59 protein-coding genes and 1 riboswitch (1 of these 60 only partly in view) are annotated in these 55,110 nt (G+C 75.0%); of the genes, 26 read left to right on the plus strand and 33 right to left on the minus strand.

The annotated features are described in order from the left end of the window. Positions 1-44 precede the first annotated feature (44 nt). A complete protein-coding gene (locus ACI79K_RS10065) occupies positions 45-1,016 on the minus strand; it encodes an EamA family transporter (protein WP_456591207.1) in 972 nt (323 codons plus the stop codon). A gap of 43 nt (positions 1,017-1,059) precedes the next feature. After that, entirely contained in the window at positions 1,060-1,506 is a 447-nt protein-coding gene (locus ACI79K_RS10070; RefSeq protein ID WP_456591206.1) for an STAS domain-containing protein, read from the minus strand. Between the two features lie 213 nt (positions 1,507-1,719). Here ACI79K_RS10070 and ACI79K_RS10075 point away from each other — a divergent pair, with 213 nt between their 5' ends. The 9 genes from ACI79K_RS10075 to ACI79K_RS10115 all read left to right on the plus strand — a co-directional run bounded on the left by ACI79K_RS10075 (position 1,720) and on the right by ACI79K_RS10115 (position 10,068). Further along, positions 1,720-2,517, plus strand: a complete 798-nt coding sequence (locus ACI79K_RS10075; protein WP_456599619.1) for a thioesterase family protein — start codon at positions 1,720-1,722, stop codon at positions 2,515-2,517. Between the two features lie 109 nt (positions 2,518-2,626). After that, entirely contained in the window at positions 2,627-3,523 is an 897-nt protein-coding gene (locus ACI79K_RS10080) for a mechanosensitive ion channel family protein (RefSeq protein ID WP_456591204.1), read from the plus strand. Further along, positions 3,520-4,035 (plus strand): hypothetical protein, encoded by a 516-nt coding sequence (locus tag ACI79K_RS10085; protein ID WP_456591203.1) that lies wholly within the window; start codon positions 3,520-3,522, stop codon positions 4,033-4,035. The genes ACI79K_RS10080 and ACI79K_RS10085 overlap by 4 nt, the downstream gene beginning before the upstream one ends. An 87-nt stretch (positions 4,036-4,122) precedes the next feature. Continuing rightward, positions 4,123-4,238, plus strand: a riboswitch (SAM riboswitch). Positions 4,239-4,280: 42 nt separating this feature from the next. Further along, positions 4,281-5,573 carry a bifunctional o-acetylhomoserine/o-acetylserine sulfhydrylase gene (locus ACI79K_RS10090; RefSeq protein ID WP_456599620.1) on the plus strand — a complete coding sequence of 431 codons (1,293 nt, stop codon included), beginning with the start codon at positions 4,281-4,283 and terminating at the stop codon, positions 5,571-5,573. 2 nt (positions 5,574-5,575) lie between these two features. Beyond that, positions 5,576-6,652, plus strand: a complete 1,077-nt coding sequence (metX, locus tag ACI79K_RS10095) for a homoserine O-acetyltransferase MetX (RefSeq protein WP_456599621.1) — start codon at positions 5,576-5,578, stop codon at positions 6,650-6,652. A 41-nt stretch (positions 6,653-6,693) separates the two neighbouring features. After that, positions 6,694-7,272, plus strand: a complete 579-nt coding sequence (locus ACI79K_RS10100) for a YdeI/OmpD-associated family protein (RefSeq protein WP_456591200.1) — start codon at positions 6,694-6,696, stop codon at positions 7,270-7,272. A gap of 25 nt (positions 7,273-7,297) precedes the next feature. Further along, positions 7,298-8,365, plus strand: a complete 1,068-nt coding sequence (locus ACI79K_RS10105; RefSeq protein ID WP_456591199.1) for a threonine aldolase family protein — start codon at positions 7,298-7,300, stop codon at positions 8,363-8,365. Between the two features lie 9 nt (positions 8,366-8,374). Continuing rightward, positions 8,375-9,577 (plus strand): cysteine desulfurase-like protein, encoded by a 1,203-nt coding sequence (locus ACI79K_RS10110; protein ID WP_456599622.1) that lies wholly within the window; start codon positions 8,375-8,377, stop codon positions 9,575-9,577. A gap of 104 nt (positions 9,578-9,681) precedes the next feature. Further along, entirely contained in the window at positions 9,682-10,068 is a 387-nt protein-coding gene (locus ACI79K_RS10115) for a hypothetical protein (protein ID WP_456599623.1), read from the plus strand. Between the two features lie 9 nt (positions 10,069-10,077). Here the strand turns inward: ACI79K_RS10115 and ACI79K_RS10120 are convergent, their stop codons facing one another. Then, positions 10,078-10,611, minus strand: coding sequence for a gamma carbonic anhydrase family protein (locus ACI79K_RS10120; protein ID WP_456599624.1), 534 nt, complete (start codon positions 10,609-10,611; stop codon positions 10,078-10,080). A gap of 63 nt (positions 10,612-10,674) precedes the next feature. On the opposite strand from ACI79K_RS10120, the gene ACI79K_RS10125 reads away from it, so the two are divergent. After that, positions 10,675-11,709, plus strand: coding sequence for a uroporphyrinogen decarboxylase family protein (locus tag ACI79K_RS10125; RefSeq protein ID WP_456597532.1), 1,035 nt, complete (start codon positions 10,675-10,677; stop codon positions 11,707-11,709). Here the strand turns inward: ACI79K_RS10125 and gdhA are convergent. The 6 genes from gdhA to ACI79K_RS10155 form a co-directional block, all read right to left on the minus strand. Beyond that, positions 11,706-13,055 carry an NADP-specific glutamate dehydrogenase gene (gene gdhA, locus ACI79K_RS10130; protein WP_456599625.1) on the minus strand — a complete coding sequence of 450 codons (1,350 nt, stop codon included), beginning with the start codon at positions 13,053-13,055 and terminating at the stop codon, positions 11,706-11,708. The genes ACI79K_RS10125 and gdhA overlap by 4 nt on opposite strands. 76 nt (positions 13,056-13,131) lie before the next feature. Beyond that, the gene (locus ACI79K_RS10135) at positions 13,132-14,160 is read right to left on the minus strand and encodes a C40 family peptidase (protein WP_456599626.1); all 1,029 of its coding nucleotides are present in this window, start codon (positions 14,158-14,160) and stop codon (positions 13,132-13,134) included. A gap of 176 nt (positions 14,161-14,336) precedes the next feature. Continuing rightward, the gene (locus ACI79K_RS10140) at positions 14,337-14,825 is read right to left on the minus strand and encodes a hypothetical protein (RefSeq protein ID WP_456599627.1); all 489 of its coding nucleotides are present in this window, start codon (positions 14,823-14,825) and stop codon (positions 14,337-14,339) included. A 50-nt stretch (positions 14,826-14,875) separates the two neighbouring features. Continuing rightward, positions 14,876-15,178 carry a hypothetical protein gene (locus tag ACI79K_RS10145; protein WP_456591192.1) on the minus strand — a complete coding sequence of 101 codons (303 nt, stop codon included), beginning with the start codon at positions 15,176-15,178 and terminating at the stop codon, positions 14,876-14,878. 232 nt (positions 15,179-15,410) lie between these two features. After that, positions 15,411-16,799 (minus strand): metallopeptidase TldD-related protein, encoded by a 1,389-nt coding sequence (locus ACI79K_RS10150; protein ID WP_456599628.1) that lies wholly within the window; start codon positions 16,797-16,799, stop codon positions 15,411-15,413. Then, on the minus strand, positions 16,796-18,310 hold the full coding sequence (locus ACI79K_RS10155; protein ID WP_456599629.1) for a TldD/PmbA family protein: 1,515 nt from the start codon (positions 18,308-18,310) through the stop codon (positions 16,796-16,798). Before ACI79K_RS10155 ends, ACI79K_RS10150 begins: the two co-directional genes overlap by 4 nt. A 62-nt stretch (positions 18,311-18,372) precedes the next feature. On the opposite strand from ACI79K_RS10155, the gene ACI79K_RS10160 reads away from it, so the two are divergent. Continuing rightward, complete coding sequence (locus ACI79K_RS10160) at positions 18,373-19,176, plus strand: MBL fold metallo-hydrolase (protein WP_456591189.1); 804 nt, start codon at positions 18,373-18,375, stop codon at positions 19,174-19,176. Positions 19,177-19,195: 19 nt separating this feature from the next. Here ACI79K_RS10160 and ACI79K_RS10165 read toward each other — a convergent pair whose 3' ends face one another. Both ACI79K_RS10165 and ACI79K_RS10170 read right to left on the minus strand, forming a co-directional pair. Further along, the gene (locus ACI79K_RS10165; protein WP_456599630.1) at positions 19,196-19,681 is read right to left on the minus strand and encodes an SRPBCC family protein; all 486 of its coding nucleotides are present in this window, start codon (positions 19,679-19,681) and stop codon (positions 19,196-19,198) included. Beyond that, positions 19,678-20,034: an ArsR/SmtB family transcription factor gene (locus ACI79K_RS10170; protein ID WP_456599631.1), complete on the minus strand. Its 357-nt coding sequence runs from the start codon at positions 20,032-20,034 to the stop codon at positions 19,678-19,680. The genes ACI79K_RS10165 and ACI79K_RS10170 overlap by 4 nt, the downstream gene beginning before the upstream one ends. Before the next feature lie 163 nt (positions 20,035-20,197). On the opposite strand from ACI79K_RS10170, the gene ACI79K_RS10175 reads away from it, so the two are divergent. Continuing rightward, a complete protein-coding gene (locus ACI79K_RS10175; RefSeq protein WP_456599632.1) occupies positions 20,198-20,671 on the plus strand; it encodes a hypothetical protein in 474 nt (157 codons plus the stop codon). Between the two features lie 2 nt (positions 20,672-20,673). On the opposite strand, the gene ACI79K_RS10180 is transcribed toward ACI79K_RS10175, so the two are convergent. Continuing rightward, positions 20,674-21,972, minus strand: coding sequence for an amidohydrolase family protein (locus ACI79K_RS10180; protein WP_456599633.1), 1,299 nt, complete (start codon positions 21,970-21,972; stop codon positions 20,674-20,676). A gap of 71 nt (positions 21,973-22,043) precedes the next feature. Between ACI79K_RS10180 and ACI79K_RS10185 the strand changes: the two genes are divergently transcribed. Genes ACI79K_RS10185 through ACI79K_RS10195 form a run of 3 tightly spaced genes read left to right on the plus strand, consistent with a single transcriptional unit; the run spans position 22,044 to position 24,009 of the window. Then, positions 22,044-22,721, plus strand: a complete 678-nt coding sequence (locus tag ACI79K_RS10185) for a DedA family protein (RefSeq protein ID WP_456599634.1) — start codon at positions 22,044-22,046, stop codon at positions 22,719-22,721. Next, a complete protein-coding gene (locus ACI79K_RS10190) occupies positions 22,718-23,389 on the plus strand; it encodes an HAD-IA family hydrolase (protein ID WP_456591183.1) in 672 nt (223 codons plus the stop codon). Before ACI79K_RS10185 ends, ACI79K_RS10190 begins: the two co-directional genes overlap by 4 nt. After that, positions 23,386-24,009 carry an alpha/beta hydrolase family protein gene (locus ACI79K_RS10195; protein ID WP_456591182.1) on the plus strand — a complete coding sequence of 208 codons (624 nt, stop codon included), beginning with the start codon at positions 23,386-23,388 and terminating at the stop codon, positions 24,007-24,009. The genes ACI79K_RS10190 and ACI79K_RS10195 overlap by 4 nt, the downstream gene beginning before the upstream one ends. A 10-nt stretch (positions 24,010-24,019) precedes the next feature. On the opposite strand, the gene ACI79K_RS10200 is transcribed toward ACI79K_RS10195, so the two are convergent. The 5 genes from ACI79K_RS10200 to ACI79K_RS10220 all read right to left on the minus strand — a co-directional run bounded on the left by ACI79K_RS10200 (position 24,020) and on the right by ACI79K_RS10220 (position 30,868). Further along, positions 24,020-25,603, minus strand: a complete 1,584-nt coding sequence (locus ACI79K_RS10200; RefSeq protein ID WP_456599635.1) for a DUF222 domain-containing protein — start codon at positions 25,601-25,603, stop codon at positions 24,020-24,022. Between the two features lie 214 nt (positions 25,604-25,817). Further along, on the minus strand, positions 25,818-26,918 hold the full coding sequence (locus ACI79K_RS10205; RefSeq protein ID WP_456591180.1) for an SRPBCC domain-containing protein: 1,101 nt from the start codon (positions 26,916-26,918) through the stop codon (positions 25,818-25,820). A gap of 94 nt (positions 26,919-27,012) precedes the next feature. Then, positions 27,013-27,870, minus strand: a complete 858-nt coding sequence (locus tag ACI79K_RS10210) for an FAD binding domain-containing protein (protein ID WP_456599636.1) — start codon at positions 27,868-27,870, stop codon at positions 27,013-27,015. Beyond that, a complete protein-coding gene (locus ACI79K_RS10215) occupies positions 27,867-30,335 on the minus strand; it encodes a xanthine dehydrogenase family protein molybdopterin-binding subunit (RefSeq protein WP_456599637.1) in 2,469 nt (822 codons plus the stop codon). Before ACI79K_RS10215 ends, ACI79K_RS10210 begins: the two co-directional genes overlap by 4 nt. Next, a complete protein-coding gene (locus ACI79K_RS10220; protein WP_456599638.1) occupies positions 30,332-30,868 on the minus strand; it encodes a (2Fe-2S)-binding protein in 537 nt (178 codons plus the stop codon). Before ACI79K_RS10220 ends, ACI79K_RS10215 begins: the two co-directional genes overlap by 4 nt. 371 nt (positions 30,869-31,239) lie before the next feature. Between ACI79K_RS10220 and ACI79K_RS10225 the strand changes: the two genes are divergently transcribed. Beyond that, positions 31,240-31,683, plus strand: a complete 444-nt coding sequence (locus ACI79K_RS10225) for a hypothetical protein (RefSeq protein WP_456599639.1) — start codon at positions 31,240-31,242, stop codon at positions 31,681-31,683. Here the strand turns inward: ACI79K_RS10225 and ACI79K_RS10230 are convergent. The 5 genes from ACI79K_RS10230 to ACI79K_RS10250 all read right to left on the minus strand — a co-directional run bounded on the left by ACI79K_RS10230 (position 31,605) and on the right by ACI79K_RS10250 (position 37,700). Next, the gene (locus ACI79K_RS10230) at positions 31,605-32,921 is read right to left on the minus strand and encodes an MFS transporter (protein ID WP_456599640.1); all 1,317 of its coding nucleotides are present in this window, start codon (positions 32,919-32,921) and stop codon (positions 31,605-31,607) included. The two genes, ACI79K_RS10225 and ACI79K_RS10230, sit on opposite strands and share 79 nt — an antisense overlap. Before the next feature lie 49 nt (positions 32,922-32,970). Further along, positions 32,971-34,287 carry a GAF domain-containing protein gene (locus ACI79K_RS10235; RefSeq protein WP_456591174.1) on the minus strand — a complete coding sequence of 439 codons (1,317 nt, stop codon included), beginning with the start codon at positions 34,285-34,287 and terminating at the stop codon, positions 32,971-32,973. 80 nt (positions 34,288-34,367) lie between these two features. Next, positions 34,368-35,633 (minus strand): multidrug effflux MFS transporter, encoded by a 1,266-nt coding sequence (locus ACI79K_RS10240; protein WP_456599641.1) that lies wholly within the window; start codon positions 35,631-35,633, stop codon positions 34,368-34,370. 106 nt (positions 35,634-35,739) lie between these two features. Further along, positions 35,740-37,149 (minus strand): mycofactocin biosynthesis glycosyltransferase MftF, encoded by a 1,410-nt coding sequence (gene mftF / locus ACI79K_RS10245; RefSeq protein WP_456599642.1) that lies wholly within the window; start codon positions 37,147-37,149, stop codon positions 35,740-35,742. Further along, a complete protein-coding gene (locus ACI79K_RS10250) occupies positions 37,146-37,700 on the minus strand; it encodes a cysteine hydrolase family protein (RefSeq protein WP_456591171.1) in 555 nt (184 codons plus the stop codon). Before ACI79K_RS10250 ends, mftF begins: the two co-directional genes overlap by 4 nt. A gap of 138 nt (positions 37,701-37,838) precedes the next feature. Here ACI79K_RS10250 and ACI79K_RS10255 point away from each other — a divergent pair, with 138 nt between their 5' ends. Next, the gene (locus tag ACI79K_RS10255; protein WP_456591170.1) at positions 37,839-38,849 is read left to right on the plus strand and encodes an iron-siderophore ABC transporter substrate-binding protein; all 1,011 of its coding nucleotides are present in this window, start codon (positions 37,839-37,841) and stop codon (positions 38,847-38,849) included. Positions 38,850-38,885: 36 nt separating this feature from the next. On the opposite strand, the gene mftE is transcribed toward ACI79K_RS10255, so the two are convergent. Continuing rightward, a complete protein-coding gene (gene mftE, locus ACI79K_RS10260; RefSeq protein WP_456591169.1) occupies positions 38,886-39,581 on the minus strand; it encodes a mycofactocin biosynthesis peptidyl-dipeptidase MftE in 696 nt (231 codons plus the stop codon). 33 nt (positions 39,582-39,614) lie between these two features. On the opposite strand from mftE, the gene ACI79K_RS10265 reads away from it, so the two are divergent. Together ACI79K_RS10265 and ACI79K_RS10270 are read left to right on the plus strand one after the other, a co-directional pair. Beyond that, on the plus strand, positions 39,615-39,992 hold the full coding sequence (locus tag ACI79K_RS10265; protein WP_456599643.1) for a YchJ family protein: 378 nt from the start codon (positions 39,615-39,617) through the stop codon (positions 39,990-39,992). A gap of 38 nt (positions 39,993-40,030) precedes the next feature. After that, positions 40,031-40,510: a pyridoxamine 5'-phosphate oxidase family protein gene (locus tag ACI79K_RS10270; RefSeq protein WP_456591167.1), complete on the plus strand. Its 480-nt coding sequence runs from the start codon at positions 40,031-40,033 to the stop codon at positions 40,508-40,510. A gap of 42 nt (positions 40,511-40,552) precedes the next feature. On the opposite strand, the gene mftC is transcribed toward ACI79K_RS10270, so the two are convergent. Genes mftC through mftA form a run of 3 tightly spaced genes read right to left on the minus strand, consistent with a single transcriptional unit; the run spans position 40,553 to position 42,236 of the window. Then, the gene (gene mftC, locus ACI79K_RS10275) at positions 40,553-41,779 is read right to left on the minus strand and encodes a mycofactocin radical SAM maturase (protein WP_456591166.1); all 1,227 of its coding nucleotides are present in this window, start codon (positions 41,777-41,779) and stop codon (positions 40,553-40,555) included. Beyond that, on the minus strand, positions 41,776-42,093 hold the full coding sequence (mftB, locus tag ACI79K_RS10280; RefSeq protein ID WP_456597558.1) for a mycofactocin biosynthesis chaperone MftB: 318 nt from the start codon (positions 42,091-42,093) through the stop codon (positions 41,776-41,778). Before mftB ends, mftC begins: the two co-directional genes overlap by 4 nt. An 8-nt stretch (positions 42,094-42,101) precedes the next feature. Continuing rightward, a complete protein-coding gene (gene mftA / locus ACI79K_RS10285; protein WP_456591164.1) occupies positions 42,102-42,236 on the minus strand; it encodes a mycofactocin precursor MftA in 135 nt (44 codons plus the stop codon). A 117-nt stretch (positions 42,237-42,353) separates the two neighbouring features. Between mftA and mftR the strand changes: the two genes are divergently transcribed. The 3 genes from mftR to ACI79K_RS10300 all read left to right on the plus strand — a co-directional run bounded on the left by mftR (position 42,354) and on the right by ACI79K_RS10300 (position 44,737). Continuing rightward, complete coding sequence (mftR, locus tag ACI79K_RS10290) at positions 42,354-42,938, plus strand: mycofactocin system transcriptional regulator (RefSeq protein ID WP_456599644.1); 585 nt, start codon at positions 42,354-42,356, stop codon at positions 42,936-42,938. A gap of 117 nt (positions 42,939-43,055) precedes the next feature. Further along, the gene (gene mftD, locus ACI79K_RS10295; RefSeq protein WP_456591162.1) at positions 43,056-44,288 is read left to right on the plus strand and encodes a pre-mycofactocin synthase MftD; all 1,233 of its coding nucleotides are present in this window, start codon (positions 43,056-43,058) and stop codon (positions 44,286-44,288) included. 32 nt (positions 44,289-44,320) lie between these two features. Next, positions 44,321-44,737, plus strand: coding sequence for a DUF1707 SHOCT-like domain-containing protein (locus tag ACI79K_RS10300; protein WP_456591161.1), 417 nt, complete (start codon positions 44,321-44,323; stop codon positions 44,735-44,737). Here ACI79K_RS10300 and ACI79K_RS10305 read toward each other — a convergent pair. Together ACI79K_RS10305 and ACI79K_RS10310 are read right to left on the minus strand one after the other, a co-directional pair. Then, entirely contained in the window at positions 44,734-45,258 is a 525-nt protein-coding gene (locus tag ACI79K_RS10305; protein ID WP_456591160.1) for a hypothetical protein, read from the minus strand. The two genes, ACI79K_RS10300 and ACI79K_RS10305, sit on opposite strands and share 4 nt — an antisense overlap. A gap of 105 nt (positions 45,259-45,363) precedes the next feature. Beyond that, the gene (locus ACI79K_RS10310; protein ID WP_456591159.1) at positions 45,364-46,806 is read right to left on the minus strand and encodes a bifunctional 3-(3-hydroxy-phenyl)propionate/3-hydroxycinnamic acid hydroxylase; all 1,443 of its coding nucleotides are present in this window, start codon (positions 46,804-46,806) and stop codon (positions 45,364-45,366) included. Between the two features lie 167 nt (positions 46,807-46,973). Between ACI79K_RS10310 and ACI79K_RS10315 the strand changes: the two genes are divergently transcribed. The 3 genes from ACI79K_RS10315 (at position 46,974) to ACI79K_RS10325 (ending at position 50,152) form a co-directional block, all read left to right on the plus strand. Then, complete coding sequence (locus ACI79K_RS10315; RefSeq protein ID WP_456591158.1) at positions 46,974-48,101, plus strand: NDMA-dependent alcohol dehydrogenase; 1,128 nt, start codon at positions 46,974-46,976, stop codon at positions 48,099-48,101. 141 nt (positions 48,102-48,242) lie between these two features. Next, positions 48,243-49,136 (plus strand): AAA family ATPase, encoded by an 894-nt coding sequence (locus ACI79K_RS10320; RefSeq protein WP_456599645.1) that lies wholly within the window; start codon positions 48,243-48,245, stop codon positions 49,134-49,136. Between the two features lie 215 nt (positions 49,137-49,351). Continuing rightward, complete coding sequence (locus ACI79K_RS10325) at positions 49,352-50,152, plus strand: vWA domain-containing protein (protein WP_456591156.1); 801 nt, start codon at positions 49,352-49,354, stop codon at positions 50,150-50,152. Positions 50,153-50,178: 26 nt separating this feature from the next. Here the strand turns inward: ACI79K_RS10325 and ACI79K_RS10330 are convergent, their stop codons facing one another. Next, positions 50,179-50,850 (minus strand): hypothetical protein, encoded by a 672-nt coding sequence (locus tag ACI79K_RS10330; protein WP_456599646.1) that lies wholly within the window; start codon positions 50,848-50,850, stop codon positions 50,179-50,181. 116 nt (positions 50,851-50,966) lie between these two features. Continuing rightward, positions 50,967-51,572: an MOSC domain-containing protein gene (locus ACI79K_RS10335; RefSeq protein WP_456599647.1), complete on the minus strand. Its 606-nt coding sequence runs from the start codon at positions 51,570-51,572 to the stop codon at positions 50,967-50,969. Positions 51,573-51,598: 26 nt separating this feature from the next. Here ACI79K_RS10335 and ACI79K_RS10340 point away from each other — a divergent pair, with 26 nt between their 5' ends. Continuing rightward, a complete protein-coding gene (locus tag ACI79K_RS10340) occupies positions 51,599-52,051 on the plus strand; it encodes a hypothetical protein (protein ID WP_456599648.1) in 453 nt (150 codons plus the stop codon). Between the two features lie 54 nt (positions 52,052-52,105). On the opposite strand, the gene ACI79K_RS10345 is transcribed toward ACI79K_RS10340, so the two are convergent. The 3 genes in view from ACI79K_RS10345 to ACI79K_RS10355 are tightly spaced (each overlapping or abutting the next) and all read right to left on the minus strand, a layout consistent with a single transcriptional unit that may run on beyond the window. Next, positions 52,106-53,227 carry an XdhC family protein gene (locus ACI79K_RS10345; protein WP_456599649.1) on the minus strand — a complete coding sequence of 374 codons (1,122 nt, stop codon included), beginning with the start codon at positions 53,225-53,227 and terminating at the stop codon, positions 52,106-52,108. Beyond that, a complete protein-coding gene (locus tag ACI79K_RS10350) occupies positions 53,208-54,389 on the minus strand; it encodes a vWA domain-containing protein (protein WP_456599650.1) in 1,182 nt (393 codons plus the stop codon). Before ACI79K_RS10350 ends, ACI79K_RS10345 begins: the two co-directional genes overlap by 20 nt. After that, positions 54,382-55,110 carry the 3' portion of an AAA family ATPase gene (locus ACI79K_RS10355; protein WP_456591151.1) on the minus strand. Its footprint extends 159 nt past the window's final position, so the window shows 729 of its 888 coding nt (coding positions 160-888); its start codon lies off the right edge, out of view; its stop codon occupies positions 54,382-54,384. The genes ACI79K_RS10350 and ACI79K_RS10355 overlap by 8 nt, the downstream gene beginning before the upstream one ends.

Below are 55,110 nucleotides of genomic sequence, written 5' to 3' on the forward strand. Positions count from 1 at the left end.
AACCGCCGAGATCACGTGATCTCGGCGGTTCCGGCGGTTCCGGGTCACCTCGACAGCGGGGCCGGGCTCTCCGGCAGGGGCGGCGCGGTCGGCGGGACCGCGGTGCGCGCCGTCTGCGCCAGCGCGATCCCCGTGAGGACGACGGCGCCACCCACGACCTGCCAGGCGGTGAGGACCTGCTCGACCCACAGCCAGGCGACGACGGAGGCGAACACCGGCTCCGCCGTGGCCACCAGCCCCGCCGCGGTCGGCGGCAGGTGGCGCAGGGCGGCGATCGACAGCCCGAACGGCACGACCGCGCCCATCACCGCGATCCAGGCCACCAGGACCCACAGCGGGAGCTCGAGGGAGCCGATCGAGACGGGCACGTCGCGGCCGAGCACCGCGGCATCGAACTGCCACCACGGCGCGGCCACCGCCCAGAAGACGGCGGCGGCGACGAAGGCCCAGCAGGTGAGGGTGACGGGGTCCCGCGACACGGTGCCCCGTTCGCCGATGAGGTAGTAGGTCGCCAGAGCCACGGCGGCGCCGAGGCCCGCTGCGACGCCGAGCACGTCGAGCGAACCGCCTCCGGTCCAGATCTCGGTCACCAGGGCCAGCCCGGACAACGACAGCACCAGGGCCGCCCACACCCGGCGGCGCACCTTCTCGCGGCGGACGAGCCACACGTAGACGGCGATGAGCACGGTCCCGGTGAACTCGAAGACGAGCGCGATGCCCACGGGCAGGCGACCGATGGCCACGTAGAAGAGGTACTGCGTCATGGCGATCCCGACGACGCCGAGGACCGCCAGCAGCGGAAGCTCCCGGCGGGCGACCCGCAGCCGGCCCGGGGCCACCACCAGCAGGACCGCGAGCAGGGCCACGGCTGCGCCGGTGCACCGCAACGCGGTCAACCGCGGCGCGGAGAGACCGGCCTGGAGGGCGAGCGTGGAGACGGTGCCGTTGACCGCGAAGAACGCCGCCGCCGCGAGGGTCAGCGCGTACCCGAGGCCGGGGCGGACGGTACGGGGCACGCGCGCACGGTAGCGGGCTACCGCGGCCGAGACACCTACCGGCTCAGAAGAGGGCGAGCTGGTGCGCCGGCGGGTGCGACTCGCGACCGGAGGCGGTGAAGACGGCGTCCAGCCCCGTCGCCTCGAACACCCGCCACACCGAGGGCTGGGCGTTGCGCAGCAGCAGGTCGATGCCGCGCTGGAGGCACCACCGGCGGACGCCGATGAGCACCGAGAGCCCCCCCGAGCCCATCGAGGGGACGCCGCCGAGGTCGAGCTCGAGGACCGTGCAGCCGGCGAGCGGGCGCTCGGCGACGAACGCCTCCAGTTGGGGCGCGGTCACCAGGTCGATGTCCCCGTCCACCACGACGAGGGCGTGGCCGCCGGCCGCCTCCCACTGCAGGCGGAGCCTGGCCGGCTCCGGAGCGGGGTGCGACACCCACCACGGTCGGCGCCCCCCGGGTGGCCTGGACAGCCGCCGGCTGATGTCCCACTCGTGCGCCCGCACCATCCGTGTTCCCCCTCGTGCCGACGGTCGCTGCCCCCGTCGTGCGGACCGTACGGACGGCGGTCCGGCGGTACAACGGATTGCGATACCGGATCGGCCGAAGAGCCACGCCCGGCAGGCGTGCTGTGACGGCGCGGCACCGCGGCAGCACGCACCGGAGGCGCCGCGGGAGGCCCGGCGCCCAGAGCGGCGACCGACGGCGACAGACTTCCGTCCATGGACGTGCCCGAGGCCCTCTACCTGCCCGACGGCGACGGATTCACCGCCACGGCCCTGACCATCGGCCCCTGGGACGCCGCCCACCAGCACGCGGGGCCGCCCGCCGCCCTGCTCCTGCGCGCCGTCGAGCGGGCCGGCGGGATCGTCGGCGGGCAGACCGTGCGGCTGGCCTACGACATCCTGGCGCCGGTCCCGGTCGGCCCGGTGCGGGTGCGCACCTCGGTGATCCGCCCCGGCCGGCGGATCGAGCTGGTGGAGGCGGTCCTCGACACCGGCGACGACCGCCCGCTCATGCGGTTGTCGGCCTGGCGGATGCGTTCCCGCGACGACGCCGCCCCGGCGACCGGGCAGCCGCACCCGGCGCCGTCCGGACCCGAGGAGAGCCGCCCCGAGCGGGCGGGGTTCTTCACCACCGAGATCGCCTACCACCGGGCGCTGGAGTGGCGGTTCGCCGCGGGGACCTTCAACGGCCCGGGGCCGGCCACGGCCTGGACCCGCCCCGAGTGCGAGTTGGTCGCCAGAGAGCCGATGACGCCGCTGCAGCACCTGCTGGTCATGACCGACGCCGCGAGCGGCATCTCCGCCAGCCTCGACTGGACGCGGGCCACGTTCGCCAACGTCGACCTCTCCGTGGCGCTGCACCGACCCCCGCGCGGGGAGTGGCTGGGGATGGCCGCCGAGACCCTGCACGGCGGCACCGGGGCGGCGCAGTGCTTCGCGGTCCTCTTCGACGTCGACGGCCCGATCGGGCGGTCCACGCAGTCGCTGTTCGTCGAGCCGCGGGAGACGCCGTGAGCGATCTCTCCGTCACCACCGGCACTGGGCGGCGGGTCGGGCTGGCATCGCCGGGCGGCGGTGCGCAAGGTGGAGAGGCCGCTTCCCCCGATGATCGGAGTGCCGCCCCGTGGACGCGCTGAGAGACGTGCTGGACTGGCTGTCCGGGCGGGGTCTCGAAGTGGTGCTGATCGTCCTCGGCTCGGTCCTGCTCGCCCGCTTCGTCGGCTGGGTGGGCGACAAGATCACCGACCGGATCGACCGGAACTCCACCGGCGGGGACGCGCTGGTCCGGTCGGAGGCGGCCAAGCACCGCCACTCGCTGACCCAGGTGCTCACCTGGGCGGCGGTCGTGCTCATCTACTCGATCTCGGTCTTCTTCATCCTCGACCGGCTCGGCATCCCGGTGACCGGCCTGGTCGCGCCTGCCACGGTGCTCGGCGTGGGCCTGGGCTTCGGCGCCCAGCGCATCGTCGGTGACGTGCTGGCCGGCTTCTTCATCATCACCGAGCGCCAGTACGGGTTCGGCGACGTCGTCTCCATCCAGGTCGTGGGCGGTGGCGACCCGGCGAACGGCACCGTCGAGGACGTCACCCTGCGCGTCACGCGGGTGCGCTCGCCCAACGGCGAGGTCGTGACCGTGCCCAACGGCCAGATCGTCAAGGTCGTGAACCTGTCCCGCGACTGGGCGCGCGCCGTCGTCGACGTGCCGGTGCCGACCACGGTGGACGTGAACCGGGCCAACGAGATCCTGCGGGAGGTGGGCCGGGAGGCGTTCCGGGACCCGGCGATGCGGCCGCTGCTGCTCGACCCGCCCACGGTCATGGGGGTGGAGACCCTCGGCCTGGACGAGGTGAACGTACGGGTGGTCGCCCGCACGCTCCCCGGCAAGCAGTTCGAGGTCGGCCGCGACCTGCGGGCGCGCATCGTCCAGGCCTTCCGCAGCCAGGGCATGCAGGTGCCGCAGCCCACCACCTCGGTCGCGGCGCGGGACGGCGCGACCGCCGTCCAGGAGGAGGTTTCGTGACCGCCCCCGACGAGCGCCGCGACCCGACCGACGCCACCGCCCGGGCCTCCGACGAACCCGTCGTCAGCACGGCGCCCGCCGCCGCGGCCGCCGATGCCGGGGCGCCCACCGGCACGACCGCGGCGCCGCGCCACCGCTGGTGGTCGGCCGTGCCCAAGCACCTGGGCCGGGCGCGCACCTCCACGGTCGTGCTCGCCGTGCTGTTCGTCTCCGTCTTCGCGCTGTACCTCAACGTCAAGCCGCCGGCCCCCGGCGAGCCGGACACCCGGGGCCAGGTCACCGAGCAGGCCGAGGAGACCGAGCCGGTCACCACCGAGGAGACGGAGCCGACGACCACCGAGGAGACGGAGCCGGCCCCGACGACGACGTCCCGGCCCAGCACCCCGACGACCGACTCGCCGTCCCCGACCACCGAGCCGACCACGACGGCTCCGGAGACCACCGGACCGGAGCCGACCGGCGACACGGGGGGCACCGGCGACGAGACGGACCCCGCCTCCCCGACCGGGTGACCGACGGGGCCGGTGTTTCACGTGGGACATCCGTCCCGCCACGGGGGCGGCGCGCACTCCCCTGCGGCGCGTCCTAGGATCACCTCGGCTCCTGAGAGGCAGCGCGAAGCACCTGGCTGGCTGCCCGGCAACCTCTACTCCGTCTGAGGTGCTCCAGGGGAAGAGCCGGCCGGGAGGCGCCCGCCCCCCGGCAAGGACGGAGCTCCCGTGCGCCGCGGGTCTCCGCGAGCGAGAGGAGACGGCGCATGACCGACCCGCAGAGCTGGAGCTTCGAGACCCGGCAGATCCACGCCGGCACGAGCCCGGACCCGGCCACCGGTGCCCGGGCACTGCCCATCTACGCGACGACGGCCTACCAGTTCCGCGACACCCAGCACGCCGCGGACCTGTTCGCGCTGGCCGAGATGGGCAACATCTACACGCGGATCATGAACCCGACGCAGGACGCGCTGGAGCAGCGCGTCGCGTCGCTGGAGGGCGGCGTCGCCGCGCTCGCCGTCGCCTCCGGGCAGGCCGCGGAGACCCTGGCGATCCTCAACCTCGCCGAGGCCGGCGACCACATCGTGGCGTCCGCCTCGCTCTACGGCGGCACCTACAACCTGCTGCACCACTCGCTGCCGAAGATGGGCATCACCGTCTCCTTCGTCGAGGACCCCGACGACCCGAAGAACTGGCAGTCCCTCGTCCAGGAGAACACCCGGGCGTTCTTCGCCGAGTCGATCGGCAACCCGAAGGGCGACATCCTCGACATCGAGACCGTCGCCGGTGTCGCCCACCGCAACGGCGTCCCGCTGATCGTCGACAACACCATCGCGACGCCGTACCTGATCCGCCCGCTGGAGTTCGGCGCCGACGTCGTCGTCCACTCGGCCACCAAGTACCTCGGCGGCCACGGGACCGTCATCGCCGGGCTCATCGTCGACGGCGGCACGTTCGACTGGACCGGCGGCCGGCACCCGATGTTCACCACCGCCGACCCGACGTACCACGGGGTCGTCTACGCCGACCTCGGCGCGCCGGCGTTCGCGCTCAAGGCCCGGGTGCAGCTGCTGCGCGACCTGGGGCCCGCGGTCTCCCCGTTCAACGCCTTCCTCGTGGTGCAGGGCATCGAGACGCTGTCGCTGCGCATGGAGCGGCACGTCGCCAACGCGCAGCGGGTGGCCGAGTTCCTCGAGGCCCACGACGCCGTCGAGCGGGTGAACTACCCGGGGCTGCCCTCCTCGCCGTGGCACGCCGCGCAGCAGAAGTACGCGCCGAAGGGCGCCGGCGCCGTCCTCACCTTCGAGCTGCACGGCGGCGTCGAGGCCGGCAAGCGGTTCGTGGAGGCGCTGGAGCTGCACAGCCACGTCGCCAACATCGGCGACGTGCGCAGCCTGGTCATCCACCCCGCCTCCACGACGCACTCCCAGCTCACCCCCGAGGAGCAGCTGACCACCGGGGTCACGCCGGGTCTGGTGCGCCTCGCCGTCGGCCTGGAGGGCATCGAGGACATCCTCGCCGACCTGGAGGCCGGGTTCCGCGCCGCCAAGTCGGCCTGACGGTGGGCGGGTGGGTCGAGGGCGACCCGGCGGGCGACCGCCGGTTCCTCGACCTGCCCGGCCCGTTCGAGCTGGAGCGCGGCGGGAGCCTGCCCGGCGTGCGCATCGCCTACGAGTGCTGGGGCACGCTCGCGCCCGACGGCGGGAACGCGGTGCTGATCGAGCACGCGCTCACCGGTGACAGCCACGTCGTCGGGCCGGCCGGGTCCGGCCACCCGACGCCCGGCTGGTGGGGCGGCGTCGTCGGCCCGGGTGCCGCCCTGGACACCGACCGGTTCTTCGTCGTCTGCGCCAACGTGCTCGGAGGCTGCCAGGGGACGACGGGGCCGTCGTCGGCCGCCCCCGACGGCGCCCCGTGGGGGGCACGCTTCCCCGGGGTGACCGTCGGCGACCAGGTGCGCGCCGAGGCGGCGCTGGCCGACGCGCTCGGCGTGCGGCGCTGGGCGTGCGTCGCCGGCGGCTCGATGGGCGGCATGCGGGCGCTGGAGTGGGCGGTCGCGTTCCCCGGCCGGGTGGCCGCGCTCTTCTTCCTCGCCTCGACCGCCGTCGCCTCGGCCGACCAGATCGGCACCCAGACCACACAGCAGGCGGCCGTGCGGGCCGACCCCCGCTGGCGGGGCGGGGACTACCCGCTCGCCGACCCGCCGGCGGACGGCCTGGGCGTCGCCCGGCGGATCGCCCACCTCACCTACCGCAGCGCGGCGGAGCTGGAGGCGCGCTTCGGCACCCGGGTGCAGGAGGACGGCCGCTACGCGGTCGCCTCCTACCTGCAGCACCACGGGGCGAAGCTGACCGGCCGGTTCGACGCCGGCAGCTACGTGCTCCTCACCGAGGCGATGAACAGCTGGGACGTCGGCCGGGGCCGCGGCGGCGTCGAGGCGGCGCTGGCCCGGGTGACCGCCCGCGCGCTCGTCGCCGGCGTGGACAGCGACCGGCTGTACCCCCCGGAGCAGCAGCAGCGGGTGGCCGACGCGCTCGGCGTCCCGCTGCGGCTGATCTCCTCCCCGTACGGCCACGACGGCTTCCTCGTCGAGGCCCCCGCGGTGGACGCGCTCCTGCGCGAGCTGCTGACGGGCTGACATCTCCGGAACCCGTCGTACCGCGGGTCCAGGATGGGGCCGTGCCCGCGCCGACGGATCTGCCGATGCTGCCGTTCGCCGACCAGCCCGCCCTGGAGGCCTGGCTGGAGGCCCACCACGCCACCGCCCCGGGGCTCTACGTGCAGATCGCCCGCAAGGGCTCGGGCATCCCCTCCGTCACCGCGGCGCAGGTCGTCGAGTCGGCCCTGTGCTTCGGCTGGATCGACGGGCGCGGCCAGCGGCTGGACGACTCCTACCACCTGCTGCGGCTGACCCCGCGCCGCGCGCGCAGCGTGTGGTCGCAGAAGAACGTCGCCACCGTGGAGCGGCTGACCGCCGAGGGCCGGATGCGCCCGGCGGGCCTGGCCGCCGTGGCGGCCGCGCAGGCCGACGGCCGGTGGGCACGCGCCTATCCGGGCGCGGCCACCATCACCGTGCCCGACGACCTCGCCGCGGCCCTGGACGCGCAGCCCGGCGCGCGGGCCGCCTTCGACGCCCTCGACGGCCAGAACCGCTACGCCGTCCTGTGGCGGGTGCACACCGCCGTCACGCCGGCGGGCCGGGCCAAGCGGATCGCCGCCGCCGTGCAGATGCTCGCCGAGGGGCGCCGCTTCCACTGACCACCCGGCGGGCGAGACTTCCCGGGTGGACGACGACCTCCTCGCGCTGCGCGAGGCCTGCACCCGCGCGCTGACCGGGCACGGCGAGTGGCGGCCGGCCGACCTGCTGGCCACGGTCCCGCCCGGCACCGCCCCGGACCGGTACGGCGAGGGCGGGGTGGTGGCCGAGCTGGAGGCCGAGGTCGCCGGGCTGCTCGGCCTGCCGGCGGCGGCGTACCTGCCCAGCGGGGTCATGGCGCAGCAGGCGGCGCTGCGCGTGCACGCGGACCGTCGCGGCCGGCGCACCGTCGTCTGCCACCCCGAGAGCCACCTGATCCGGCACGAGGAGCAGGCGTTCGAGCGGCTGCACGGCATGGTGCTGCGCCCGGCGGGGAACCGGTACGGGCCGCTGTTGCGCACCGATCTGGACGCGGTCGCCGAGTTGCCTGCCGCGCTGCTGGTGGAGCTGCCCCAGCGCGATCTGGGCGGGCGGCTGCCGCCGTGGGACGACCTGGCCGCGCAGGTGGCCTGGGCCTGGGAGCGCGGCGCCGCGGCGCACCTGGACGGCGCCCGGCTGTGGGAGGCCTCGGCCGGCTACGACCGCACGCCGGCCGAGATCGCCGGGTTGTTCGACACCGTCTACGTCAGCTTCTACAAGGGCATCGGCGCGCTGGCCGGCTGCTGCCTGGCCGGCCCGGCCGACGTCGTCGCGGAGGTCCGGGAGTGGCGCCGGCGGCTGGGCGGCACCCTGTTCGGGATGTGGCCGGGCGCGGCGTCGGCGCTGGCCTGCCTGCGCCGGCGGCTGCCGCTGATGCCCGCCTACCTGGCGCGCGCCCGCGAGGTGGCCGACGCCGTCCGCGACCTGCCGGGTGTCACCGTCGTCCCCGATCCGCCGGAGACGCCGATGCTGCACCTGCTGCTGCGCACGACGCCGGAGGCCTTCACCGCCGCGGCCCGAGCGCTGGCCGTCGACGGGCTGTGGACCTGGCCGCAGGCGATGCCCACCGGCGACCCCGCCGTCGTGCGGGTGGAGCTGCCGGTGGGCGACGCGACGCTGGCCCTGGACGTCCCGGAGATCCGGGCCGCCATCGCCGCACTGGCCGGCCGCGGCTAGCGTCGGGCCGTGAGCCTCGACGTCGCCGCGCTCCGCGCCTCCTTCCCGTCGCTGGCGAGCGGCACCGCGCACTTCGACGGCCCCGGCGGCACCCAGGTGCCCGAGCAGGTGGGCCGCGCGGTCGCGGCGACGCTGACTGCGCCGATCAGCAACCGCGGCGCCGTCACCGCCGCAGTGCGGTTCGCCGACGAGACGGTGCTGGCCGCACGGTTGGCGATGGCGGACCTGCTGGGCGCCGACCCCACCGGCGTCGTGTTCGGGCGCAGCGCCACCGCACTCACCTTCGACCTGGCCCGCACCCTCGCCGCGGGCTGGGGCCCCGGCGACGAGGTGGTGGTGACCCGGCTCGACCACGACGCGAACATCCGGCCCTGGGTGCGGGCCGCCGAGGGCGCGGGCGCGACGGTGCGGTGGGCCGCCTTCGACCCGGCCACCGGGGAGCTGACCGCCGACGACGTCGCGGCGGTGCTGACCGACCGCACCCGCGTGGTGGCGGTGACCGGGGCGTCGAACCTGATCGGCACCCGACCGCCCCTGGCCGCGATCGCCGGGCGGGTGCACGCGGCCGGCGCGCTGCTCGTCGTCGACGGCGTGCACCTGACCGCGCACGCGCCGGTCGACGTCCGGGCGCTGGGCGCCGACGTCTTCCTCTGCTCGCCGTACAAGTTCCTCGGCCCGCACTGCGGCGTGCTCGCCGCCGATCCCGCGTTCCTGGCCACCCTGCGCCCGGCCAAGCTGCTGCCGTCGACGGACGCGGTGCCCGAGCGCTTCGAGCTCGGCACGCTGCCCTACGAGCTGCTGGCCGGGACGACGGCGGCGGTGGACTTCCTGGCCGGCCTCGGGGGCTCCGGGCGGCGCCGGGAGCGGCTGGCCGCGGCGATGCTCGCGATCGAGGAGCACGAGGACCGGCTGCGGGAGCGCCTGGAGGCCGGGCTGGCGGAGCTGCCGGGCGTCCGGCTGTGGTCGCGGGCGGCGCACCGCACTCCGACGCTGCTGCTGACCTTCGCCGACCGCGATCCCGCCGACGCCTACCGGTTCCTCGCCGGTCGGGGCGTCAACGCGCCGGCCGGGCACTTCTACGCGATCGAGGCCAGCCGCTGGCTCGGGCTCGGCGACACCGGCGGCCTGCGGGCCGGGCTGGCCCCCTACAGCGACGCCGACGACGTCGACCGTCTGCTCGCCGGCCTGCGCGCGTGGCTGGCCGAGGGCTGACGGCCGTGCCCCGACACCACGCCTCGTCCCGCGGCCGCCGCACGGCCGTTCTCTTGACGCTGTGCGCCGCCGCGCTCGCCGGGTGCGGCGAGAATGACGAAGCGGTGGCCCACGCGCTCATCCGCGCGCTGGCGGAGGGGGCGGAGTCGGGCACGACGGTCGATCTCCGCGAGGTGGTGAGCGGCGACTGGGAACGCCTCACCTTCGTCTGCCCGTACGAGGACGAGAGCGATGTGACCGAGCGGCTCGGCTTCTCCTGGTCCGGCTTCCCGGGCACTGATCTGTCGGAGACCCAGGTGCTGTTCGTGTTCAGCCGGGACGACGGCGTGGCGACGTGGGCGAGGCTGCCCCGGGCTGCCGGCGACCCCTGCGGTGCCCGGAGTCCGGTGCCGCTGACCATGCCGCGCGAGGAGGCCGTCTTCACGGTGGCGGAGCAGGACCGGACCGCCGACGGCGGAGCGTTCTACTCGCTGGTCCCCGCACCGGCGTAGCCGGCCGGCTCAGCGCTCCAGTCGGCGCACCCTGCGCGCCGCGTCCAGCCGGTCGGTGTAGCTGATCGCGTTGCCCTGGATGTGCAGCTGGTCGTCGTCGGTGGCCTCGCGCAGCACCTTCGCGGGGACGCCGGCGATGAGCGAACGCGGCGGGAAGACCTTGCCCTGGGTGACGACGGCGCCGGCGGCGACGATCGACCCGGAGCCGATGTGCGCGCCGTTCATGATCACGCTGCCCATGCCCACGAGCACCTCGTCGTCGATGCGGCAGCCGTGCAGCACCACCCGGTGCCCCACCGAGACGCGCTCCCCCACGACCAGCGGGAAGCCCGGGTCGGAGTGCAGTGCGCAGCCGTCCTGGATGTTCGAGTCGGCGCCGATCTCGATGACCTCGGCGTCGGCCCGGGCGACGGCGCCGTACCAGATGCTCGACCGCGGCCCCATCGTCACCGCGCCCACCACCACCGCCGTCGGCGCCACGAACGCGGCCTCGTCGATCCGCGGCTCGCCGAACTCCAGGGCTCCGATGAATGCGTCGTCCACCCGCCCACCTCAGCACAGCCCCGGGCGGCGCGCACCGGTCGCACTCCCGGCAGACTTCCCGGCATGCCCGCGCACCTACCCCCGTTGCCCACGTCGATCGTGGGGAGCCTGCCCCAGCCCGGCTGGCTCATCGACCGCGACCGGCTGGCCCACCAGTTCCCGCCCCGGGTGCGCGCACGGGAGCTGTGGCGGGTGGCGCCGGACCTGCTGGCCGAGGCGCAGGACGACGCGACCCGGCTGGCGATCCGCTCGCAGGAGGAGGCCGGGCTGGACATCGTCACCGACGGCGAGATCCGGCGGGAGTCGTACTCCAACCACTTCGCGACCGCGCTGACCGGCGTCGACGTCGACGACCCCGGCACCGTGCTCAACCGGTCCGGGAAGCCGATCCCGGTGCCGCGGGTGCGGGCCGCGATCACCCGGCCCGCCCCGATCCAGGCCGACGACGTGCGCTTCCTGCGGGCGCACACCGAGCGGACCGTCAAGATCACCGTCCCCGGCCCCTTCACCATGGCGCAGCAGGCGCAGGACGACCACTACGGCGACGGCCGCGCACTGGCCCTGGCCTACGCCGACGTCGTCCGCGCGGAGATCGCCGATCTCTTCGCCGCCGGGGCCGACATCGTGCAGATCGACGAGCCGTGGCTGCAGGCCCGCCCCGAGGTCGCGCGCGAGTACGGGGCCGAGGCGGTGACCCGCGCGGTGGAGGGCGCGCCGGGTCCGGTGCACCTGCACCTGTGCTTCGGCTACGCGGCGATGGTCTCCGAGCGCCCCACCGGCTACTCGTTCCTCCCCGAGCTCGCCGACACCCCCGTCGACACCGTCGCCGTCGAGACGGCGCAGTCGCACCTCGACCCGGCCACGCTGCGGCCGCTGCGCGGCAAGGGCATCGCCCTGGGGGTCCTCGACCTGTCCACGCCGGAGGTCGAGACCCCCGAGGTCGTGGCCGACCGGGTGCGCCGCGCGCTGGACGACGTGGACGTCGCCCGCCTGGTGCTCACCAGCGACTGCGGGCTGAAGTACCTGCCCCGGGAGTCCGCGGCCGGCAAGATGCGCTCGCTCGCCCTCGCCGCGGAGCTGCTGCGCGCCGAGCTCTAGATCAGGCCGTGCGCGTGCACCGCCTCGGCCACCTGGAGGAACCCGGCCACGTTGGCACCGAGCACCAGGTCACCCGGTGAGCCGTACTCCTCGGCGGTCTCGTGGCAGCGGGCGTGGATGTCCCGCATGATCTCCTCGAGCCGCGCCTCGCTGTGCTCGAAGGTCCAGCGGTCGCGCGAGGCGTTCTGCTGCATCTCCAGCGCGGAGGTCGCGACTCCGCCGGCGTTGGCCGCCTTCCCGGGGGCGAAGCCGACGCCCGCCTCCCGGAACACCTTCACCGCCGACGGGGTGGCGGGCATGTTGGCGCCCTCCACCACGTACCGGCAGCCGTTGCGCGCGAGGACGGCGGCGGCGTCGCCGTCCAGCTCGTTCTGGGTGGCGCTGGGGACGGCGACGTCGCACGGCACGTCCCAGATGCTGCCGCCGGGCACGAACGCCGCCGAGGACCGGCGCTCCGCGTAGTCGGCCACCCGCCCGCGCTCGACCACCTTCACCTGCTTGAGCAGGTCCAGGTCGATGCCGGCGTCGTCCACGACGTAGCCGCCGGAGTCGGAGCAGGCCACGACGGTGCCGCCCAGCTGGTGCACCTTCTCGATGCCGTAGACCGCCACGTTGCCCGAACCGCTGACGACGACCCGCCGGCCGTCGAAGGACTCCCCGCGCGCCCGCATCATCGCGTCGGCGAAGAAGGCGGCGCCGTACCCGGTGGCCTCGGTGCGGACCAGCGCGCCACCCCAGCCGAGCCCCTTGCCGGTGAGCACACCGGACTCGTAGCGGTTGGTGATCCGCTTGTACTGGCCGAAGAGGTAGCCGATCTCCCGCGCGCCCACGCCGATGTCACCGGCGGGGACGTCGGTGTACTCGCCGAGGTGCCGGTACAGCTCGGTCATGAACGACTGGCAGAACCGCATGATCTCGGCGTCCGACCGGCCCTTGGGGTCGAAGTCGGAGCCGCCCTTGCCGCCGCCGATGGGCATGCCGGTCAAGGCGTTCTTGAAGATCTGCTCGAAGCCCAGGAACTTGACGATGCCCAGGTTCACCGAGGGGTGGAACCGCAGCCCACCCTTGTAGGGGCCGAGCGCGGAGTTGAACTCCACGCGGAAGCCGCGGTTGATCCACACCTCGCCGCGGTCGTCCTGCCACGGGACGCGGAAGATGATCTGCCGCTCCGGCTCGCAGATCCGCTCCACGGTCTTCATCTCGGTGTACTCGCTGTGCCGGTCGAGCACCACGGCGAGCGACTCCAGGACCTCGCGGACGGCCTGGTGGAACTCCGTCTCGCCAGGGTTGCGCCGCAGCACCTCGTCGTAGATGCCCAGCACCGTGGCCGGTACCTCGCCGCTCATCTCCGGCCTCCTCGCCGTCCGTCGCCGTGCAGGGGCAACGTACGTCGCGGCGGCGCCGCGCGCCGGGCCGGGGCCGTCAGCCGACGAGGCGGCGGGCGCCCCGGTACCCGTTCTGGTCGACGCTGGTGACGGCGACCGGCCGGCCGAAGGTGCGGGCGTGCACCATCATCCCGTTGCCGATGTAGAGGCCCACGTGGCTGACCGGCGAGTAGAAGTAGACGAGGTCGCCGGGCTGGAGCTCCGACCGCGGCACCTCGCGGCCGAGCTGGGACTGCGCCCGGCTGCTGTGCGGGAGGGAGATGCCGGCGGCGGCGTAGGCGTAGGACGTCAGGCCGGAGCAGTCGAAGCCGTCGGGGCCCGAGGCGCCCCAGACGTAGGGGTCGCCCACCTGGCCGAGTGCGGCCTGCACGGCCGCCGCCGCGGCACCGCTGGGAGCGTCGGGAAGGCTGCCGGCCGACGGCGTGGCGAGGGCCGGCCCGGCCAGCGCGGTCGCGACCCGGGCCTGCTCGGCGGCCGAGAGCCGGGCGTAGTCGGCGCGGTGGTCGGCGATCTGCTTCTCGAGCTCGGCCTGCTGGGCGGTGACCTGCTCGAGCCCGGCCTTCGCCGCCGCCGCGGCCTGGTCGGCGGTGGCCTGGGCCTGCTCCGCTGCGGCCTGGGCGGCGGCCACCTGGGCGATGACGCCGTTGGTGTGGTCGGCGATCAGGTCCAGCGTCGTCATCTGCTGGACGAGCTCGTCAGCCGAGCCGCTGGTGAGGAACGCGGCCACCCGCGACCGCGTCTTGCCGGTGTAGCCGGTGTGCGCGATGGCCCGCATCTGCGGCTCGAACGCGGCGACGGCGGCCTGGGCCGTGGCCGCGTGGGCGGCGGCCTCCTCGGCGATCCGCTGCTGCTCGGCGACGGTCATCCGGGCCTCGTGCACCTGCTCGTCGATGACGGTGAGCTCCTGGGCGGTCTTGCGCACCAGCTCGGCGGCCTCGGCCGCGGAGCCCGGCGCGGCCGAGGCCGCCGTGGGGGTGAGAACGCCCGTCGCTGCCGCCACCAGCACGGCGCCGACCGCGAGGACGACACGCGAGCGGCGACGGGTGGTCGTGTGCTGCGTGTGCACCCTGGCCTCCGATCACCTGCGCCGGGCCCGGGGAAGGGCCGCAACCATGCGCGTCAGAACGGACCGTAGGGAGCTGTTGTCGACGAGTAGCGGGGGGCGCGCGGGTGACCGGCCCCGGGTTCACCTCCTGAGTCACACGCGCCCCAGGAGGGGCCCACCGCCACGAGGGTGAGGTCTCAGCGACGGCGCGGGCCCGCCGCGGTGCCGTCCGGCAGCCGGTCGGGCGCGAGCGGGACGAGACGGTCGGCGACGGCGCCGGTCACGAAGGAGTAGACGGCCTTGTGGGCGACGTCGACGACCTGGTCGCGACGGGACCAGGTCCAGGGCGGGGAACCGACGCCGCTGGCGTTCTCCAGCGTCTGGTCGGTGGCCAGCCGGACGGAGGTGTGCCAGGCCGACGCGCGCGGACCGCGCAGCCCGCTGGCGGCCCAGATGCCGCGCAGCGCCCCGACGGCCGCGCCGGTGCCCCAGTGCATGAGGTGGTTGCGGACCGGCGGCCGGGCCGAGCCGGGCAGGCGCCGGCCGGTGCTCACCGCCGTGAGCGTGCGCGCCGGCACGTAGCTGTCCGGGCGGCCGGTGAGGGCCTGCTCGGCCTTCTCGCCCAGGGTCATCACGGCGACGCCGGCCAGGCCGGCGAGTGCGCCCCGCAGGGCAGCGCGTCCCATCACGGGACCGCATCTACCCGCGGGGCCGCCTCCGAACCCGGGGTCTTCGCTCAGCCGGCGAGGGGCTCCTGCACCTGGAGGCCGGCCAGGGCCTGGAAGTCGCGCAGGATCGCCGAGAGCTCCTCGGAGGTCCACGGCTCGCAGCAGTCGCAGCCGCCCTCGCGGAAGCTGACCAGACCGATGGAGCCACCGGCCTGGTCCTCGGCGATGGCGAGGTGGCCGGCCGACGGGTGACGGTGGCAGGCGCAGGCGGCGGCGCAGAGGCCCAGCCCCCAGCCGGAGATGACGACGGTGTACCCGTCGTCGCGGACCTTGCCCACCTGGAAGACGGACGGCTTGCGACTCCTGGTCACGGAGTCCTCCCCTCGACAGCCCCGTGGGAGCGGGGCTCGCGTGCGGTACTCGGTCATCGAGCTACGAGAGGTTTCGGCAGAACCCGGGTCTGGGTAAAGCGATCCGCTCGCTCAGGTATCGCAACTGAGCGTAGTTCGATGAACACACGACGTCCCCGTCAGTTTCCGCCAGCGTGCGCGAGATCGACTTGGCGGAACTGTGACGGAACGGCCCCGACCCGCCGGGGAGGGCTCAGCTGGCGGGGCTGACGCTGCTCATGTTGAAGTCCGGCACCCGCAGGGGCGGCATCGCGGTGCGGGTGAACCAGTCGTTCCACTCCCGCGGCAGGGTGCGCTCGGTGCGGCCGGCCTGCACCGCTCGTGCGAGCAGGTCGACCGGGGACTCGTTGAACCGGTAGTTGTTCACCGCACCGGTCACCTCGCCGTTCTCGACCAGGAAGACGCCGTCGCGGGTGAGTCCGGTGAGCAGCAGGGTCTGCGGGTCGACCTCGCGGATGTACCAGAGAGTGGTGAGCAGCAGCCCGCTGTCGGTCGCGGCCACCATCTCCTCGAGGGAGGCCGTGGCGGTCGGGTCCTCGAGGATCAGGTTGTCCACGGCGACGGTGACCGGGGCGGTGGTCTTCAGCGCCCAGGCCCGCGGGCGGATCAGGTTGGTGAGCACCCCGCCGGAGATCCAGTCCACCGCCGGCGCCGCCATGCCGTTGTCGAACACCGACGCCGAACCCGACGACGCGCCCACCACCTGGAAGGGTGCCGCCTCCAGACCGGGGGCGGACGGGTCGCTGCGCAGCGTCAGCGGCAGGGCGGCCAGCCGCTCGCCGGTGCGGTTGCCCCCGCCGGTCCGGGCGAAGACGTTGCGGCCCTCGTCGGCGTCCCGCGCCTCCATCGTCCAGTAGAGGTAGATCATCAGGTCGGCCACCGCCGACGGCGGGAGCAGCGTCTCGTAGCGGCCGGCCGGGAGGTCGACCCGTCGCCGGGACCACGCCAGCTTCCGCTGCACGTCGGCGGCAAGGGCGGCCACCGAGACGTCGGTGAAGTCCCGGGTGCCGGTGCCGGCCCACACCGAGCGGCCGAAGTCGGGCGTCTTGCCGTTGAGCTCCACCCGCCCCGTCGGCTGGTCGTGGCGCAGCCGCAGCCCGGTGGAACTGCCCAGGTAGGTGGTGCGCATCGAGTGCTCGGCGAAGCCGAAGAGCAGCTCGCCGCGGTCACCCGCCTCGCCGAAGGCCTGGCCGAGCGCCGGGGCGAACTCGGTGAACACCTCGATCGAGGTCTGCGCGGGCTCGGCGTCCCAGTCGCCGGCTCCGGGCGGGGTGTCGGCGATCAGCGGCATCGCGTCCTCGGCCGGCCCGGCATCCCGGGCGGCCTGCTCGCTCATCCGCACCAGCTCGGCGACATCCGGGGCGCCCGAACGGCTCACGGTGCCGGCCGCCATCCCGGCGCCGCCGTCGACGAAGGAGATCACCACGACCGAGCGCGACCGCATCGCCCCGTTGGTGGTCAGGCTGTTGCCGGCCCAGCGCAGGTTCGCCTCGGACCCCTCGACGACGACGGTGACCTGCCCGTCGGCGGTCGAGGCGGCCAGCGCCTGCTCGACGACGTCCTGGGGCCGCTGGTAGCTCATCGCCCGGCCTCCTCGACCGTGTTGAGGATCGCCACGCCCTCGAACAGGGCGGTCGGGCAGCCGTGGCTGACCGCCGCCGTCTGGCCGGGCTGCGCCTTGCCGCAGTTGAACGCGCCGCCCAGGACGTAGGTCTGCGGGCCGCCGACCGCCGTCATCGAGCCCCAGAAGTCCGTCGTCGTCGCCTGGTAGGCGACATCGCGCACCTGGCCGGCGAGCCGGCCGTTCTCGATCCGGTAGAAGCGCTGGCCGGTGAACTGGAAGTTGTAGCGCTGCATGTCGATCGACCAGCTCTTGTCGCCGACGACGTAGATGCCGTGCTCGACCCCGGCGATGATCTCCCCGGTGGAGGGGCCGTCGGGCACCGGCTGCAGCGACACGTTCGCCATCCGCTGCACGGGGACGTGCCCCGGCGAGTCGGCGTAGGCGCAGCCGTTGGAGCGCGCCATGCCCTGCAGCCGGGCCATGTTCCGGTCCACCTGGTAGCCGACGAGCACGCCGTCGCGGACGATGTCCCACTGCTGGCCGGCCACGCCCTCGTCGTCCCAGCCGACGGTGGCCAGCCCGTGCAGTGCGGTGCGGTCCCCGGTGACGTCCATGAGCGGGGAGCCGTACCGAAGCGTGCCCAGCCGGTCGGGCGTGGCGAAGGACGTGCCGGCGTAGGCCGCCTCGTAGCCGAGCGCCCGGTCCAGCTCGGTGGCGTGGCCGACGGACTCGTGGATGGTCAGCCACAGGTTCGAGGGGTCGACGACGAGGTCGTAGCGGCCCGCCGTGACCGTGGGCGCCTTGGTCTTCTCGCGCAGCAGCTCGGGGATCTCCGCCAGCTCCCCGCGCCAGTCCCAGCCGGTGCCGGTGAGGTACTCCCACCCGCGGCCGGCCGGCGGGGCGAGGGTGCGCATGCTCTCGAAGGACCCGGTGGACCGGTCCACGGTGAGCGCGGTCAGGTCGGGGTTGATGCGCACCCGCTGCTGGCGGGTGCGGGTGCCGGCGGTGTCGGCGTAGTACTTCTGCTCCTTGACCAGCATGCAGGTGGCCTGCACGTGCTCGACGCCGTCGCCGGCCAGCAGCTGCTCCGACAGGTCGGTGAGCAGCGCCGTCTTCTCGGCGTCCGGCACGGTGAACGGGTCGACGTCGTAGGCGGAGACGTACTCGGCGTCCGGGTACACCGGCTCCGGGGCCAGTTCCACGCGGTCGGAGTTCAGCGCGGCGGCCACCCGCGCCACCGCGATGGCCTCCTCGGCGAGGCGGACGGCCTCGGCGGCGGTGAGGACGACGCCGGCGGCGAACCCCCAGGTGCCCTCGTGCACCACGCGGACGGCCAGGCCGAGGTCCTCCCCGTCGGTGAAGGCCTCGGGGCGGGCGTCGCGCAGGCTGATCGTCTGGGTGCGGATGCGCTCGACCCGCAGGTCGGCGTGCGAGCACCCGAGGTCGATGGCGCGGGTCAGCGCGGCGTCGGTGAGCGCGGACAGCGGGAGGGCGAGGAACGACTCGTCGATCGTGCGGCGAACGGGCACCGCCCCTGTCTACCAGCGCCCGGGCACGGGTGAGGTGGGGCGCCCGGGGTAAGCGCCTGCGCATGGACCGGGCTGCGGACGACGTGACCATGACCTTCGGCGGCACCGCGACGATGCTGCTGCGGATCGGGGGGTTCACGCTGCTCACCGACCCGAACTTCCTGCACCGCGGGCAGCGGGCGCACCTGGGGTACGGGCTGCGCAGCAAGCGGCTCACCGACCCGGCCCTGCTGCCGGCCCAGCTGCCGGAGCTGGACGGCATCCTGCTCTCGCACATGCACGGCGACCACTGGGACCGGATCGCCACCAAGGCGCTGCCCAAGGAGACGCCGGTCGTCACCACGCCGGAGGCGTCGAAGTGCCTGGCCGACCGGGGCTTCACCGGCACCGCCGACCTGCGGCCCTGGCAGACGCACACGTTCGCCCGCGACGACGAGGAGCTTCGGGTGACCTCCGTGCCGGGCGTGCACGGCCCCGGCCCCCTGGCCCGGGTGCTGCCGCAGGTGATGGGCAGCGTGCTGGAGCTGGTGCGCGACGGGGAGGTCAGCTGGCGGGGCTACATCAGCGGCGACACCCTGTACCGGCCGTTCCTCGGCGAGGTGCTCGAGCGCTGCGGCCCGCTGGACGTCGTCATCCCGCACCTGGGCGGCACCAAGGTGCTCGGGCTGACCGTCACGATGGACGGCCGCCAGGGCGCGGACCTGGTGGAGCTGCTGAAGCCGCCGGTCACCGTGCCGGTGCACTACGACGACTACTCGCTGTTCAAGAGCCCGCTCGGGGACTTCGTCGCCGAGGTGGCCCGCCGCGAGCTGCCCGGCACGGTCCGCCCCGCCCACCGCGGCGAGACGATCAGCCTGCGCGCCTGACCGTCCCGCCGCGTGCGGGTCACCTGCGGGCGAGCAGCTCGTCGAGCTTCTCGTAGCCCTCGTTCACGCCGACCTCCATGCCGCTCGCGAGCATCGCGTCGCGGCCGGCGAAGGAGTCGCACAGCGAGGTCGTGGTCAGCCGGGTGCGGCCGTCGCCGAGGTCCTCCAGGCGCAGCCTCTCCAGGACGACCTCGTCGGGCATGCCCTCGTACGTGAACGTCTGCACGATCAGCTCGTCGGGGCGCACCTCGTGGAAGCTGCCGTAGAAGGCGTACTCCTCGCCGTCCTGGCTGTGGACGTAGCGGTAGGAACCACCCGTCCGGCAGTCGTAGCGGTCGATCGTCATCTCGAGGCCCCGCGGGCCGAGCCACTGGACGACCAGGTCGGGCTCGGTGTGGGCGCGGAAGACCTTCTCCCGCGGCGCGTCGAACTCCCGCGTGATGCGGATGAGCGGGACGTCCGGATCGGCGGCGATCTGGGTCTCGCGGTGGGTGCTCGTGGTCATGAGGGGCTTCCTTCCTGGGACGGGGCTGGGGCGTCCGGCATGGTTCGCAGGACGTCGTCCAGCCGGCGGTAGCGCTCCTCGGCCTGGCGCCGGTAGCGCTCGATCCACTTCGTCATGAGGTCGAAGACCTCGGCCTCGAGGTGCACCGGGCGGCGCTGGGCCTCCCGGCTCCGGCTGACCAGGCCGGCGTCCTCCAGCACCTTCAGGTGCTTGGAGACGGCCTGGACGGTCACGTCGTAGGGCGCGGCGAGCTCGCCCACCGTGGCGTCGCCGACCGCGAGCCGCGCCACGATGTCCCGCCGGGTGGGGTCGGCCAGGGCCGAGAACACCCGGGAGAGCGGATCCGCCACCACGTCACATCCTTTCTCAACCTCTCGGTTGACGAAGACGCTAGGACGCACCTCCGAGCTTTGTCAACCGGTCGGTTGAGGAATGTGTCGTCCGCCCGAGGGCGGAGGGTGCGGATCAGCCCGGCGACCGACGCGCGCTGACGGCGGGAGGACCGACGCTCCCCCCATGGACACGAAGAAGGCAGTGCTCGGGACGGTGGCCGGAGTGGTGGCGGTCGGCGCGGTGGCCGTGGCAGGGATCGTGGTGACCATGCCGGCGGGCGTGGACGGGCCCGGGGCGATGCTGGCGGAGCTGCAGGGTCACACCGAGACGTCGGACCACGCCGACGCCGACGACGCCCCGCGCGGGGACGTGCCGGGCTGGACCCGCCCGGTGGGGCACGACGTCACCGTCGTCCGACCCGGCGAGGCCGCCGGCGACGACTCCGGCAGCGTGCGGGCGGAGATGACGCTGGACGAGGGAGCTCGACCGCCGGCGGACTGCACCGCGCTCCCCCAGGTGGGCATGCCTTTCGACGGCGGCGGGAACTGGCCCGATCTGGGCGACGAGGCGCAGCTCTGCGAGGGCTGGGTGACCGTCGTCCTCGGCGACCGGCTCTACACCTGGACCGGCGACGACCTGCAGGCCGCGGCGGGCTGAGCTCAGCCCGCCGCGAGCCGGGCGGCGCGGGCAGCGACGTCGGCACGCAGCGCCGCGACGTCGACCGTGGTCGAGGCACCGTCGCGCACGACGGGGCGGCCGCCCACCCACACGTCACGGACGTGCCGCCCCGCGCCGGACCACACCAGGTGCGCCAGCACGTCGGCCGGGTCGCCGACCGGCTCGAACACCAGGTCCCGGGTGTCGACGTGCACCAGGTCGGCCCGCCGGCCGGGGGCCAGCTGACCCAGGTCCGGGCGGCCGAGGGCGTCGGCCGCTCCCCCGGTGGCCAGCCAGAACGCCTCGGCCGCCGTCAGCGCCGTCGCCGACCGCTCACGCAGCCGCGCCATCCCCGCGGCCAGCCGCAGGTCGGCGAAGAGGTCCAGGGAGTCGTTGGATGCGGGGCCGTCGGTGCCCAGCCCCACCCGGATGCCGCGGTCGAGCATCGGGCGCACCGGCGCGATGCCGCTGGCGAGCTTGGCGTTGCTGGCCGGGCAGTGGGCGACGGCGACGTCGTACTCCTGCCACAGCTCGAGGTCGCCGTCGTCCATGTGCACGCAGTGCGCGGCGAGCACCCGGCCACCGAGGACGTCGTAGGAGGCGAGCAGCGCGGGCACCGACAGCCCGTGCGCGGCCAGCAGGTCGGCGCCCTCGGTGGCGGTCTCGGCGACGTGCAGGTGCAGCAGCAGCTCGTGCTCGCGGGCGGCCCGTGCGGCGTCGGCGAGCACGGGGAGCGGAACGGTGTAGGCCGCGTGCGGGCCGATGCCGTACTCGATCGTCCCGTCGCCGGGCGCGCCGGCGGCGAGGGCCACGGCGGCGCCGAGCTGCTCGGCCATCGGCGGCATGCCCGGGAGCGCCAGCAGCGGCGTGGCGACGACCGCCCGGGCACCGGTGGTGGTGACGGCGGCGGCGATCCGCTCGGGGTGGAAGTACATCTCCACGCTGGTGGTGACGCCGTTGCCGAGCAGCTCCGCCGACGCCGCGGTCATCGCGACCTCGACGTCCTCCGGGGCGAGCCGGCTCTCGCGCGGCCACATGACCTCGCGCAGCCAGCGGTCCAGCGGCAGCCCCTCGCCCTGCCCGCGGAACAGCACCATCGGCGCGTGCGAGTGGGCGTTGACCAGGCCGGGGGTGAGCACCCCGGACAGCGCGACGACGTCGGCGTCCTCGACCGGGGGCGCCTCGGTGGCCGGCCCGACCCACGCGATCGCACCGTCCGCGACGTCCAGGACGCCGTCGGGGACGACCGACCCGGCGCGGTCGCCGACGACGAGTGCCCGGGCGGTGAAGCGCTGCCGCATGGTCCCGAACCTAGCTCCGCGCCGGCCCAGGGGCGCGGCGGCGGGCGGAGGGCGCCGATACCGTGGAGCCCATGTCGTTCCTCGCCGCTGCGGCCTCCGACGAGGGTGGCATCACCGGCTTCTTGCTGGACCTGGTCGAGACCCTCGGGCCGGTCGGGGTCGGGCTGTCGATCCTCCTCGAGACGGTCGTCCCGCCCATCCCGAGCGAGGCGGTCCTCGGCCTGGCGGGCGTGCTCATCAACGACGGCCGGATGTCGATCGTCCCGGTGATCATCTTCGCCACCCTGGGCTCGCTGCTGGGCGCGATCTTCTTCTACTACGTCGGGCGGGCGCTCGGGCCACGCCGGTCGCACGCCTTCCTCGACCGGCTGCCCCTGGTGGAGACCGAGGACGTCGACCGGACCTTCGCCTGGTTCGAGCGGCACGGCCGCGCCGCGGTCTTCCTCGGCCGCATGGTGCCGATCGTGCGCAGCTTCATCTCGGTGCCCGCCGGGGTGGTGCGGATGCCGCTGGGGCAGTTCCTGCTGTTCACCGCGGCGGGGAGCCTGATCTGGAACACCGTCCTGGTCACCCTGGGCGTGGCGGCCGGCGACTTCATCTACGAGAACCTGCGGTACCTGGACTACGTGCTCGTGGCCGCCGTGGTGCTGGGCGTCTCCTGGTTCGTCTACAAGAAGGCCACCGGGAGGATGCGCCGGCCCCCGCAGGCCGGGAAGCACCTGGACGAGGACTGGGACCCGACATCGTGATCCGGCATCGCCCCGAGGTCGTCGCCTTCGACGTCAACGAGACCCTGCTGGACCTCGCGCCCGTCCGTGCCACCCTGGTCGAGTCAGGGGAGCCCGAGGCGCTGCTGGGCACCGTGTTCGCCCGCACGCTGCTCACCGGCTTCGCGGCGGCCGCCGTCGGTTCGTGGTGCCGGTTCCGGGACGCCTTCGACGCCGCGCTGGCCCAGGAGAGCGGTCTGTCGGCCGACCAGCGCGCGACCGTGGCCGACGCCTTCGGGGAGCTCGCGCCGCACCCCGACGTCGAGCCCGCGCTGCGCCGGCTGGCCGAGGCCGGGGTCCGGGTCGTCACGCTGTCCCACGGCTCGCCCGGCGTGGCCGAGGCGGGGCTGGAGCGGGGCGGGATCACGCCGCTGGTGGAGCGCAGCATGACGAGCGAGACCATCCGCGCCTGGAAGCCGTCACGGGAGGTGTACCTGTGGGCGGCCGGCGTCTGCGACGTGGCGCCGGAGCGGATGGCGCTCGTCGCCGCGCACGGCTGGGACGTGCTGGGCGCGCAGCGGGCGGGGCTCACCGGCGCGTGGTTCCCCCGGAGCGAGCGGGTGTTCCCCGCGGTGTACGGCGAGCCCGACGTCGCCGCCCCTGACCTCCCCGGCGCGGTGGACGCGCTGCTGGCCCTCCCGCCGCGGTGACCGCCTTCGACATCGGGACGCCGCACGGCCCGGCCCGCGCCCACCTGACCGACGGCGGAGCCCGCGGGACGCTGCTGCTCGGGCACGGGGCCGGGGGTGGGGCCGACTCGGCCGACCTGCAGGCGGTCGCCCGCGACGCCGCCGAGGGCGGGTGGCGGGTGCTGCGCATCGAGCAACCGTGGCGCGTGGCGGGGAAGAAGATCGCCCCGGCGCCGGCCCGCCTGGACGAGGGCTGGCGGGCGGTGCTGGCGCACCTCTCGGGGTCGGGGCACCTGACCGGTGCGCTCGTGGTCGGGGGGCGCAGCGCCGGGGCGCGGGTGGCCTGCCGCACCGCGGGACAGGTCGGCGCCGACGGCGTGCTCGCGCTGGCGTTCCCGCTCCATCCGCCGGGCCGGCCGGAGAAGAGCCGGGCGGACGAGCTCGCGGGCGTGACCGTCCCGGTCGTCGTGGTGCAGGGCGAGCGGGACGCGTTCGGTTCGCCGGCCGAGGTGGCCGCGGTGCTGACCGGCCGGGGCAGCGCATCGGTGTACGCCGTCCCCGGTGACCACTCGCTGAAGAAGAACCCGGACCTCGTCGGCGCGGCCGCCGCCTCCTGGCTCGCCGAGGTGCTCCCGGGCTGACCGCTCGGGGTCAGAACGGTGGTGGGTCCTCCGCCGGTGGTGGCGGTGGTGGTTGCGGTGGTGCGGTGAGGACGCGATAGCCGGGTGGTCGGCTGGTGCGGGTGACGCCGGACGGGGTGATGACGGTGAGGACGCCGTCGTCGCTGAGGGTGTGCTGCCAGCCGGGGGCGAAGGTCTTGAGCCGGTGGTGGTGGCGGCACAGGCAGCACAGGTTCTCGCAGGCGGTGGCGCCGCGGTCGGCGTGCGGGATGACGTGGTCCAGATCGGCCCAGCCGGCGGGCACGGTGCAGCCGGGGTGCCGGCAGGTGCGATCCCGCGTTGCGAGGAAGCGTTGCTGGGCGGCCGAGGGCCGGTAGCGGTCCACCGGACCCGGTGGGCCGAGCAGCGGGCAGCCGCACGCCTGGTCGGGGTGGTCGGGGTGGTCGGGGCAGCCGCGGGTGGCCAGCTTCTCCAGCTCGGCGCGGCCGGTGACCGCCCGCAGTCTTCCGGTGGCGTCGGTGAGCGCGATCTGCAGGCTGCCGCCGGGTGGGGCCTGCACGCCTGCGGCATCCAGGGCGGCGAGTAGTTCGCGCAGGTGGGCGGCGGTGATCGGCTCCCCGTCCACCTCCCCCACCGGCGCGGGCGGGCCGCCTGCGGCCGCTTCCCGCGCTGTGTCGGTGAACGCGGCCGGCAGTGATGCACCAGAGGCGAGGAAACCCGCCGGGGTGAGCGCGGGCAGCGGTGCGACCACGGTCAGGTGCGCGGTCACCGCCGGTTGCTGCTGCCAGGGGCGCAGCAGCAGATCGATGAGGGCTCCGGTGCGCAGCATGCCGATCGGCCGGGCATCGCCGGCGTCCTTGGCGGCGCGGGCGTGGGCGTCGACGGCGTGCCGGCAGGCCCGGGCCTCGGGATGGGGCAGCAGGGCGCGCAGCTCGCTCATCCCGTCCCCGACCGGGCGCACCGTCACATCCGCTGCCCGCCGGCGCTGCTGCCGGCGCCGGTCGGCCGCGGCGGCGTCGCGGGCGATCAGCTCGGCGCGCACCGCCTCCCGCAGCTTCCCCACTCCCAGCTCGGTGGCGGTGGGCAGGACGGCGGCCTCCATGGCGGCGATCACGCCCGGGTCGGTCTCCCGCCCGGTGACGGCGACCTCCGCGGCCATCGCCCGGGCACGGGGCCAGTCCAACCGCCCCAGCCGCAGCCGTGTGTACGTCGCGGGCAGCAGCGTGGTCAGCACCTCGGCGTGCTCCAGCTGGGTCACCGCCGCCGTGCGGCTGCAGTTCTGCACCGCGGCCAGCTCATCGGGCACGAACTCACTGACCTCTGGCGGCCCCACGGTGCCGGCGCGCTCGCCGCCGGGCAGCGGATCGGCCGGAGCCGGGCGCGCCGCGGCCAGGTCCATCACCAGCTCCGCCCGCAGCGCCGCCAACTGCGCCTCCGCGGCCACGATCTGCCCCAGCAGCTCCGCCGCCTCCGCCGCACCCCGCCGGGCCGGCAACCACGCGCTCAACGGTTCACCCAACCGCGGCAACGGATCAGGGTCGGCCAGCTCCCACTCCGACGGCGGGCTCACCGGCATCACGGTCACCCCGACCGCGAACCCGACACCCGACGACATACCCGCAGGTTAAGCGGGGGGTACGACAGTTTCCGCAGGCGAGAGCCCGGCGACCAAATCACGGCTGCCCGTCCAGGCGCCGAGGCAGGGCTGAGCGGAACCGGGGCAGCGGCTCGGGTCGTGCCGCACCGAGGGATCGACCGACGCGGCGCCGCCGCCCGGAGGTCATGCCCCGGACCCGGAACCCGGAACGTGACGGACCGGTCCGACGGCCTCAGCGACGACGGCGGCGCCGTACGACGAGGGCGACGACCAGCACCAGCGCGGCGACCCCGGCAGCCGGGGCGGCGTAGCGGGACAACGCGGCCCCTCCGGCCACCTCCAGCAGGTCGATCGGCTCCGGCTCGGACTGCGCCGGACGCGGTCGCTCCGCCGGGGCGGCGTCAGGCACGCTCCGTAGCGGCGCACCCGTGGCCGGGCGCCCGGGCGGAGCGGTGTTGCCGGTGGGCGGCCCGCTGGGCGCCTTGCCCGCCGGCGCGGTGTCGGCGGCCTTCTCGGCGGTCACCTTGGCCGCGGTCTCCTTGGCCGGGGTCTCCGTGGTCGCCGTCTCCTTGCCCGCGACCGCCTTCTTCGCCGGCGCGGCCTTGGCGGGCGCCGCCTTCGCGGCGGCCTTCTTGGCCGGGGCCGCCTTCTTCGCCGGGGGCTCCTCGGCCGCGGCGCTGACCTTGTCGGTCGCCGACGCGGCCGCCTTCTTGGTGGCAGCGGCGGCCTTCTTGGCCGCCGTCCCCTCGCCGGCGGCCTGTTCCGCCGAAGCGGCCACCTCCTCGACCACGCCGGTGGCCGTCGCCGCCGCCTTCGCCGCCGGGCCGGCATCCGCCGCCGGGCCGGCCTCCGCCGACGCGGCCGCGCGGTCGGCGTCGCCCTGCGCGTCGCCCTCACCGAGCTGGGCGGCGAGCTTGTCGGCGAACTGCCCCAGCAGCTTGTTGCCGACGTCGGTCATCACGCCGCGCCCGAACTGGGCCGGACGCCCGGTGATGTTCAGGTCGGTGAGCACGTCGACCCGCGTGACCGAGCCCTCCGCGCGGAGGTTGGCGGTGACCACCGCCGCCGCCGTCCCGTTGCCCCGCTGGTCCTTGCCCCGGGCGTCGATGACCGCCCGGTGCGCGGCCTCGTCCTTCTCGATGAACGACGCCTTCCCCTGGTAGGTCAGGTTGATCGGCCCGAGCTTGACCTTCACCCGCCCGGTGAAGTCGTCACCGTCGACGGAGTCCAGCGCCGCGCCGGGCATGCACGGGGCGATCCGCTCGATGTCGAGCAGCACCCGCCAGGCCTCGTCGACGGGCACCGGGACGGTGAACGAGTTCTCCAGCTGCACGGGTCAACCTCCGGGTGACGGACTGGCACGGCCCCCTTGCAGGGACCCGGCGCGAGCCTGCGAGTGCTGGGGGGCAAGGGGGTCCTTCGACAAGCTACAGCCCCGCGGCGGCCGTCACCGCCCGGCGCGTGAGGACGGTCGCCAGGTGCTGCCGGTAGTCCGCCTGCGCGTTGAGGTCGCTGCTCGGCTCGGTCCCCTCGGCGGCGCGGGCGGACGCCGCGGCGATCGCCTCGGGCGTCGCCTCGGCCCCGGACAGCGCGGCCTCCACCGCGCCGGCCCGCAGCGGCGTCGGGCCCATGTTGGTCAGCCCGATCCGCGCCTCGGCGATGTGCCCGTCCTCGCGGCGCACCGCGGCGGCCACCGCGACGATCGACCAGGCCTGCGCCACGCGGTTGAACTTTTCGTACCGCATGCCCCACTGGCCGGCGAGCTTCGGCACCCGCACCTCCACCAGGAGCTCGCCCTCCTCGACCGCGGTGGTGAGGTAGTCGACGAAGAAGTCGGCGGCACCGACGGTCCGGTGTCCTTCGGGCCCGGCGATCACGAACTCGGCGTCGAGCGCCAACGCCACGGACGGCAGGTCACCGGCCGGGTCGGCGTGCACGAGGGCCCCGCCGAAGGTGCCCCGGTGGCGCACCTGCCGGTCGGCCACCGTGCCGGTGGCCTCGGCGATCAGCGGGACGTGCTGCGCGATCAGCGGGTCGGCAAGGACGTCGGAGTGGGTGGTCATCGCGCCGATGACGATCGCGTCGCCGTCGTCCCGCACCCCCCGCAGCTCGGCGACCCGCCCCAGGTCGACGACGGTCTCCGGCGCGGCCAGCCGCAGCCGCATGACCGGGATCAGCGACTGCCCGCCGGCGAGGATCTTCACGTCCTCCCCGCCGGAGGCGATGGCCTCCAGCGCCTCGTCGACGCTGCTCGGACGCGCGTACTCGAACGGCGCGGGGATCACTGGGCACCTCCGGAGGTGGACGGGGCGTCGGTGGAGTCGACGGCCTGCGCGTTCGTCCGGGCCGATGCCCGGTCGCCGCCGTCGCCTCCGGCGTGGATGGCCCGCCAGACCCGTTCGGGGGTCAGCGGCATCCGGATGTCCTGCACGCCCAGGTGCCGGACGGCGTCCAACGCGGCGTTGACCACCGCGGGCGTCGAGGCGATGCAGCCGGCCTCCCCCACGCCCTTGGCGCCGATCGGGTTGCCCGGCGCTGTGTGCACCGTGTTGCCGGTGTCGAAGTGCGGCAGGTCCGATGCCGCGGGCACCAGGTAGTCGACGAAGGTGCCGGTGGTGAGGTTGCCGTCGGCGTCGTAGACGGCCTCCTCGTACAGCGCCTGGGCGATCCCCTGCGCCAGCCCGCCGTGCACCTGCCCCTCGACGATCAGCGGGTTCACGATCGTGCCGACGTCGTCGACGCAGGCGTACTTGCGGATCCTCACGAACCCGGTCTCGGTGTCGACCTCCATGGCGCACAGGTGCGTGCCGTGGGGGAAGGAGAAGTTCTCCGGGTCGAACGTCGCCTCGGCGTCGATCGAGGGCTCGATCCCCTCCGGGTAGTCGTGCGCCGCGAAGATCGCCAGCGCGATCTCCTGGATGCCGAGCCCGGTGCCCGGGGTCCCCCGCACGGAGAACTTCCCGCCCTCGAAGTCGAGGTCGTCCTCGCTGGCCTCCAGGAGGTGCGCGGCGATCTTGCGGGCCTTGGCGATCACCTTGTCCGCCGCCTTGACCACCGCCGAGCCGCCGACCACCAGCGACCGGGAGCCGTAGGTGTCCAGCCCGCGGGAGGCGATCGCGGTGTCCCCGTGCAGCACCTCGACGTCCTCGAACGGCACGCCGAGGGAGTCGGCGACCAGCTGGCTCCACGCCGTCTCGTGGCCCTGGCCGTGCGGCGTCGAGCCGGTGACGACCTCGACCTTGCCGGTGGGCAGCATGCGGATCGCCGCGTGCTCCCAGCCGCCGGCGCCGAAGGAGAGCGAGCCGAGCACCCGGGAGGGGGCCAGCCCGCACATCTCGGTGAAGGTGGAGATGCCGATGCCCAGCTGCACCGGGTCGTTCGACTCCCGCCGCCGCTGCTGCTCGGCGCGCAGCTCGTCGTACCCGAGCAGCTCCAGCGCCTGCTGCGTCGCGGTGTCGTAGTCACCGCTGTCGTACGCCAGCCCGGCCACCGTGGTGAACGGGAACTCCTCGGCCTTGATCCAGTTCTTGCGCCGCAGCTCGAGGGGGTCCATGCCGAGCTCGACGGCGAGCTCGTCCATGATCCGCTCGATCGCGAACGTGGCCTCCGGGCGGCCGGCGCCGCGGTAGGCGTCGGTGGGCACCTTGTTGGTGAACACCCCGTCGCACTCGAACCGGTAGGCCGGGAACTTGTAGATGCCCGGGAACATGAAGGCGCCCAGGGCCGGAACACCGGGAGTGATCAGCCGCAGGTAGGCGCCCATGTCGGCGAGCAGCCGCACGCGCAGGCCCTTGAGGTTGCCCTCGCGGTCGGCGGCGACGTCGACGTACTGGATCTGGTCGCGCCCGTGGTGCGCGGTCATCAGCGACTCGCTGCGGGTCTCGGTCCACTTGACCGGCTTGCCCAGGCGCCGGGCGATCAGCAGGCAGAGGATCTCCTCCGGGTTGACCTGCAGCTTCCCACCGAACCCGCCGCCGACGTCGGGGGCGACGACACGCAGCTTGTGCTCGGGGATGCCGGTGACCATCGCCGCCATGACCCGCAGGATGTGCGGGATCTGGGTGGCCGACCACATCGTGTAGTTGTCGCCCTGCGGCTGCACGACGACCGAGCGCGGCTCCATGAACGCCGGGATCAGCCGCTGCTGGATCAGCCGCCGGCTGACGACGACGTCGGCGTCGGCGAACGCCTGCTCGGTGTCCGCGCCGGTGCCCATCTCGCCGGCGTCGAAGACGAAGTGGTAGCTGGTGTTGGACTCCAGGTGGTCGTGGACCAGGTCCGCGCCGTCCTTCACCGCCTCCTCCATGTCCAGCACCACCGGCAGCGGCTCGTAGTCGATGTCCGCGAGCTCGACGGCGTCCTGCGCCGCGGTCTTGCTGCGCGCCACGATCACCGCGACCGCCTCGCCGACGTGGTTGACCTGGTCGACGGCGATCGACGGGTGCCCGGGGTTGACCATGTCCGGGGTGACCGGCCAGGCGCAGGGCAGCGAGCCCTGCTCCTCGGCGAGGTCCTGACCCGTGTAGACGGCGATGACGCCGGGCGCCTCCCGGACGGCGCTGACGTCGACGTTCGTGATCCGCGCGTGCGCTACGGGTGAGCGCACGACCGCGAGGTGCAGCATCCCCGGCAGCACCATGTTGTCGGTCCAGGTGGTCTTGCCGGTGATCAGCCGGGCGTCCTCCTTGCGGCGGCGCGCCTTGCCGATCTCGGGGGACGGGGCGCCGGTGCGCTCCTCCACGGCGGTCATGCCTGCCCCACCACGTGCGGCGCGGCGGCGGTGTCGACCGCCGCGGGCGAGACGGAGCCGCTGCCGGTGCCACGCAGCTCACCGGCGGCCTGCTGCACGGCGCGGACGATGTTCTGGTAGCCGGTGCAGCGGCAGAGGTTGCCCTCGATGCCCTCCCGCACCTCGTCCTCGCTCGGGTCGGGGTTGTCCTGGAGCAGGTCGATCGAGGCCATGATCATCCCGGGGGTGCAGTAGCCGCACTGGAGCCCGTGCAGCTCGTGGAAGGCCTTCTGCACCGGGTGCAGCTCGCCGTCGCGGGCGACGCCCTCGATGGTGGTCACCTCGGCACCGTCGGCCTGGACCGCCAGCACGGTGCAGCTCTTCACGGCCTCGCCGTCCAGGTGGACGGTGCAGGCACCGCAGTTGCTGGTGTCGCAACCGACCACGGTCCCGACCTTGCCGAGCTGCTCCCGCAGGTAGTGCACGAGCAGTGTCCGGGGTTCGACGTCGTCCTGGTAGGACGTCCCGTCCACCCGCACGCTGATCCGGGTCATCAGTCCTCCGCCTCGTTGCAGGGGTCCCTCGTTGCAGACCGCGCCCACGGTCGACCGTGGACCTGCCGCGGAGTCTGACCCGAAAGGAGTGACTTTGGCCACGCTTAACTGCACGCGGGCCTGCCCGGATCCGCCGGTGGGAGACGGAGTCCCCCGGAAAGACCAGGATTTCCGGGCGCTCCGGTGGTGGACGGCCGCGGCACCGCCGGCGGGACAACGTTGCGTCCCCGTTGCAGCTCACCGCGCGCGGCACGGCCGTCCGGAGCAGAAAGGGGGCGGCAGGCGTGGTGCCGGGACCCGGGTCTACCTAGTCTCGGCCGATGATGCCGGTGACCGCGCGCTCCCGGGAGCGGTGACCCGTGGGATCCGTGGTGCCGCTCCGGCCGCAGCCCTGGTTCGCCCGTCGCCGACGGCGGTCGTTCCTGCGGACGGCGCGGCTCGACGCGGTGGGCTGGGGCGCCCTCCTCGGGGCCTGCTCCGCCGCTGCGGCGGCGTCCGTGCCGGTGCTGCGGCCGACGGGGTGGCCGCTACCGGCCCGGGCCGGTGCGGGGGCCGCGGCGGTGGTGACCGCGCTCGTGGTGCTCGACCGCCGCAAGTGGCGGGCCATGGAGACCGGGTTCTCGTTCACCGACGACCCGGCGCTGACCGCCGCGGTGGTCGACCGGCTGGTCGCCGACGGGCTCCCCGCCCGCCTGGACGAGGGCCCGGGGAGGCCGGGGATCCGGTACGCGAACCGCTACGGCCGGCGGATCGAGACCGCGCTCGGGGCACTGCTGTCCCCGCGGACCGACGAGTCCCAGGGCGCGGAGGCGTAGGCCTCCGCGGAACGGGCCCCCGCGCCCGGCGCGTCCCGGCCCGCCCGCTCACGGCGGCGGAGGACGGCGGAGATCGCGAGCGGGATCAGCCCGGCGGCCGCCAGCCCGGCGCCGACGGCGCTGGGCGCCCGGTAGCCGAGGCCCGCGGCGATGACGAGCCCGCCGGCCCAGGCGCCGAGGGCGTTGGCCATGTTCAGGGCCGAGTGGTTGAGGGCGGCCCCGAGCATCTGCGCCTCCCCCGCGGTCTCCATCAACCGCAACTGCAGCAGGATCGCCAGGGTCGAGCCGCTGACCGAGACCAGGAAGACACCGGCCACCAGGCCGGGCACCCAGGACGCGACTACGGCGACCACGGCGAGCAGCACCATCAGGGCCACCAGGGCGCCGACGAGCGAGCGGAAGAGCGACCAGTCGCCCAGCCGCCCGGCCAGCGCCGTCCCGATGATCCCGCCGATCCCGTACACCAGCAGGACCACGGGCAGGGTGCCCCGGGAGAGGCCCGCGACGTCGGTGACGACCGGGGCGATGTAGCTGTAGAGCGCGAACATGCCGCCGAAGCCGACGACGCCGACCCCCAGGGTGAGCAGCACCTGCGGCCGGCGCAGCGCGCCCAGCTCGCCCCGCACCGTCGCGTCGGGCCGCCCCGGTGACGGCGGGACGACGACGAGCACGGCCGCCACCGTGGCCGCGGCCAGGACGACCACCAGCCAGTACGACGCCCGCCAGCCGGCCGCCTGCCCCAGCCAGGTCGCGGCCGGGACGCCGGCGACCAGCGCGACGGCCAGGCCGAGCATCACCGAGCTGACCGCGCGGCCGCGGAGCCGCGGCGCGACCAGCGACGCGGCGACCAGCGAGGCCACGCCGAAGTAGGCGCCGTGCGGCAGGCCGGCGAGGAACCGGGCGCCCAGCAGCGTCGGGTAGCCCGGCGCCAGGGCGGTGAGCACGTTGCCGACCAGCAGGGCAACCATCAGGCCGACCAGCAGCGCGCGCCGGGGCAGGCGGGCGCTCATCGCCGCGATCACCGGGGCGCCGACCACGACGCCGAGGGCGTAGGCGGAGATGACGTGGCCGGCCGAGGGGATGTCGACGCCCACGCCCTCGGCGATGTCGGGCAGCAGGCCCATGGTCACGAACTCGGTGGTGCCGATCGCGAACCCGCCGAGCGCCAGCGCCACGATGGCCACGACGACCCGGACGGGGCTCAGGGGTGGTCGGTCGACGAAGGGCGCTGCGGTCACGCCAGCTGCGAAGTCGTGAGCAGCCCTCAGCATTCCCGCGCCGGGCGGGTCAGCGCGTGCGACCGGCCAGCCGCAGGCGGTGCAGGTGCGCCGTCACCGCCGCCCGGCGGGGCGAGCCCGCCGGGAGGACCTCGCACAGCGCCTGCCAGACCCCGGCGTCCTCCCGCACCTCGGGCAGCTGGGCGAGGCGCAGCAGCTGGTCGGGGCGGCGCCCGGTGAGCACCGCCCGGCGGAGCACCGCCAGCAGTCGGTCGCGGGCCTGCCGTACCCCCGGCGCCTGGGAGCCGGGCAGCACCGGCCCCGCGTAGTGCTCCAGCGCGGCACCGACCTCCCCGCGCGCGACGAGCCGGCGCACCTGCTCCACGTCGGTGTGCAGCCGGCCGACCAGGCGGTAGGGGCGGGACGCGAGCAGCTCGCTGCCCACCAGGCGGCGCAGCCGCGACAGCTCCGCCCGCACCGTGACGGTCGCCGCGGATCCGGCGTGCACCTCGTCGGCGAGCTGGGCGGCGTCCCGGCCCTGCCCCGAGGCGGCCGCCTCGGCCAGCAGGAACAGCAGCTCCGAGTGGCGGACAGACAGCTCCAGCGGTCCGCCGGGCAGCAGCAGCCGGGCCCGCTCCCGGCCGAGCACCTCCAGGCGCGCCGCCGCCGGTGCGGGCGCCCCGGTGGCCGGGCCGGCGGCGAGCCGCTCCCGGTTCAGCCAGCGCAGCTCCGACTCGACGGCGGCCACCGTCGCGCGGACGAGGGTGAGCACGTGCGGGCTGGCCACGTGGTCGCCGCCGGTGACGTCGATGACGCCGAGCAGCGCACCGGTTGCCGGGTCGTGCACCGGCGCGGCCGAGCAGCTCCAGGGCTGCACCGAGCGCCGGAAGTGCTCGCTGCCGTAGATCTGCACGGCGGAGTCGACAGCCAGCGCCGTCCCGGGTGCGTTCGTGCCGGCCACCTCCTCCGACCAGCGGGCGCCCGCCACGAAGTTCACGCCCTCGGCCTGCGCCCGCAGCCGGTGGTCGCCCTCCACCCAGAGCATCCGCCCCGCGGCGTCGGTGACCGCCACGATCATCCGGTCGGCCTCGGCGTCCTGCACCAGCAGCCGGCGGATCACCGGCAGCACCGGCGCCAGCGGGTGGGCCGCCCGGTAGGCGAGCAGGTCGGCGTCCAGCAGCTCCACGGGGGGCAGCCCGCCGTCGGGGTCCACGCCGCTGCCGAGGGAGCGCCGCCACGAGTCGCGGACGACCGGGCGGACGGCGTCGTCGACGGGCAGCGCACCGGCGGTGACCAGGCGTTCGTGCGCCGCGCGCAACCGGCGCGTGCGGGCGGCCGACGGCGACCCGTCGGGCAGCGCCAGCCACGGGTTGACGGCGGTGGTCACCGGCCGCGCCACGGGGAGTCGCTCATCTCCCGGTCATCGTGGCCGCTGCCGGCGGTTTCCACCAGAGCGGCCGGCGCGGGTCAGTGCGCCGGGGCCGCCGCCGCATCCCCGGCCGGCAGCTGCCACGGCCGGACGACGGCGGCCAGCACGACGATCGCCAGGACCAGCGCCGTGACGACGACGAGGCCGATCGCCACCGCGTCGTTGCCCAGGAGGCCGACGACCGGGGAGACCGCCGCGCCGACGCCGAACTGGATGGCGCCCAGCAGGGCCGCCGCGCTCCCGGCCGCCTCGCCGTGCCGGGACAGCGCCAGCGCCGGGGCGTTGGGCAGCGCGAGCCCGCACGCGAACAGCACCGCCCACAGCGCCCCGGTGACGGCGACCAGGCCACCGGTCCCCGTGCCGGCCAGCCCGACCAGCGCGGCGCCGGCGAGCGCGCCGGCCACGGTGCCGGCCACGAGGAGCGTCTGCGGCGACCAGCGGCGCAGCAGCAGCGGGTTGAGCTGGGTGGCGGCGATCAGCCAGAACGCGCCGGCGCCGAACAGCAGCCCGAACTGCTGCTCGTCGAGCCCGAACTGGTCCTGGTAGACGAACGCGGAGCCGGAGACGTAGCTGAACAGCCCGGCCATCGTGAGGCCGGCGACCAGCACCAGCCCGACGTAGACGCGGTCGCGCAGCAGGCCGCGGTAGACCCGCAGCGTCCCGAGCACCCCGGCGCTGCTCCGCCGCGCGGGCGGCAGGGTCTCCCGCAGCGTCGCCCACCCGACGACCAGCAGCAGCAGGCCGTAAGCCGCCAGCACGCCGAACACCCCGCGCCAGGTGGTGAAGCGCAGGATCTCGCCGCCGATGGTGGGCGCCAGCACCGGCGCGGCGCCGAGCACCAGGAACAGCCGGGAGAGCATCGTCGCCGCGGCGCGGCCGTCGTAGAGGTCGCGCACCACGGCGAGGGCGATGACCGCGCCGGAGGCGGCGCCCACGCCCTGCAGCACCCGCAGCGCGCCGAGGACGGCGATGGTCGGCGCGACGAGCACGAGCAGCGAGGCGACGACGTGCAGCGCGGTGCCGGCCAGCAGCGGCCCGCGGCGGCCGTACGCGTCCGACAGCGGGCCGAGCACCAGCTGACCGAGCGCCAGGCCGATCAGCGTGCCGGTGAGGGTCAGCTGCACGGTCGCCGAGGTGGTGAGCAGGTCACTGGTGATGCTGGGCAGCGCCGGCAGGTACATGTCGATGGTCAGCGGGCCGAGGGCGACGAAGGCGCCGAGCGTCAGCGCGGTGCGGGCGGCGCCCGGTCGCGCGGGCGCATCGGGGGTCGCCTGCGGCTGGGGGCGGTCCTGGGTGGTGGTCACGGGTTTCCCGTCGATCGGTGCTGAGCGGGACCCACGCTGGTCGAACCGCAGTACGACGCCGTGCAAGGCGCGAGGCCCGCCGCGCATTCCGCGGCCGGGCGGGTCGTCAGCGGGGTGGGCGCGTCGGTAGCAGGGGCCGGACGTCGCGGGCCCGCACGGCCCCGGCCCACAGGCCCGCCCCGTAGGCGAGGTCGTCGAGCCGCCGGGCCAGGAGGTGACGAACCGGTCCGACCCGGCCCCGGTGCGGCGCCCAGGCCAGCAGCCCGTCGGCGAGCGCCGCCGCCAGCACGGCCCTGCGCACGCGCCGGGAGGCGATCGCCCCGGCGGCGGCCACCGGCCAGTGGTGCCGGGTGGCCGCGCGGGTCAGCGCCCGGCCCGACGCGGCGAGGCCGCGCACCACGAGGCCGGTGGCGAGCACGGCCGGGGCGGCCTCCCCCGGCCGGGCCAGCCGGCGCGCGAGCCGGGCCGCGGTGACCCCCAGCACGGCGACCCCGGCCGCCCGCCCCCACCGACCACCGGCGAGCAGCAGCGCCCAGGTGAGCGCCGTCTCCGGCGCGATCACCAGGGGCGACACCGCCGACCCGTGCCGCGCGGCCAGCAGGGCGGCGCCGGTGCCGTAGAAGGCGCGCCGCCGCAGCCAGTCTGCGGTGCGCGCCGGGTGCTCGTGCGCGACCTCGGCCGCCGGTTCGTACCGCACCCGCCAGCCCGCCGCGGTCAGCCGCCAGACCAGGTCGACGTCCTCGGCGACCCGCATCGCCTCGTCGAAGCCCGGGCCCAGGGCCGACCGGCGCACCAGCAGCGCCGCGCTCGGCAGGTAGGACACCGCCGACAGCGGCCGCACCGCCGCCGGCTCCGGGCCCATGTCCAGCGCGCCGGCGACGTCCTCGTAGGGGCTCGTCCACCCGCGTGCCGCGCCCGCCAGCGGCACGATCCGGGGGCCCACCACGGCCAGCCGGGGATCGGCCAGGTGCGGCCGCAGCCGGCCCAGCCAGCCCGGGAGGGGGACGCAGTCGGAGTCGAGGAACGCGACCAGCTCGGTGCCTGCCGCGGCCAGGCCGGCGTTGCGGGCAGCCGCCGGGCCCCGGGACACCTCGTACCGGAGGACGCGGACGCCGTCGGGAGCGGTGACCGGCACCGCCGAGCCGTCGTCGACGACGACCACGGGCACAGCCGCCGTCCGCGGATCGGCGCGCAGCGCGGCGAGCAGCCGGCCAAGCCCGGCCGGTCGGTCCTTCACCGGGACGACGACGGTCACGTCCGCCCCGCCGGCGTCCGGCGGCGGCTCCGGGTGGGCGAGGCCGGCGTCGAGGAGCCGCGCGGCCAGGGCGGCACCGGTCGCGTCGCCGACCACCAGGCGGTCGGCGGCCAGCAGCCCCGCCGCGCGCGGGGACAGCCGGATCAGCCGCAGCGGGGAACCCCCGAGCAGGGTCGCGCCGCCGTCGCGCCGGCGGGTGCGCGGGTCGAGCCGCACGGCGAACCCGTCGGGCAGCCGGCGCTCCGGCGGGGCGGGGATCATCCCTGCGCCAGGACCTCGTCCGTCGTGGCGAAGGAGACCAGGGGGGCGTAGCCGGCCATCACCTGCAGGGCCCGCTCGTGCTCCTGGTCGCCCGCCCCGGCGCACGCGTCGGTGACCACGCGGACGTGCACCCCCGCGTCGGCCGCCGGGAGCACGGTGGAGATGACGCAGCAGTCGGTGGCCACCCCGGCGACGGTGAGCGGCCCCTCGCCGACCACCTCGGCCAGCCGCGGCCCCCACTTGCCGAACGTGGTGGCGTCCACGACCGGGGCGCCGCCCGGGTCCTCGACGAGCTGGTAGCACCGCGCGTCGGGGGGCTGCAGCGCGAAGTCGTACTGCGCGTAGTACTCCTTCCACGCCCCCACCGGCTCCGCGGGCGCCACGAACCGGGTCCAGACCACCCGCTCGCCGAACGCCTCGACCAGCCGGCGGACGCGCGGGCGGATCTCCTCGAACCGCGGCGCGGTCCACGGCGAGTCCTGCTCGCCGAAGACGTGCTGCAGGTCGATCACGACCAGCCAGCCCTCGCGGCCCTCGATCGCCCCGCTCATGCCCGGCCCTCCTCGCGCGTCGGTGCCCTCGGCTCCCGCCGTACGGGTCCCGCGACAGTAACGATCCGGTCCCGGCCGCCCCGCTCCCAGGTTCGTGTGCTTAGGTCACCCTTACCTGATCCGCCAAGGAGTTGTGTCATGCCTTTTCCTTCCGCCCTCCGGGGTGCTGCCGCGCTCGCGGCCACCGCTTTCGTCGTCACCGGCTGCGGTTCCGGCGACGAGCCCGCCACCTCCGACGGCGGGGCGGCCGGGAGCACGACCGGGAACTCGTCGTCGGCGTTCCCGGTGACGGTGGAGACCGCCTTCGGCGAGGTCACGGTCGAGGAGGAGCCCGAGCGGGTGGTGGCGCTCGGCTGGTCCGACGCCGAGACCGCCCTCGCGCTCGGTGTGGAGCCGGTGGGCGCCAGCGACTGGCTGGCGGTCGGCGGCGAGGACGGCCTCGGCGACTGGGTCGAGCAGGGCTACGCCGAGCCCCCCGTGATCATCGGCACGCTCGAGCCGAGCTACGAGCAGATCGCGGCGCTGCAGCCCGACCTCATCCTCGACACCCGCTCGTCCGGCGACCAGGAGCGCTACGACCTGCTGAACGAGATCGCCCCGACGATCGGTCAGCCCGAGGGCGTCGGGCCGTACCAGACGACCTGGCAGCAGCAGCTGGAGATGATCGGCGAGGCGCTCGGCAGGAGCGAGGAGGCCGACGAGCTCGCGGCCGAGGTCGAGGCGGCCTTCGAGCAGGCCCGGGAGGAGCACCCCGAGTTCCAGGGCACCGAGGTCGCCGTCGGCGCCTACTCCGCCGAGGGCTGGAACGTCTACCTCACCGGCGACTCGCGGGTGCAGTTCATGGAGCAGCTCGGCTTCGAGAACAAGGCCGAGATCGAGGCGCTGGCGACCGAGAACTTCTTCGTGCCCATCGGCGAGGAGCAGCTCAATCTGCTCGACGCCCAGCTGACCGTGGTCTTCCCGATCTTCGTCGAGGCCTCGGCGTTCACCGGCAGCCCGGTGTGGCAGTCGCTGCCCGCCGTCCAGGAGGGTCGCGCCGTCGTCCTCGACGACCTGACGCTGCTCAACGCCTTCTCCAGCGCCTCGGCACCGGGCCTGCTGTACGCGATCGAGAACAGCGTGCCGCTGTTCGCCGACGCCCTGAACTGAGCGGGCCACCACCTCCGGCGCGGGGCGGTTCCGGGATCACTCCCGGAGCCGCCCCGCGTCGTCGATGCGCCAGGTCGCCACGGCGGCAGCCAGCCGGCCGGCCAGGTCCGCCACCAGCTCCGCCCCCTCGCCCGCCGACGCGCCCGCCGGGTCCCCGAGCACCCCGTTCGGGCTGACCGCCCGCACGCCCTCGGCGCGCATCCGGGGCAGCAGCTCCCGCAGCGGCGCCGTCTCCCCCGCCTCCGCCCGTTCCCGGCGGACCCCAGCAGGTTCCACGTGCAACATGAGCGACGTCTCCGTGCGGCCGGCGTGGGCGTCGCCGCCGGCAACGGCGAGCGGCCACCAGGCCACGTCCCGCCCCTCGGCCCGGAGCAGCGGCACCGCCGCCCGCAGGGCGGAGTAGTTGCCCCCGTGGCCGTTGACGACCAGCAGCCGCCCCGCCCAGCGGCAGGCCGATCGCCCGTACTCCACGAGCACGGTCGTCAGCGCCTCCGTGCCGATCGACACCGTGCCCGGGAACCCCTCGTGCTCCCCGCTCGCCCCGTAGGGGATCGCCGGGGCGAGCAGCGCGCCACCGATCCCGGGCACCGCGGCCTGCGCCACCGTCTCCGCCGTCCGGGTGTCGGTCGCCAGCGGCAGGTGCGGGCCGTGCTGCTCCACCGATCCCAGGGGGACGACGAGGAGCGGCCGCTCGGGCAGCTCCGACCAGGTGGCGTCGCCGAGGGAGGTCACCGGCCCAGCCTCGCACGACGGCAGACTGGCCCCATGGCTCCCCGACGCTGCCCGTGCGGCACCGGCCTGCCCTACGCCGAGTGCTGCGGACGCCTGCACGCCGGCGAGGCGACGGCGGCCTCCGCCGAGCAGCTCATGCGGTCGCGGTACAGCGCCTTCGCCGTCGGCGACGCCGGCTACCTGCTGACCAGCTGGCACTCCACCACCCGGCCGGCGTCGGTGGAGCTCGATCCGCAGGTGCGCTGGACCGGCCTGGACGTGCTCGCCACCACCGGCGGCGGGCTGCTCGCCACCGAGGGGACCGTGGAGTTCCGCGCCTGGTACGTCGCCGGCGGCGAGCGCGGCAGCCAGCACGAGATCAGCCGGTTCGTCCGGGAGGACGGCGCCTGGCGCTACCTCGACGCGCGCTGAGGGGTGTCGGGCGGGACCACCGTGGGCACCAGCCCGGCATGAGTACCGAGGACACCCGCAAGGTCGCCGAGCTGATCAAGGGGGAGCGCTTCGGCTTCCTCACCACCATCGCCCCCGGCGGCAAGCTGACCAGCCGGCCGATGACGCTGCAGGAGGTCGAGTTCGACGGCGACCTGTGGTTCTTCGCCGAGCGCGGCTCCCACCCGGTGGCGCACATCGCCGCGCAGCCCCAGGTGAACGTCGGCATCGGCTCCGGCGGCACCTGGGTGTCGCTCACCGGTCACGCCGTCGTGGTGGACGACCTGGCCAAGAAGAAGGAGCTGTGGAACGGCGGCGTCGAGGCCTGGTTCCCGAACGGCCCCGAGGACCCCGACGTCGTGCTGATCAAGGTCGAGGGCGACTCGGCGGAGTACTGGGACAGCCCGGGCGGCCGGCTGGCCACCGCGTTCAGCTTCGTGAAGGCCAAGGCCACCGGCGAGCGGATCGACGCGGGGGAGAACAAGAAGGTCGACCTCTAGCAGCGGCCGCCCGGCGCCGGCCCCGCGGGCCGGCGCCGGGGTTCAGCGCAGGTCGAGGCCCGCCAGGGGCGACTCGTCGCAGGCCTTCGCCGGCGGCAGCGCGGGCATGCCGAGCAGCGTGGGCTGCCCGCGGACCGGGCCCTTGTGCGAGTGGTCGATGTGGCTGCGCGGGGTGACCAGCTCGACGTCGCGGGCCGCCAGCGCCGTCTCCCCGTAGCCCTGCACGCACTCGGGGTCGGGCCCGTCCAGCGGCAGCCCGGTGAAGAACTTCGCCGCCATGCAGCCGCCGCGGCAGGCGTCGAAGTGCGCGCACTTCGTGCAGGCGCCGCCGGTCTGCGGGCTGCGCAGGTCGGCGAACAGCTCGCTCTCCTGCCACACCTTCCGGAAGCCGCCGGGTGAGCGCACGTTGCCGGCGAGGAAGTTCTCGTGGATGGCGAACGGGCAGGCGTAGACGTCGCCCACCGGGTCGATCAGGCAGACCACCCGGCCGGCGCCGCAGAGGTTGAGCCCCGGCAGCGCCTCGCCGAACGCCGACAGGTGGAAGAACGAGTCGCCGGTCAGCACGCCCTCGCCGTTGGCCAGCAGCCAGTCGTACAGCTCCCGCTGCTGCTGGGCCGTCGGGTGCAGCTGGTCCCAGACGTCGGCTCCGCGGCCCGAGGGGCGCAGCCGGGTGATCCGCAGCTGGGCGCCGAAGGAGTCGGTGAGCGCCTTGAACTCGTCCAGCTGGCCGGCGTTCTCCCGGGTGACGACGACGGAGACCTTGAAGTCCTTCATCCCGGCCTCGGCCAGGTTCTCCAACGCCCGGATCGCGGTGGCGTAGGAGCCGGTGCCGCGGACGCGGTCGTTGACCTCGGCGGTGGCGCCGTCCAGGGAGATCTGCACGTCGACGTAGTCGGTGCGGGCCAGCTGCGCGGCCCGCTGCTTGTCCAGCTTGACGCCGTTGGTGGAGAACTTGACCCCGACGTCGTGGCCGATGGCGTAGTCGAGCAGGTGCCAGAAGTCCGGCCGCACCGTGGGCTCGCCGCCGCCGACGTTGACGTAGAAGACCTGCATCCGCTGCAACTCGTCGATGACCGCCTCGGCCTCGGCGGTGGAGAGCTCGCGCGGGTCGCGCCGGCCCGACGAGGACAGGCAGTGGGCGCACGCCAGGTTGCAGGCGTAGGTGAGCTCCCAGGTCAGGCAGATCGGGGCGTCCAGCCCGTACTCGAACTGGTCGATCAGCCGCCCGCCGGTGGGGCGCTCGGGGCGGGCGGGCAGCACTGCGGTCACTGGGTCTCCCGGCGTTCGATCATCTGCGAGCGGGCGAGGTCGGCCAGCGCCTTCACGTAGGCGCCGCGCTGGGCGTCGGGGACGCCGCACGCGGTCAGGGCCGCCGCCGCGCTGGGGTGGTCGCCCAGCGCCTCGACGACCGCGACCAGCGTCTTCGACTTCAGGAAGGACAGCTTCCGGTTGCCGAAGTGGTAGACGAGCGCGCCGAACGGCTCCGGCCGCAGCGCGACGGAACGGGCCCGGCGCCAGGGCAGCTCCGCGTCGAAGGCGGCGGCCGTCCCGGTCGCCGGGCCGGTCCCGTTCGTCGTCGGCACGGCGTCGATCAGTACACGCCGCACATGCCGTCGATGGAGACCTCCTCGACGAGCGACTCCTCGACGAGGGCCTCCTCGGTGGCGGGGGCCTCGGGGGTCCGGAACTCGGCGGCGGCGACGTCGGTCTGGGTGGGCTCGGGCATGGGGGCCTCCGTGAACGCGGTCACATGGTCGAGGCGGACGTTAGTGACACCCGGTGCCAGGAGCAAGAGCGGGGTCGGCGGGCGCCGGGCGCCACGCCCACCGGGCAGAATGCGCGCGTGGTGGAGACGAGGACGGCGCCGGCGGGGCGCGCCCGTGTCGAGCGCGCGGCCCTGGACCTCTTCACCGTGCGCGGCTTCGAGGAGGTCACCAGCGACGAGGTCGCCGACTCCGCCGGTATCAGCCGCCGGACCTTCTTCCGCTACTTCCCCACCAAGGCCGACGCCGTGTGGGGCGACTTCGCCGGTCACGTCGCCCGGCTCCAGCAGCTGCTCGCCGCGGCCGACCCGGCGCAGCCGGTGCTCACCTCGGTCTGCGCGGCGTACCTCGAGGTCAACGACTACCCGGCAGCCGAGCTGCCGCTGCTGCGGGAGCGCATGCGGCTGATCCTCACCGAGCCCGCCCTGCTGGCCCACAGCCAGCTGCGCTTCGCCGAGGTCGACCGGGTCGTCGCCCAGCACGTCGCCGCCCGGACGGGCAGCTCCCCCAGCGGGCTGCTGCCCCGCCTGGTCGCGGCGAGCACGCGCGCAGCGGCGACGACGGCCTTCGAGGCGTGGCTCGCCGACGACGCGTCGTCCCTGACCGAGCACCTGCACCTGGCGTTCGACGAGATGGCGGCGGGCTTCCCCAGCCTGCGCGGCTGACCCGTCCGGGCGGCCGGTGTGGTCGGCGTCTCACCCGCGGCGCTAGCCTGGCACTCAGTGCCACCGGCCTCGCGCCGGCCCACCGCCCGGCGCACCGGGCCGACGAAGGAGATGCCCATGGCCAACGCGTGGTTCGAATCGGTCGCCGAGGCGCAGCGCCGGGCGAAGAAGCGGCTGCCGAAGGGCGTCTACGGCGCGCTGGTCGCCGGCTCCGAGCGCGGCCTGACCCTCGAGGACAACCTCGCCGCCTTCGCCGAGATCGGCTTCGCGCCGCACACCGCCGGGCTGGCCAACGAGCGGAACACGGCCGTGACGGTCATGGGCCAGCCCATGTCGATGCCGGTCATGATCAGCCCGACCGGCGTGCAGGCCGTCCACCCCGACGGTGAGGTGGCCGTCGCGCGGGCCGCTGCCGCCCGCGGGGTGGCCATGGGCCTGTCGAGCTTCGCCAGCAAGCCGATCGAGGAGGTCGTCGCAGCCAACCCGCAGACGTTCTTCCAGATGTACTGGGTGGGCACGCGCGACGAGATGCTCGCCCGGATGGACCGGGCGAAGCAGGCCGGGGCCGTCGGGATGATCGCGACCCTCGACTGGTCGTTCGCCTACGGCCGCGACTGGGGCAGCCCGTTCATCCCGGAGAAGATCGACTTCCAGGCCGCCCGCAAGTACGCGCCGCAGGTGCTGGTCAAGCCGCGCTGGCTGCTGGACTTCGCGAGGACCCGCAAGCTGCCCGACCTCACCGTGCCCAACATGGTGGCGACGCCGGGCGAGCCGGCGCCGACGTTCTTCGGCGCCTACGGCATGTGGCAGCAGTCGCCGATGCCCACGTGGGAGGACGTCGCCTGGCTGCGCTCCCAGTGGGACGGCCCGTTCATGCTCAAGGGCGTCATGCGGGTGGACGACGCCAAGCGCGCCGTCGACGCCGGCGTCACCGCCATCTCGGTGAGCAACCACGGCGGCAACAACCTCGACGGCACCCCCGCCTCGGTCCGGGCCCTGCCCGCGGTCGCCGACGCGGTGGGCGACCAGATCGAGGTGCTGCTCGACGGCGGGATCCGGCGCGGTGGCGACGTCGCCAAGGCCCTGGCGCTGGGCGCGAAGGCGGTCATGATCGGCCGCGCCTACCTCTGGGGCCTCGCCGCCAACGGCCAGGCCGGGGTGGAGAACGTCCTCGACCTGCTGCGCGACGGGCTCGGCTCCGCGATGGTCGGCCTCGGGCGTTCCGACGTCGCCGACCTCTCCCGCGACGACCTCGTCGTCCCCCCGGGGTTCGAGCGGGCACTCGGCGACACCGCGGTGGAGAACGCGCTCCTGGCCACCTCCCCGGCCCGGCGGCGCCGCGAGGCCTGACGCCGGGCCGGACGCCTGCCAGGATGTCCGGTGTGAGCCAGCCGGTCCGACCCGAGGACCTCCGCATCTCCGACGCCGAGCGCGCCGACGTGCAGGCCGGGCTGCAGCGGGCGCACGACGCCGGGCAGCTCGACCTGCACGAGTTCGACGAGCGGGTGCAGGCCGTGTGGGCGGCGCGGACCCGGGGCGACCTTGCCCGGGTCACCGCCGACCTGCCCGCGCTGCCCCCGCCCCCGGGGCCGCGCCGGGCGTTCAGCGACGACGACGCCGGCACCGCGATGAAGGTGCTCGTGATCATCTGGGCGTGCATCAGCCTGGTGAACCTGGTGGTCTGGGGGATCCTCGAGGCCACCGTGGGCGGGATCCACCCGTGGTGGCTCTACGTGGCGCTCCCGCCGGGTGCCGTGCTGGGCACCCTCTACGCGGTCGGCATCGGCCGGCCGCGCTAGCCGGCGTCGGGGTCCAGCAGCTCGGCCCGGCGCCGCAACCGCCGGGGCAGCACGAACCAGCCGTACGCCAGCAACCCGGCCAGGACCGCCACCCCGATCCACCACCAGGGTGACGCCTGCACGGCCAGGTAGACCGTCATCGCGAGGAGGACCACCGCGCCAACCACGCTGGGAACGCGGTTGCGCCGGCGTTCGGCGAGTGCGTGCTCCACCAGCGCGTAGGCGGCGGCGCGGGTCTCCGGGTCCTCGGGTACGGGCCCCCGCAGCGACGCCCGCCCGGCGGCGCGCCGGGCGCGTCCCCCCAGCACGCCGACCGCCTCTGCCTGGCGCCGGAGCTGCCCGTGCATCAGCGTCGCCCCGACCAGGCCTCCACCGATCGCCGCTCCGACGGCTCCGGGCACGGCAGCGCTCCAGCCCTGCCCGCCGAGGACCGCGACGCCGAACGCCGCACCCGCCCCGCAGAAGAGCCCCATGATGAGCCCCAGTTGCGTGCGCGACGCCCGCGTCAACCACTCGTTCACCGACCGAGGATCACCACACCCGCCCGCCGGGACAAGCGGTCGAGGCGCCCTCCTCGGCCGGAACACCCGTCCGGGTGCACCGGCTCTCGGCGGTGGGCGGGAGCCTCACCGGCGGACGGCGGCCACGATGCGGTCGGGGCGGACCCGCACCGCGGCGGCCGGCCCCAGCCATCGGCGCAGCGTGCCGCTGGGATCGACGATCCGCACCTCCGTCCCGTCGGCCCGGCGCACCACGAGCTCCGCGGACAGCTCGGCCCACCCCTCGCCGAGGACGTCGTCCAGCCGGCACGGCCGGCCGTCGACGAGCACCTCCGGCTGCGGGACCAGCGTCCCGGCCAGCCGGCGGCCGGCCCGGCCGCGGCGCGCCACCAGCGGGCCGCGGCGCAGCGGCGGGGTCCGGCTGTCGGTGGCCAGCCGGGCGACGGCCGGGATCCGTCGGACGGCGGTCAGCACGGCCCGGCGGGCGACGGCGCCCCCGCGCCCGCCGCCGGTCATCAGCCGCCCGAGCAGCAGCGCCACCCGGATCAGCGCCCGGGCGTGCGGCTCGCGCTCGGCCTGGTACGTGTCCAACAGCTCCTCACCGGCCTCCCCGGCCAGCACGGCGGCGAGCTTCCAGGCCAGCTGGTGCACATCGCGCAGCCCCAGGCCCAGGCCCTGCCCCACGAACGGCGGGGTGAGATGGGCGGCGTCTCCGGCCAGCAGCACCCGGCCGTCGCGCCAGCGGTCGGCCACCTGCGCCCGGAACGTGTACTCCACCGCACGGACCACCTCGACCTCCGTGCCGCGGGCGACCGGGGCCAGCAGCGCCGCCAGCCGGGCCGGGTCGGCGAGCTCCTCGGCCGTCTCGCCCGGCGCCAGCCGGAACTCCCAGCGGTAGCGGTCGCCGGTCACCGGCATGAACGTGGCCGCCCGGCCCGGGTCGCAGACCTGGTGCACCCCCGGCCAGACCGGCAGCGGGACCGGCGCGCGCGCATCGACCACCAGCCAGCGGTCGGCGGGGCCGAGGTCACGCATCCGGGCGCCGATCAGCTTCCGCACGGTGCTGTTCGCGCCGTCGCAGCCGAGGACCCCCACCGCCCGGACGGAGCGGTCCGCCCCGGTCGCCCGGTCGGTCACCCGCACGGTCACCCCGCCGCCGTCCTGGTCGAGCCCGGTCACCTCGCTCCCGCGGTGCACCTCGATCCCGGGCGTCGACGCGACCGCGGCCGCCAGCACCTCCTCCAGATCGGGCTGGTGCACGAACGATCCCTGCGGCCAGCCGTTCGTGCCGGCGTCCGGGGCGCGCCGGAACTCGGCCAGCACCCGGTGGGCGGCGTCCAGCAGGCGCAGCCCGGCCATCGGCCGGCAGCGGGCGGCGACGTCGTCGGCCACGCCGGCCGCCTGCAGCACGCGGAACACCTCGTCGTCCAGGTGCACCGCGCGGGGCAGCGGATAGGGGGCCGCGTGCCGCTCCACGACGACGACGGGGAGCCCGGTGCGAGCCAGGAGCAGCGCGGCGGTGAGCCCGACGGGCCCCGCGCCGACGACGACGACCGGGGGGCGGGGCACCGGACCAGTGTGCGTGCCCCGAACGTTGCACCGAGGCCGGTGGGCCCGGCGCCAACGTTGCATGCCCCTTCCCAGGGTGTGATCGGGGTCATAGCGTGCGCGGCAGGCATGCGTGCCCGCGCATGAGGTGGACGGCCCTCGACGACGAGGGCGACGAGGAGGTTCCTGTGCCCGTGAACACCCGCGGCGCGATCCTGCGCTCAGCCCCCGGCAAGTGGGAGGTCACCGACCTGGTCGCCGACGACCCCCAGGTCGGTGAGCTCCAGGTGAAGCTCGCCGCCTCCGGCATGTGCCACTCCGACGACCACATCGCCACCGGGGACATGCCCGTCGGGCACTACCCCTTCCTCGGCGGCCACGAGGGCGCCGGCGTCGTCACCGCGGTGGGCCCCGGGACGAAGGACTTCGCGGAGGGTGACCACGTCGTCTTCTCCTTCCTCCCCGGCTGCGGCCGTTGCCGGTACTGCGCGAACGGCCAGCAGTACATCTGCGACTCCGGCGCCAACCTCCTGGTCGGCTCCCGCTGGGACGACGCCGAGAGCTTCCGCTTCCAGACCTCCGACGGCACCCCGGTCGGCCAGATGTGCGGACTGGGCACGTTCGCCGAGGTGACGACGGTCGACGTCCGCTCCACGGTCAAGATCCCGAAGGACATCCCGCTCGACGTCGCCTGCCTGGTCGGCTGCGGCGTCGGCACCGGCTGGGGCACCGCCGTGCAGGCCGGCGAGGTGCGGGCCGGCGACACCGTCATCGTCATGGGTGTCGGCGGCATCGGGATCAACGCCGTCCAGGGCGCTGCGCACGCCGGCGCGAGCCACGTCATCGCCGTCGACCCCATCGACTTCAAGCGCGAGAAGGCGATGGAGCTGGGCGCCACGCACGCCTTCGCGAGCATCGACGAGGCCGCCGAGTTCGGTCGCAGCGTCACCAACGGCCAGGGCGCGGACAAGGTCCTGATCACCGTCGGCGTGCTCAAGGGCGAGCACGTCGCCCAGGGCGTCGAGGCGCTCGGCAAGGGCGGCCGGGTGGTCATCACCGGCCTCGGCGACCTCACCGACGTCGGCATCCCGATCAACCCGAGCATGCTGGCGCTGTTCACCAAGGAGATCCGGGGCGCGCTGTTCGGGGACCAGAACCCCAGCGCCGACATGCTGAAGATGCTGCGGCTCTACCAGGAGGGTGCCATCAAGCTCGACGAGCTGATCACCAAGCGGTACAAGCTCGACGACATCAACCAGGGCTACGAGGACCTGCACGCCGGCAAGAACATCCGCGGCGTCATCGTCTACGACTGAGCCCCGGCCTCCGACCCCTGATGATCAGGTCACCTGATCATCAGGGGTCCTGGCTCACGGTCGACGGTGAGCCAGGACCACACCAGGTGAGCCAGGACGACGGGAGCTGAGCCAGGACGTGGCACCGGCCGGGACAGGATCGTGACCAGCACGCGCAGCGCCGCCCACCTCGACGTGGGCGGGATGGTCCGCGTGGCCCGTCAGCGCGTGGTGGACCGCCTGCGGGAGGCGGAGGTGGTCGCCGCGGCGCTCTCCGCCGGGCGCAACGTCGTGCTGGAGGGCCCACCCGGCACCGGCAAGACCACGCTGCTACGCGCCCTGGCCGACGGCGCCGGGGTCCCCCTCGTGCTCGTCGAGGGCAACGCGGAGCTGACACCCACCCGGCTGGTCGGCCACCACGACGCCTCCCGGGTCCTCACCGAGGACTACCGGCCGGAGAACTTCGTGCCCGGGCCGCTCACCCGGGCCATGACCGAGGGTTCGCTGCTCTACGTCGAGGAGTTCAACCGGGTCCCCGAGGAGACGATGAACGTCCTGCTCGGTGTCCTCTCCGAGCGGGAGATGCACGTGCCCCGCTACGGCCGGGTCGCGGCGCGGCCCACCTTCCGGCTGGTGGCGGCGATGAACCCGTTCGACGCGGTGGGCACCGCGCGGGTCACGCCGGCCCTCTACGACCGCTCCTGCCGGGTGGCGATGGCCTACCAGGACGAGGACGCCGAGCTGCGGGTGGTCGAGGCGGTGACCAGCGGGGAGGCAGCGCTGGTCGCCCGGGCGGTGCGGGCGGTCCGCATCACGCGCGACCACTCCGAGCTGCGCATCGGCGCCTCCGTGCGAGGGGCGATCGACACGGTGCTGATCGCCGTGGAGCTCGCCGCCGTCCGGGAGACCTCCCCCCTGCAGGAGGCGACCGGGCTCGACGCCGCCCTCGCCGCGCTCACCGGCAAGGTGACCCGGGGCGACGGCGTGGCGCGCCCGGTGGAGGACGTCGTCGCCGACATCTGGCGCCGGGCCGGTGAGGAGCTGGGAAAAGCCTGACGCCCGGGGAGGCGTCCCCCGGGCCGCCACCCCCGCCGGCGCCGGCCGGCGAGCGACCGGCGTCGGGCCCGCCCCGCGTCGTCGAGGACCCCGAGCAGGTCGAGGAGCTGCTGCGCACCCAGGGCGCGCGCCGGTCCAGCCGCGACGAGCTCTCCCGCAGCAACCCCGACTTCGACACCGTCTCGCCGGAGGCGGGGACCCTCGACGCCGAGGCCGTGGCCGACCTGGCCGCCCGCGACCCGGACGCTGCCGCCCGGGTGCTCGCCGCGGCCGCCCGCGCGTTCGACCCCCGGCTGCGCGCCGCGGCGCGGGCGCTGGCCGCACGGCTGCCCCTGGGCAACCCGCGCACCGGCACTCCCGACCGCCCCGGCACCAGCCGGATGGTCACCCGGCGCGACCCGACCGGTTCGGACGTCGACCTCGACGCGACGCTGGCCGCGCGGGGGGCCGAGCCCCGGTGGCGCGCCGAGCACCTGCACACGAGGGGCTGGCGCTCCACCGGCCGCGCGGTGGTCCTGCTCGTCGACGCGTCGGGGTCGGTGGCCGGGGACGAACTCGCCGCCGCGGTGCTCACGGCGTCGGCCCTGGCCCAGCGCATGCGGCCGGGCGACGAGCTCGGCGTCGTCGCCTTCTGGTCGAAGGCCGTGGTGCTGCGCCCGCTGTCGGCCGATCCCCGCGCGGACGTCGTCGTCGACCGGCTCTGCGACCTCAGGGGCGGCGGCACCACCGACCTCGAGCTGGCGCTGCGGACGGCGGCGACGCAGCTCGCGCGCTCCCGCGCCGCCGACCGCCACGTGCTGCTGCTCTCCGACGGCGTCGCGACCGACAGCCCCGACCCGGTGGACGCCGCGGCGTCGCTGGCTCGCATACCGGCGCGGCTCCAGGTGCTCGCGCTGTCGGCCGAGGACGAGGCGATGACCTCCTGCACCACCCTCGCCGCCGCCGGCGGCGGGAGGGTGGCCGCGCTGCACCGGGCGTCGCAGGCCCCGTCAGCCGTCCGGGAGCTGCTGGGCTGACCGGCGCGACGCCGGGACAGCAGGCGTCAGGAGACGCCCATCATCGACATGAGGTCGATCGGGTCGGCGGGGGCGGAGATCTCCTCCTCCTCGCCGAACCGGCTGAAGGTGACGGTGCCGGAGTCGCCGCCCTCGCCGGTCGTGACCTGCAGCGGGTAGGCCGGCTCGTCGTCGGCGACGAACAACCGGCTGCCGTCCTCCTGCTCCACGACCACCACGTCCTCGCCGTCGAGCTCCTCGGAGCTGACCTCCTCGGCGATCTCGCTGTCCGGGTCGCGGAACTGCTGGACGAAACCGTCGAGGGAGATCTCCTCGAACTCGGCCACGGCCTCACCGGGGACGATCACCCAGCGGCCGTCGAACTGCGAGGCCATCTCCGCCGGCATGCCGAAGGAGGCCCAGAAGTCCGACGGTGCCTGCAGGTACACCTCGCCGTCGACCCGGAGCAGGTCGATCTCGGACCCGCCCATGGTCACCGAACCGGTGACGTCGTCGCCCTGCAGGTGCAGGTCGAGCTCGCCCTCCTCGCCGCCCTCCGCCATGGTGCCGGTGACGTGGAACGAACCGGCCTCCTCCAGGGCGTCGGCGGCCGCGTCGGCGACCTCGGGCCCGGTCATGCCGTCGAGCGGGCTGCTGCTCCCGCAGGCGGTGAGGAGCAGGGCGCTCGCGGCGGCGACGGCGAGCTGGGGGATGCGCATGCGCACGGGAGGACCTCCGGAGTACACGTCTCCGGATCTCGGACGTCCGGCCGGACGGAATACTGCGGGGCGTGCGGCGCGACCGCCAGCAGCCGGTCCGCCCGGCGTGTCGCAGGTCAGCGGCGACCCGGCGCCAGGGAGCGGGCCCGCCCTGCCGCGGCGGGATCCAGCGGCACGGCGCTGGTCAGGACGGCGGGTCCCAGCTCGAGCCGGCCGTCGGAGAGCGCCGCGCAGCGCACCCCGCCGCGACCGCGCATCCCGCGGTGCGCGCCGGGCGCGAGGACCAGGTCCATCCAGGCGCAGGGGTTCGCCGCCCGCCCGCCGCGCAGCAGCACCGGTCCCGCGCCGCAGTCCAGCGCGAACTCCCGGCCGCGGAGCGCCTCCACCTCGGCACCCCGCAGCACCACGTTCCGCCGGGCCAGCAGCGGGTCGAACGGCGGGGCGCCCAGCTCGGCGGCGAGCGACTCCAGCGACTCCACCGCCAGCACCGTGACCTGGGCGTCCCGGTGGGCCGGCCGCCCGGCGTACCGGTCCCCGACGATGCCGACCCCCGCCCGGATCTCCAGCCGCTCCCGCCGGTCGTCGGCCTGCGCAGGCACCGCCGCGCCGGGGCGGCCGTCGTACCGGTGCGCCGGCGAGGCCAGCAGTCCCACGACCTCGACGTCGTAGCAGTACGGGAAGTCGTGAGAAGCGCGTCGATCGCTCGGGAGCGCTTCAGTCATCTGCGCCGAGGACCGATGCTCTGGGGATGACCGTTCGATCCACGCTGCGCCTGGTGCTCCTAGTGCTGACGATCATCTTCGCGTTCGTCGTCCTGTACGTGCTGATCCGGAAGGCCAGTGCGGGCGAGTTCCATCTGGACGTGGCCGCCAGCACTCTGTTTCTCTACATCGGCGCCATGGTGGCGGTGGTCCTGTCCGCAGCGGCGGGAGTGCGTGGAGGCAAGCGCTTCTGGTTCCACGCCATCCTCGGTGTCATCACCGTGGCCGTCGCGATCTGGTGGTTCACGAGCGTGCAATTCCCTGGCTCGACGACCGCCGGAATCTTCGCCGTCGTCTCGATCGCGATCACTCTGGCGGCGGATGCCCTCAGCGAGACACCTCCTGCCACGGGGCCGGGGGACGAACCCGAGGAGGAAGCGCTCGAGCGGATCCTGGCATCCGTCCGTGCGGATCGCGCGGCGTCGGGGGACCAGACATAGGCACTCCTGTCCGGCCGACAACGAGGGCGTCTGCTTGATGACCGGCGCCAGCGTTCAGCGGTCGGCCGTCTCGTGGATGGGGCCCGACACCTCGGCCAGCCGCCGGCCGCTGCCGCCCCAGCGCCCCTGGATGATCTCCGCGGCGATCGACACCGCCGTCTCCTCCGGGGTGCGGGCACCGAGGTCCAGGCCGATCGGCGAGGAGAGCCGGGCCAGCTCCTCGTCGCCCAGCCCGGCTTCGCGCAACCGGGCGAGGCGCTCGTCGTGGGTGCGCCGCGAGCCCATCGCCCCGACGTAGGCGACCGGGGTGCGCAGCGCCACCTCCAGCAGCGGGACGTCGAACTTCGGGTCGTGGGTGAGCACGCAGAGCACCGTCCGCTCGTCGATGCGCCCGGCGTCGACCTCGGCCTGCAGGTAGCGGTGCGGCCACTCGACCACCACCTCGTGCGCCTCCGGGAAGCGCTTGGGGGTGGCGAACACCGGCCGGGCGTCGCAGACGGTGACCCGGTAGCCCAGGAACGCGCCGACCCGGGCGACGGCGGCGGCGAAGTCGATGGCGCCGAACACCACCATGCGGGCGGCCGGGGCGAAGGAGTTCACGAACAGGGTGAGGTCGTCGCCGCGCCGCTCGCCGTCGCGCCCCACGTGCAGCAGCCCGGTGCGGCCGCCGACGAGCATGCCGCGGGCGTCGTCGGCCACGGCGTCGTCCAGCCGCCGCGAGCCCAGCGTCCCCGAGGACCGGTCGGGCCAGAGCACCAGACGGCGCCCCAGCCGGTCGTCGGGGCCGGCGACCACGGTGACGACGGCGACCGGCTCGTGCCGCCCCACCGACTCCGCGACCTCCCCCAGCTCGGGGAAGGACTCGCGCGACACCGCCTCCACGAAGACGTCGAGGATCCCGCCGCAGGTCAGCCCGACGGAGAAGGCGTCGTCGTCGCTGACCCCGTACCGGCGCAGCGTGGGCTCCCCGGTGGCGACGGCGTCCCTGGCCTCCTCGTACACCGCGCCCTCGACGCAGCCGCCGGAGACGCTGCCCACCGCCGTGCCGTCGGGTCCCACCAGCATCGACGCGCCGGCGGGCCGCGGCGCCGAGCGCCAGGTGCCCACCACGGTGCCCACGCCGACGGTCTCCCCCGCCTGCCACCAGCCGACCAGGTCATCGAGCACGTCTCGCATCCGGCAACTCCTCCCCAGATCTCCGGTGCTGCCCGCGCGGCTCCTGCAGCACCCCCGACAGCTCCTCGAACGCGGCCATGCTGTGCCCGGCCACGAAGTGGTCGACCGACGGCAGCGCCGCCTGCATCCCGCCGGTGAGGGGTTCGTACCCCGTCCGGCCCTTGTGCGGATTGACCCAGACGACGGCGTGCGCGAGCCGCCGCAGCCGGGCCATCTGCTCACGGAGCAGGCCGGTGTCCCCACGCTCCCAGCCGTCGCTGCACACCACCACCACGGCGCCGCGCGCGGTGCCGCGCTGGCCCCACCGGTCGAGGAAGGCCTTGAGCACCTCGCCGAGCCGGGTACCGCCGGACCAGTCGGGGATCGCCTGCCCCCCGGCGGCCAGCGCCCGGTCCGGGTCGCGCAGCCGCAGCTCGCGGGTGACCCGGGTCAGCCGGGTGCCGATCGTGAACACCTCGGTCGACGCCGGCCGGGCCCGCACCGCCGCGTGGGCGAACCGCAGCAGCGCGTCGGCGTAGGGCGTCATCGACCCGGAGACGTCGACCAGCAGCACGACGCGGCGGGGGCGCGGCCGCGGGCGGCGGTGCACCAGCCGGCTGACCTCGCCGCCCTCGCGCAGCGCCCGGCGCACGGTCCGGCCCGGGTGCACACCGCCGTGGGCCGCCGGCCGCCGTCGCCGGGCCGGGCGCATCGGGGCGGCCGGGACCAGCAGGGCGAACAGCCGGCGCAGGTGGGCGCGCTCGGCGTCGGTCAGCCCGGCGACGTCACGGTGTCGCAGCACCTCGTCCGCGCTGGCGCGGGCGGCCAGGTCGGGGGTGTCCGGGTCCTCGTCCCCCTCGCCGGTGCCCGCGTCGAGCGGCGCGCTGGCGGCCAGCTGCGGCCGCACCTGCACCGGTGCCGGGGCGGGGCGCGGGCGTCGCCCGGAGAACCAGGCCAGGAAGGCCGCGTCGTAGCGGTCGAGGTCGTCGGGGCCGGCGCAGAGGGTCAGCCGGCCGGCCCAGTAGACCGCCGACGGCTGGAGGACGTCGAGGTGGCCCAGGGCGGCGAGCATGGCCTGGACCCGGTCCGGGGAGGCGGTCACGCCCGCGTGCCGCAGCGTCCGGGCGAAGCCCAGCACGGTGTCGACGACGTCCCGCTCCGCCGTCCCCGACGCGTCAGCCACCGAGCAGCGCCTCCGGGTCCAGCGACCGCACCCGCTCGGTGTCCTCCCGGTACTTGAGCACCGCGCCGAGCGTCCGCGCCGCCAGGTCGGGGTCCAGGTCCCGGGCCCCGAGCGTGTGCAGCGCCGTCGCCCAGTCCATCGCCTCCGCGACCCCGGGCGGCTTGAGCAGGTCGAGGGTGCGCAGCGTCGCCGTCGCCCGGGCCACCTGCCGGGCCAGCTCGTCGGTGACCTGAGGCAGCCGACGGCGCAGGATCGCCACCTCGCGGTCGAAGTCGGGGTGCGCCAGCCAGTGGTACAGGCAGCGCCGCTTGAGCGCGTCGTGCACCTCGCGGGTGCGGTTGGAGGTGAGGACCACCAGCGGCGGGGTCTCCGCCCGCACCGTGCCGAGCTCCGGGATGGAGATGGTGAAGTCCGACAGCACCTCCAGCAGGAACGCCTCGAACTCGTCGTCGGCGCGGTCCACCTCGTCGACGAGCAGCACGCTCGGGGAGTCCTCCAGCGCCTGCAGCAGCGGCCGGGCCAGGAGGAACCGGCGGTCGTAGAGCGAGGCCTCCAGCCGCGCGGGGTCGTCGGCGGCGTGCGCGGCCTCGGCGGCGCGCAGGTGCAGCAGCTGACGGCCGAAGTCCCAGTCGTAGAGCGCCTGGCTGGCCTCGAGCCCCTCGTAGCACTGCAGCCGGTAGAGCGGCCGGCCGGTGATCTCCGCCAGCGCCTGGGCCAGCGC

It is taken from the genome of Blastococcus sp. SYSU DS0616 (genome assembly GCF_054051015.1).

Coding starts and splice junctions, on each gene's coding strand:
- ACI79K_RS10185 (WP_456599634.1), top strand. CDS start 22,044: ATGTCGTTCCTCGCCGCTGCGGCCTCCGACGAGGGTGGCATCACCGGC.
- ACI79K_RS10165 (WP_456599630.1), bottom strand. CDS start 19,681: ATGACCACGAGCACCCACCGCGAGACCCAGATCGCCGCCGATCCGGAC.
- mftA (WP_456591164.1), bottom strand. CDS start 42,236: ATGCCCGAGCCCACCCAGACCGACGTCGCCGCCGCCGAGTTCCGGACC.
- gdhA (WP_456599625.1), bottom strand. CDS start 13,055: ATGAGCGGCGAGGTACCGGCCACGGTGCTGGGCATCTACGACGAGGTG.
- mftF (WP_456599642.1), bottom strand. CDS start 37,149: ATGATCCCCGCCCCGCCGGAGCGCCGGCTGCCCGACGGGTTCGCCGTG.
- ACI79K_RS10175 (WP_456599632.1), top strand. CDS start 20,198: ATGGACACGAAGAAGGCAGTGCTCGGGACGGTGGCCGGAGTGGTGGCG.
- ACI79K_RS10265 (WP_456599643.1), top strand. CDS start 39,615: ATGGCTCCCCGACGCTGCCCGTGCGGCACCGGCCTGCCCTACGCCGAG.
- ACI79K_RS10220 (WP_456599638.1), bottom strand. CDS start 30,868: ATGACCCGGATCAGCGTGCGGGTGGACGGGACGTCCTACCAGGACGAC.
- ACI79K_RS10255 (WP_456591170.1), top strand. CDS start 37,839: ATGCCTTTTCCTTCCGCCCTCCGGGGTGCTGCCGCGCTCGCGGCCACC.
- ACI79K_RS10070 (WP_456591206.1), bottom strand. CDS start 1,506: ATGGTGCGGGCGCACGAGTGGGACATCAGCCGGCGGCTGTCCAGGCCA.
- ACI79K_RS10330 (WP_456599646.1), bottom strand. CDS start 50,850: ATGCGCATCCCCCAGCTCGCCGTCGCCGCCGCGAGCGCCCTGCTCCTC.
- ACI79K_RS10180 (WP_456599633.1), bottom strand. CDS start 21,972: ATGCGGCAGCGCTTCACCGCCCGGGCACTCGTCGTCGGCGACCGCGCC.
- ACI79K_RS10125 (WP_456597532.1), top strand. CDS start 10,675: ATGCCCGCGCACCTACCCCCGTTGCCCACGTCGATCGTGGGGAGCCTG.
- ACI79K_RS10150 (WP_456599628.1), bottom strand. CDS start 16,799: ATGAGCTACCAGCGGCCCCAGGACGTCGTCGAGCAGGCGCTGGCCGCC.
- ACI79K_RS10140 (WP_456599627.1), bottom strand. CDS start 14,825: ATGGGACGCGCTGCCCTGCGGGGCGCACTCGCCGGCCTGGCCGGCGTC.
- ACI79K_RS10250 (WP_456591171.1), bottom strand. CDS start 37,700: ATGAGCGGGGCGATCGAGGGCCGCGAGGGCTGGCTGGTCGTGATCGAC.
- ACI79K_RS10215 (WP_456599637.1), bottom strand. CDS start 30,335: ATGACCGCCGTGGAGGAGCGCACCGGCGCCCCGTCCCCCGAGATCGGC.
- ACI79K_RS10335 (WP_456599647.1), bottom strand. CDS start 51,572: ATGACTGAAGCGCTCCCGAGCGATCGACGCGCTTCTCACGACTTCCCG.
- mftD (WP_456591162.1), top strand. CDS start 43,056: ATGGCCAACGCGTGGTTCGAATCGGTCGCCGAGGCGCAGCGCCGGGCG.
- ACI79K_RS10200 (WP_456599635.1), bottom strand. CDS start 25,603: ATGTCGTCGGGTGTCGGGTTCGCGGTCGGGGTGACCGTGATGCCGGTG.
- ACI79K_RS10075 (WP_456599619.1), top strand. CDS start 1,720: ATGGACGTGCCCGAGGCCCTCTACCTGCCCGACGGCGACGGATTCACC.
- ACI79K_RS10270 (WP_456591167.1), top strand. CDS start 40,031: ATGAGTACCGAGGACACCCGCAAGGTCGCCGAGCTGATCAAGGGGGAG.
- ACI79K_RS10340 (WP_456599648.1), top strand. CDS start 51,599: ATGACCGTTCGATCCACGCTGCGCCTGGTGCTCCTAGTGCTGACGATC.
- ACI79K_RS10090 (WP_456599620.1), top strand. CDS start 4,281: ATGACCGACCCGCAGAGCTGGAGCTTCGAGACCCGGCAGATCCACGCC.
- ACI79K_RS10160 (WP_456591189.1), top strand. CDS start 18,373: ATGGACCGGGCTGCGGACGACGTGACCATGACCTTCGGCGGCACCGCG.
- ACI79K_RS10345 (WP_456599649.1), bottom strand. CDS start 53,227: ATGCGAGACGTGCTCGATGACCTGGTCGGCTGGTGGCAGGCGGGGGAG.